Below are 40,717 nucleotides of genomic sequence, written 5' to 3' on the forward strand. Positions count from 1 at the left end.
CTTGCATTGTTAATGCATCGGCTTGCATTGTTAATGCATCGGCTTGCATTGTTAATGCATCGGCTTGCATTGTTAATGCATCGACTTGCATTGTTAATGCATCGACTTGCACTCACAGTTGAACCAGTTTTAAACCACAACGAGCATTAAAATTTCTAACACCCCAAAGCTGAAGTGTCATTAGTGGGAATACAATCACAAAATTATGCAGTTTTGTTAGTAGAGGCTGCACTAGAAAATAGCGGAGGTTAAAGCAATGGATGAGCGCGATCGGTACTTACGAATTGCTCTGGTTATTATTGGAATAGCTTTTTTACTTATCTATCCGCTGACTCAGGTCTGGGCATCAGGCTGGTTATGGCAACCAGGTCAGCACGAATACGAACAGATGATCATTGGTGTTTATGCGACGCTTGGTGTCTTTTTGCTGTTGGCTTCAAGGCAACCAGAAGCTCACCTCAGTTTAATCTGGTTCACCGTCTGGTCAAGTGTAGTCCACGCGCTGATCATGGCGGTACATGCAGTGATTGACCCTGTTGAACGTGGACACCTGTTTGGTGATGTTCCAGCATTGTTCTTGGTGGCAATTGTCCTTGGTATTTTAGCGCCGCGCAAAGTGGTGTCAAGTACATCAACCGGCATGGAATGACTGTACATCTGCCGTAATTGAAGAGATAAACAACTGCGGATTTATCTAATAAGAGTTACGGCGTTGCTGCTATACAAATATAAATGTCCCTCGCGCAGAGTCGCAGAGAGTAAGAGTTGAGAATACTTAATTTTTGAATTTCATACCCTAATTCAGCAATGCTTGAATTGGAGTATGAAATTTAAAAATCTACTATTTAATGTGTTATACCATTTGCTCATTTTTGATACAAATGAATTGTGAATGCATCGGCTTACATTTAAATAACAGGGGGATGCAAATACCGATCCACTTGATGGTTCAGTGTTTGCAAGTGTACGTGAACTTGTTCACGGATATTAATTGGCTCTTTAGCGGCAATTGCTAGGCACGGAGAGTCTGTTTAGGGAATAAACTTGTTGAGTTCCTGCACTAACAAATGCACTGTTGTTGATGGATTGTCTTCGGCTGGAATGTGAGGATCATATTGTTTAAGAAGATTTTCAGCATGTCTAATAGCAATAGATTGCTTCTCAAGTAGGTCATCATAAATCGTTTCGCTATTTTTCTGATATGTCCGACCAATTAAATAAGTTAACTTCCGAAGATAATCACTTCGAGGGATACCAGTATTAATAAATTCAAAATGCAGGACATACCATAGTTCAAACGCTTCATTAGAATAAGCTACTTTAAATCCTTGATCATTTGCATTTTTAATGGCGTTATTAAAATCTTCTCTAGTCCAAGAATTACGATCAAAAACACACCAAACCTGATCGTAATCATCTTGCTTATTCAGTTCCTTTGCGCTTTCAACTAATTTGCTGGGATTCTTTCCTAAACCCTGCACGTTTACTTCAGCCACATTCTTGGGAACACGAAAACTCTTAAAGTAGTTAGGTTCGGTTTTCTCTCCTTCACATACGATCAAGAATCTCTGCCTGATTTCCCTAGTATTAACTTTTCGTTCGTTATATCCACGAGAGTTTACCTTTTTTCTAGGCATCAGAGTCAATTAGATGATTCAAATTTCCGATATATGGAATTGCGCCATATTTACCTTTAATATAATCACTCTTAAATGGCGCATCATTAGGTACATTGTATTCTGCTAGAGAGTACAAATCTGTTGCCCCATATCTCTTTTTTTCAGTAAACCAAATCTGATCCTTACGAAAAAGCTGATTGCTAAGTAAATTAGTATCGTGAGTCATGAATATTAACTGAGCATTATTTGAATTAGTTTCATTAGAATTAAATAATTCAACAATTGCACGGCTGATCAAAGGATGAATTCTCGCATCTAATTCATCAATGATTAGAACTTTACCATTTTTCAGTGTGTCAACAAGAGGTCCTGCCAAAGCAAACACTTTTTGAGTTCCCTCAGACTCTTGCTCTTCTAAATCAAAAAATACTGTATCTACAGTATTTTCTTTTTCATCAAATTTTCGGTGCATGGTTTGAACTGATTGTACCTTCTGTACCCCATTTTTGAAAAAGAAATTTTTTATTTCATCTGGCAGTTCCCTAGGTAAAGAATCAGGACTTACCTCAATTTCTTCTACCTCTACATCGCCAAATCCTAAATCTAATTTTTTGATTAACTCAATAATTTTATCTTTATTTTTGTTATTTATTAAACAACTAACTGTGTATCCTCGATAGCCTGTATCATCTAAACCAGAGACAACATTGATACTGTTTGTCAGCCAATCTAAGATTTTTTCTGCAATTTTGACATTGAATTGAGCAGATACAGACAAGAAGAGGGCATTATGTCTTGTTCTCTGCTGAATACCATCAGCTTGAAATGTTTTAGAAACCCTAATCTTGTCCAGTTTGCGCTCAAAAAGCCTAGTTTCTTTTATTTTAGGAACATAAAATAACCATTCAGATACAACTTTCTCAAGAGTTGCCTCAAATCCATATCTATATCTCTTGCCATTCATTAAAAATACTATTTCAAAAAAAGATGGTTTAGCTTCGGTTTCAGTGCTGAGTTGAAATCGCTCAACACTTATTTTTTCCGTGCTTTGAGTTTCTTTAGAAGAATTAACCATGAACCATCTCATGAAATTTAAAGCTTTAGCCAGGTTACTTTTACCACTAGCATTTGCGCCATATATTGCCGCACTTTTAAGTAGTTTTAAATGATCATCTACTTTAAAAACGTTGTTTTCATCAAACTTTTTGTCTTGTGCGACAAGGTTAGCTGCCACCATACTAAAGGTGACTTGCTCTTTAAACGATCTGTAGTTGCCGACACTAAATTCGATGAGCATAGCATGAAGTTTAGGCTTAAGATAGAAATCTGTGAATAAATCGTAATTTACTGCCTTAAGAGTAGCAACAATTGGTTGAAGATGCTAAAGTAAGAGATTATTTTCAAATGTACATCTGTACTGTAATTTTAGATATACCGTTATGTCGCTTAGGTTATCGGTGAGGACGCAATCGTAAGCTGATCTATCGGTATTAAGCTCAAGTGCGATGTCTACTTTAAGGAGCTACGCCTACGCATCTCTCATAAACTGCAACGCCGAAATAGCGATCGCTATTTCGCAGGTGTGAGTTACGCACATCCCCTCAAAATCAAATCTTGTGTTTCACTTGATGCGTTTCCCAAAAAGCCAGGGGATTCACTGTTATCCCAGTCTTCATTGCTGCTGAGTCTATCGATTGGAAGATGAATTTATCCTCAAAGCTTCGATGATGTGAAGGGAGGGTACAAACAGGTTGACTTCGACACGCTTCGTCTGTGCCATAAGTCTCGCTATAAACTTTTTTCAAGTAAGACATCATGAAACGCATTGCATATTTAGGACTTGGCATCATGGGCAGTGGTATGGCAACCAACTTGCTGAAAGCCGGCTACGATGTCACAGTTTGGAATCGCAGCCCAGAAGCCTGTAAGCCTCTGGTTGAACAAGGTGCAACACAAGCTCAAACACCTGCAAAAGCCGTGGAAAATGCTGAAGCGATTATGTACTCGCTAGCGAATGACAACGCGGTTGAGGAAGTTGTTTTTGGGCAAGATGGCATTTTATCGAACGTGCAATCGGGACAAATCGCGATCGACATGAGTACAGTTCATCCTGACACATCCCGCCGACAAGCCGCAGCTTATGCCGAAAAGCAAGTTGAATTTCTTGATGCTCCCGTTTTCGGCAGTAAAAACGAATCCGCAGCCGGGGGATTGTGGATTGTCGTTGGTGGCAAGCGGGAGGTATTTGAGAAAGTCAAATTAATTTTAGAACCGTTAAGCGAAACGATACATTACTTGGGTGACACTGGCAAAGGGGCTGCAATGAAACTTATCGGTAACTCGATTGTGGCAACCCAAATCGAAGCCTTAGGAGAAGCGATGATTCTAGCGACTAAAGCCGGACTGAATCCGAAAGACGTTCTTGATGTGTTGCATGTGGTGGATTTTCGCTCTCCGATTTTTGATGGTATGGGCAAGATGCTGATAGAGCGAGATTTTACACCAAGTTTTGCATTAAAACACATGCTCAAAGATGCGAATTTGATTGCTCGATTTGCCCAAGATTTGAATTCTCCCACGCCGGCTGCCGCAATTGTCAGAGAAACTATCAAAGCAGCGGTTAATCAAGGATGGGGAGAAGAAAATGCGTCTGCCCTGATTAAAGCGTTGGAATTAGAAGCGGCAGTAACTGTTGAACCATAATTACAAATCATTGTTATCAACATAACATCAAAAAGTATAGTCAAGAAGACAAAATCTGTCTTAGGGCAAAGGTTGCAATCAGAAGGCTAACTATAAGCTAAAAGGGTTTGCATTGATTTGTTCAACGCATCAATACAAGCAGAAATCGCAATTTAACCTCACATTGATTGCGTCTTTTCAATTAACAAAGAAATGAAAGCGAATCAGAATAATTGCGTTGCTTGACATTTGATTTTAGATTCGCTCTTATCATCGATTAAAATTAGGAGATTATTATGGCTGACTTATCAAATTTACGAGTTGCTGTGTTAGCAACCGATGGGTTTGAAGAGGCTGAACTAACAGAACCTGTAAAAGCACTCAAAGAAGCTGGTGCAAAAGTTGAAATTCTCTCAACAAAATCTGAACAAATCCAAGCGTTTCGGCATCAAGATAAAGGAACGACTGTGAGTGTTGATGGACTTATCAATGAAGCACAACCAAGCGAATATGATGCGGTGTTGTTGCCCGGTGGCGCACTGAATGCAGATACGTTGAGAATGGGACCTGCTGTGCAATCCTTCCTACAGCAGATGCAGCAAGCAGGTAAACCCTTCGCTGTTATTTGCCACGCACCTTGGGAATTAGTGTCTGCTAACTTGGTGAAAGGACGCACTTTAACCAGTTATTACACAATTCAAGATGACATTCGTAACGCAGGTGGGAACTGGGTAGATCGAGAAGTTGTAGTTGATGGAAACTGGGTGACAAGTCGTCAACCAGATGATATTCCCGCATTCAATCGGGAAATGTTAAATCTGTTTGCACAATTCACACCGACGGCATCTGCAAAGCGTTAATCGGCTTTGTTTTTGCTTGGTGATTTAAACATTTTACCATCAGCAAAGCGCGATCGCATTAAATACGATCGCGCTGCTTTTTCATCTTGATTAACATTTGATGGCGAATTAGTGTAATATACAGTACTTTTTGTCTTCCTTGTCCCCTCTATCTACTATCATTGACTGCAAGTTAGTACAGCATGAGCGTAAAAGCGTAGCGTTTTTAAATGCAGGGGGATATCTCATTGTATCGGGATGCAATCGCATTGTATCCGGACACAATCGCATTGTATCGGGATGCAATCGCATTGTATCGGGACGCAATCGCATTGTATCGAGACGCAATCGCATTGTATCGAGACACAATCGCATTGTATCGAGACGCAATCGCATTGTATTGGGACACAATCGCATTGCACTCAAGCATTGCGAAATTTAATTTGCTACGAATTAATGAAATGCTGTACTTACTGTAATAACAGGCGCTCACTTCCAGCGTAAAAATTGAATTATTTCTCACCGAAGGAACCACGATGTCTGAATTGTTTAAAGGAGAATTTTCTCGTCGTCAGATTCTGACCACTGCTGGATTAGGAGCCATTTCAGCCGCTGCGATCGGTAGTATGGGCGAAGAAGTTGCTGCCCAGCCGACTCAGCAAGCCACCCCACGCGGAGGATCTCTGCCGCCTCAGATTCAGTTTCCGCCAATCTCGGAAAAGACTGAGGTGGATACGGGGGGACCACCGACTGCATTGCCACCGGAGCGACGTTTGGGATTTGCGATCGTCGGGCTTGGCAGACTGACATTAGAAGAAATCATGCCTGCCTTTGCAGAATGCAAACTAGCAAAGCCGACTGCATTAGTTAGCGGCGATGCTGCTAAAGCAAATCAAGTTGCCCAGCAGTATGGCATTAAACCGCAGAATGTTTACAACTATCAGAACTACGATAATCTCCGCAACAATCCAGACGTTGATGTGATTTATATTGTACTGCCCAACAGTATGCACCTGGAATATACGGTGCGTGGTGCCAAAGCAGGAAAGCACATTTTGTGTGAGAAGCCAATGGCAGTTACAGTCCAAGAAGCTCAACAGATGATCGATGCGTGCAAACAAGCCAATCGCAAGCTGATGATTGCTTATCGCTGCCAATACGAGCCGCACCATCGCGCCATGATTCAAATGATTCGCAGCAAAGAATTGGGAGCCGTGAAGGTGATTCAGGCAGACAATGGACAAAACCAGGGGGGTGACTTGAACCAGTGGCGATTGAAACGTGCTTTAGCTGGCGGTGGTTCTTTACCGGATGTGGGAATTTACTGCCTAAATGCAACTCGCTATTTGACAGGAGAGGAACCAATCGAAATTAGTGCCAGAACATTTACCACTCCTGGCGATCCGCGCTTCAAAGAAGTGGAAGAAAGTGTCACTTTCCAGTTGCAATTTCCCAGTGGGGTGCTGGCGATTTGCTCCACCAGCTACGGTTTTCACGAAGGACGCCGCTTTCGCGTCTTCGGCTCTAATGCGTGGGGACAACTCGATCCGGCGTTTTCCTACAGCGGTTTGCAGATGATGATTTCCCGCAAATCACCAACCAATAGCATGGCAGAAAACGTCACCAACGTGCGGATGAGCGAGAAGAACCAGTTCGCTTTAGAAATAGATCACATGGCGGATTGTGTAATTCAGAACAAGCAACCCCACACCCCAGGTGAAGAAGGTTTACAAGACCAAAAATTGATCGCGTTGATCTACCAAGCGGCACAAACAGGCAAGACGATTACCTTACCACGGGTGTCGGGACTGGATGTCACTCGCGGTCCAGCTCCGAGAATGCTGAAGTAATAACAATCTCAGGAGACTTTTTATATGACAAACAACTTATTCTCATGGCGACACTCATAAAGCTAAATACTCAACTTTAACTAAGGCAAGCAAACGATGGCGATATGTGAAGCGATCGTCGGTATCTTAATCATCGTCATCGTGGCGTTTGATGTGTTCCAGGTGGTCATCGTTCCTCGGCGATCGCCCCGCACGTTTAGGATTTCAGCGCTGCTCATCAGATTATTCTGGTTCCCGTGGCGACAATTAAGTTTGCACGTCGGCAAGCGGCAGGAGTATTTATTCGGAATATTCGCGCCGCTGTCGTTGATGTTGCTGCTCACGGTTTGGGTGATTGCATTGATCGTTGGGTACGGACTGATTTTATACGCTCTGCAAGACTCCATCCAACCTGCGATTCGAGATTTTGGTACTGCCCTTTACCTGGCGGGAACCTCGCTGTTCACCCTTGGATTTGGCGATTTTGTCGGCATCGGAATGGCGCGGGTGGTGATGCTGGCGGCAGCAGGATCGGGATTGGCAGTGATGTCGCTCGTCATCGCCTTTTTATTCTCGCTCTACAGTTCTCTACAGCATCGTGAAGTTTTTGTCAATCTCATTGAGGCGCGGGCTGGCAGTCCTCCATCGGGGGTGACGTTGTTGGAAACTTATACTCGGTTAAAGATTCTCGACCAACTACCCCGTGACATTGGCGATTGGGAAGTTTGGGCAGCGGAAATATTAGAAAGCCATTGCGCGTATCCGATTCTCTCGTTTTTTCGCTCGACTCTCAAAGATGATTCCTGGATTAGTACACTCGGTGCAATGCTTGACGCTTGCACGCTGTTGCTCACTACCGTGGAAACCGAGCATAGTGGTAGAGCGTATTTGATGCACCGAATGGGCTGTCGTATTGTTCTCGATCTGCATCGCTTGTTTCAACTTCCCCTGGCAGACATACTCGAAGTCGATCGCGAACAATTTGAGCAGTCACGGGCAAGTTTAGCCCAGGCTGGTTTTGTGCTACAGGATGCAGAATCGGCGTGGCTTGCCTTTGTGGAGATGCATTCGGCTTACAGCAGCTTACTCAACACATTAGTTCAATACTTCGCTACCACACCGCCCTTATGGACTCATCATAATGTTCCTGCACCTCATCCGCTTGCTCGCCGATTTCGCAATAAAACTGCCTCGCGATGGCGACTCTAAAGTTCAACTTGTCGTCAAACATAACGATGAAAGTAGCTATTTGCTGACATTTTTTCTTTGAATCAGCGCTCATAAATTCCAACTAGCCGTGCCTGCTCAATGACATGATCGGCGATCGCATTAAGAAGTTGCTCGCGGTTTAAGCTTGGTTTGAGGTCAAGTTCCTTGTCCAAGGCATACAGCCAAAAATAGTAATGGTGGGGTCCATGTCCTGCTGGTGGAGCAGGTCCAGTATACCCAGGCTTGTCGGAACTGTTCATGCCTTCGGTGAATTTGCTGCCACCTGCTTCAGCAAGCTGACTAACGTTTGCTGGAATGCCGTAGATTGTCCAATGAGTAAACCCGTCAGGTAGCGGTGCATCTGGGTCATGGCAAATTAATGCCAGTTGCTTAGTTCCCGCCGGCAGTCCGCTCCATTCTAATGGGGGTGAAATGTTTTCACCCTCGCTAGTGTAGCGTTTAGGGATACGTTCTAGGGCGGTAAATGCAGAGCTGACAATCCGCAAATCTTTGACGTTCAGCGCCATAAAAAATTTCCTTTCAATGCAACAAACTGAGTCAGCACCCACAGCAACGGTGTCTCAGTGTCCATATTGATAGTGATTTTATTTACTGCTGAAAACATCTTCCAATAGATATAAGTCAAAAAGTGCGATCGCTTAAATAACAGTCAACCAACTCAGCACCACTGCCAATGGAAGTGCGGATACCAAGTATCAATAAAGGCGATCGCCCTGAAAGAAAAGTTAGCGATCGCCTCACCTTACACAAAAATAGTTAAGTTGATTAACTTGCCATCGCAACCGGCTTTTTACGATTGGGACGCTTGCGCTCTGATTTTTTCTTCAGTCCAACCGCTTGAGCTTGATCGCTATCCGATCCATATTGCCCGCGCACAACTTCTTTCATAGCTAATATAGCATTGTGAAATTCCCATTCTGCAAATCGTGCAGCATCCGCAGCAGCACGGTATAAAGTTAGTTTTTCGGTTTCGGCTTGTTGAGAAACCAACATAGCCTGATAAGCTTGCTGTAACTTGGCAACAGAGGCATCAGCACGGGTTGTGTCGTAGCTGCTGATGGTTTGCAAACCGTGCAATGAGGTTATATCTTGATTAATAGCTTGAGAAGGCAAACGGCGTGTTCTATCTTGGGCTGGCATCTGTGCATACTCTGATAAAGTGTATATTTAATGTGCCCATTGCAACGAAAAAAATAACAGCAAGGTGAGAAAAAGCGTAGGCTAATTTTTGCAGGTCGATGCGATCGCATTGTCAGTCGATACAATCGCATTGTCAGTCGATACAATCGCATTGTCAGTCGATACAATCGCATTGTCAGTCGATACAATCGCATTGTCAGTCGATACAATCGCATTGTCAGTCGATGCGATCGCATTGTCAGTCGATACAATCGCATTGTCAGTCGATGCGATCGCATTGTCAGTCGATGCGATCGCAGCTCTGAAACCTTGGGGTTTTAAGTTAATTTAGTCTATCGTTGAGTTTTAACGAAGAGTGCGATGTTTGACGACAAGGGGCTTTGCGTCTACCCCATTGTTATATGCTGAATTAGAAGAGAGCATATTGAATATGTTGCTGAAACTGTAGCTGAAGACGATATAAAAAATAAAGTGAGTAATTTTCACTAATTAAACGAATAGTGTAAATTACTCACCCAAAGAAATATTTAAAATAAATAATTGAGTAATGGTGACTGAGGACTAGGAAAAGAAAATTATTGCTTAGTTCCGAGTTCCCCACTCACCATTATCTGTTACGCAAGAGAATTATTTAGCAACCAAAACTGGTTTTTTTGCTGTGGATTGCACTAATTCAGCTGTTGAATTCACTAGTTCTTTAACTGGTTGTTTTGCTTTTGACTGCACTAATTCGGCTGTTGAATGCACTAATTCTTTTGCTGTTGACTGCACTAATTCGGCTGTTGACAGCACTAGTTCTTTTGCTGTTGCCGCTACTGGCTGTGGCTGCAATTCGGTGTAAAGTTCACTTAGTTGACTTGCGACACCATCCCAACTAAACTTGCTTTCAACGCGCTTTCTACCACCTTTACCTAATTTTCGTGCCCATTCTGGATTAAGTAGAATTCGGTCAATTGCAGCTGCAAAAGCGGGTACGTCTTGTGGTGGTGCTAATAAACCAGTTTCTTCAGGAACCACAGTATATTGCAATCCACCGACATCACTAGCGACTACTGGTGTACTGCAAGCCATCGCTTCAATCGCTACCAGTCCAAACGGTTCGTAGTGACTGGGAACTACAGAAACATCAGCAGCTGCGTAGTAAGTTGGCAGAATTTCTTGACTGAGGCGACCGGGGAAAGTGGTAATATCGCTTATTCCCAATTCTTTGACAATGCTTTCGATGCGATCGCGTTCGATGCCGTCGCTTTGACCGGGACGACTACCACCACCGATAATTAGTTGCAAGTTTTCTTTTCCGCGCAACTGAGACTCACCAACTGCACGCACTAAAGTTTCTATACCTTTGCGCGGGTCAAAACGTCCCACATACATTATAACTTTAGCGTCGCTTGCTATTCCCAATTCGGCTCTAGCTGCTTCTCTGTCAATGCAACCAAATTGGCGAATGTCTGTACCGCAGGGAATAATATCGATATTACCTTCCAAAGATACGAATTCGCGCATGTGTTCTTTTTCTTGCGGACTCGTCGCGACAATTCTTTCGGCTGTTTCTAAAACTTGCTTTTCTACTATTAACCGCTGACTAGCAATCAGAGGAATATTTTCTATCGTGTTGTATTTAACTGCTCCCAAAGAGTGGTAGGTATGAACTTGTTTGCTTCCTTGAATTTTTTTCAACTGCATTCCTACCCAGCTAGACAGCCAGTAGTTTGTGTGAATTAAGGAATATGTAAAGCCATTTTCTGCTTGGAACTGAAGAAAATTATCTATAAATTCTGGCAAATATTCAAAAAGATTATCACGCGGTACAAACTCAAGTTCACCTGCTTGTAAGCGAATTGTTCGACAATTTTCGCTATGTTGGACAATCGTTTCTTGCTTCGCACTTACTTTGCGGGTAAACATATCAACTTGCCATCCTAGCTGACCCAGTGCTTCACCTACATTCCGCACGTAAACATTTTGTCCTCCAGCTTCTTCTTTTCCAATTTCAATCGCGGGGTCTCCGTGGACTGAAATTAAGGCGATGCGTCGTTGAGTAGTAGAGTTCATGATTTGTGTGTTGTGTTGCTGATTTAAAAAAGGTTTAGGTAGTTCCAAGCTTGCGCCTAGCTCTTTGTTCGCAGTTCGTCAATAAACTTTACGTGTTGTTATCTTAATTTAATCTGTCACATATTTTTACACATCTACTAGTAGAAATATTCTTTTCGGTTAGGTATTTATATTTAATTTCTTTATATGTAATATGCTATATTTTTATCTAAGATATTCATAAAATAACCTTAATTACTTCCAAAAGATTACGCAAATTAACTTATATATAAATTATCAATCCATACAGCTTTAGGCAACTTTTCTCAATAAAAAGATGCCAATTACTTATATGTCTAAATACTTCCAAATAAGTTATTTACACCGAATTATTCACGCTCATAAAAAGTGTAAGTTAAGGGCTAATTTCTCTATGAGTCAAACAATGCCCTTAATACAGGTTTTTTGTGGATAACTCTGTGGTTGAAGTTCAAGTTTGAAAATATACTATATTGACACTAAGAAGAAGTTTGTGTTCTCTGATACTTTTTGAAAAAGAAAAATAAATTCTACCTAAAGTAGTAATAGTTGGTGTTACCGAGGATGAATCAATGTTGAGAACTCACTCTGGTGCGATCGCTGAAAAAATCTATCTCTAGATAATTATGTGTTGCTTTATATACAAAATATTCAGTCTTATTTACGAGTATGTTAGTACTCTGCTCAAATCTGAAAGTTAAGAACATTTACTTTTATGTAGTTATGCCTTAGCAAAAAATAATCCCTTTGGTACAGAAGACTTTGAATCATCGCTTTTACAAACAGCGCACTCGTAGCGCAGATTGAAAACATTCATCGATTTTCGGTGTTTTCTGTTGGCGATCGCCGCGCCTTATGGCAACATGAAGCGGTAAAATATGCCTATGCAATTAGAATTTATTCCTGTTGAAGAGTTTTACTTCGCCCTTACTCTGGCGGTTCGGACTCTAGATGATTTAGAAAAACCTGGTTTAGTCGCGCAAGTGCGATCGCATTTTCAGACTCAATACGGTCAACCCTCGACCGTCGCTTCTGGCAAACAGAATACTTTTAATTATGTATTTCGCGTCCTAGACGTAGACAACAGTCCTTCACCGATGCTGATTGTCTCAATTTCTGACTACCAAGACAAGCTACGTCTAAGTAGCGATTATGGCTGGATGCTAGACGCACAACGCAAGCCAATTCGCACAGATAATTTTAGCCAGAGAGAGCAGTTTGCCCAACAGTTGCGATCGCATTTACAACAATCGCTGCAACTACCCCTTAGCTAAGTTAAACATTAATTGACAATTAAAAATTAAAAATCAATTTAAATTGATTTTTAATTTTTAATTTATCTGCGACATGAATTAATTTGTCGCTTGTGCAGCTAGCATTTCCTTGAGCTTTTCTAACTCAGATGCCCAACGCGGATCTGGACGAACCGCATCGGAGTCGTTGGTGTTGCTGCTGCTGGTTTCGCGAGAACCACCACCACCGCGACGAGGCTTTTTAGAGCTTTTATCGCGACGGCTGCTTTTTCCTTCAGTGTTAGGAACAGGGTTTCCAGCATTACTAGCAGTAACTGGTTTGGGAACTGCTTGCTGTGGCTGCTGCTGGTCTTCACTTTCCTCACCTTTAGTGCGAGGTAATGCCTTCTCTAACTTAATCGCAGTGTCTTTGAACGTCCGACCATTATATTTTTCAATAATTTGGTCTGCGTGTTCGTCGTCGTTTACTGTCAGAAAACCGAAGCCACGGCATTTGCCTGTTTTGCGGTCTTTGATTAGTTTGGTAGTGACAGCCTCACCTTCTTCAGCAAAAACTGCTTGCAGTTCTTGACGGTCTATTTCTTCTTTCGGCAAATTACCTATGTATAGGCGAACGGACATGAACTATACCTCCGGAGTTAAATGAACTATCGATTGGGCAAGAAAACAATCCCTTGGTTTTGGGTTTTATATAGATGCTTTTGATCAAAACTGCCATAAACCAATTTTTTACTCTAAACTGTCAACCTATACAATACAGTTTTTCGTCAGGATCAAATTGTTTAATAGTCAAGCGCGACAACGCTCTTTTACACCTTAATTCTAAGATTTGTAAATTTAACGGCACACTGCCTACCACAAAAAACTTTTTCTATGCCCTTGTTCGGGATAATCAAACGCCATTCTTTACATTACCACGGTATTTTCTACGTAGCCAGTTCCACGCTGACATTTCCGACAAAAGCATAATTGCATCGTAGCATAAAATACCTAATTATCTGACAAATTTGGTGTCTGAGAAACAAAAACCCCGAACTTTGGCTGGTTGATTTCCTGCTATGTTATCACCGAATAAAAAAGATGAGTTGATAAGTTGGCTCAAGCAAACAAAACAAATCACTAAGTTACAAAACTCAGTTATGTCAGTTGCTAATTGTGTTAAGAAATGTAACATTTAGGAAAATAAAGCGTCGATGGTGGTTAGTCGATGGTGGTTAGTTGATGGTGGTTAGTTGATGGTGGTTAGTTGATGGTGGTTAGTCGATGGTGGTTAGTCGATGGTGGTTAGTCGATGGTGGTTAGTGGGAATTTAAAGAGGGGAAAAGGGGAAAGGGAAAAGGGGAAAGGGGAAAAGAATTATTACCAATGCCCATTGCCCAATGCCCAATGCCCAATGCCCAATGCCCAACAACTATCAACCAACAACTATCCCCTAACTAATAACAACTACCCCTTCAGAAGGATGTACCCACCCCAAGCTAGTGTTGCAACTGCCAAAACCATAGACCAAAGAAGATGAAAACTATTAATAGTTTGACCGTTTTGAGTTTGTAACGTTTGGATGTCGATCCAAGGTGTCGCACCTCGACGAAACCAACCTGTAACAGTAATTTGCCGACCAATCCAGTCTTGGGGATTGACTAACTGCAACAGCCCAGAAATATGATGTAATTTCACTAAACCAGTGTTAGTTTGTAAAATTAAGTCTTGTTCTAAAGAGTTGCTAGTGCCGCGACGACCTAATAACTTACCGACAAGACGCACTCTGATACTATCGATAGGAAGGGCTGATGGATTGGCTAACAAATTGGGCAGGCGATCGCCAGCGTGTACGGTGGTGCTAGCATCAGGTAGAAAACTTTGCAGTATCGAAGGTTTCATATCTGCATCGGGAAAGAAATAAAGAATCCGCATGACAATACCGATGCTAATGCCAATAAATACACAACCTGTAACGAATGACCAATCGTCGTATATCCACTTCAAATTCAACAACTTGAATGCGAATGCTATTTGCCAGATTAGGCATAAAAGACCAGCAAACATCAAACCAAAAGGAATTCCTAAAAAAGGCGCGATTTGTAAAATAAAAGAATGACGCTTGATTTTCAACGGTTGTTGATTGGTGAGATATAGTTCTAGGTCTAAATGCCAATGGCGAGCTATTTCACAAAGGCGTTGGATGCGATCGCCTATTAATGGGTGACTATTGTTGATTGTAAACCATCGCCGATAAGGATTGAGACTATCCCACATTAAAAACGATTCAAAAGGAATTTGACCAGCAATACTACCTAAACAAACACTCTGTTGATAGCTAACTGGTGCTAAGATATTCAGACTTTCGATTTGCCAAGAAGTGTGTTCTTGTTTTTCGATATCTGTTGCAATGCCAATAGAAATTTTTAGGAAAGCGCGAACCAAAGCATTTGGATTACCGGTGATTTCGGCAGCTAGGCGATCGCTATAATAAAGCCGCAACTTAGATAACCATAAAGCCGTGCCTGTCAGCAAACACCAAACGCCATAAGCCACACTAGATATTACTACTCCCGGTAGATGCAAAATTTTATTTGGTATATTATCTGTCCACTGGGAAACTTGTTGATATACTCGATAAATCGGCAGCGTCACCAACAACACCAAAGACATGATCACACAATCACCGTGGGCAATATGCGCCAACTCAGAAGCGTAGATTGTGGCGATTTCATCATCTGCCAGTTGCTCTAATAACCCTTGACTAACTACAATTCGAGCAGTGCGGGGTAAATGACCGTAACTCAGGGCAATTGGTGCAGCGATCGGTAAAATACTTAATTTGGGCGATCGCCAGCGTCGCTGTTGACAGTAACGTTGCAGCAGTCGCACCGCTTCGCGACTGTGAATATTTAAGGTTTCTTTGGGCAACTCTCGCCGACCATAAAAGTTAGTCAGCAGCCAATCTAACAACCAAGGCGATGCTAAAATCAGAATCCCCAAGACTATCAGCAAAAATTGAGTTGGATCTCGATAAAAAAGCTGTAATGGCTGCAAGCGGATATTGTATAAAATATTATTGCTCCAATTCATCAGCAGCTTGAGAATTGCCCGCATCACCGAAAATAGAGCAACGAATGTACCTGCTGTCAGCAGCCGTAAAGGTAGTAAATTTAACTTATGCCTGGGTTGCCATACCTTTGCGCGTCCAGCGTGTCGCCAATACATTTGTGTATTTTTGGCGAGTCGATTCGCTGGTGGTAAAAAGTTATGTGATTCGTTGCTGGGATTATTAATTTTGACTACTACTTGTGTTACCGACGAATTTAAGGGATTGATTGGAGGAGGTTCTGGGCGATAATTATCGCCGGAATTTTTAATGGGGACAAATCCAGTTTCGGATTTTTTTGATTCCTTATCAGATTTTTTCGGTTTTGTCAATTCTTTGAGGGCGCGGTCTGCCCACTGCTTAACTTGAGGATTGTTAATCTCTGTAAGAGTTTGACACAGGGCGATCGCTTTAGAGTTATCGCCGCTGCGTGCATAAGCCATCACCAACCCTACTTTAGCTTGCAATACAGCAACCTTTCTTTGATCAGTATTGCTAGCAATCGGTTCAAGTTGAGCGATCGCATTTTTATAATCCCCTTGTTTGAGGGCACCTAAACCAGCCTCCAAAGACGATTCGGCATGTGAAGGCATAGAAATTCCTGGACTCCAATTGTGAACTTATACCTCATAAATCATCCGCGCTTGATTTTGCCATAACCAGTGAATTATCCTTCGATTGGTTGTTGACTGGAAAACACCGGGGCTACTGCGCTCAATTTCAATTCTGGATGGTCTTGTTCTAATTGCTGACAATTCCATTCATTGCGGAACAGCAACACTGGGCGATCCATGCTGTCTTTGACCGTAGTGGTGTTGAATAAACGTCCCACCTTATTCAAAGGTTCCCAACCACCCTCAACCCAACGAGCGACGCTGTAGGGTAATAATTCTAGCTGGGTTTCCACGCCATATTCATTTTGCAAGCGAAACTGTACCACCTCGAATTGCAACTGACCTACTGCCGCCAAAATTGGATCGCGTTTGGCTTCATCAGTTGAGTACATAATTTGTACTGCACCTTCTTCGCGCAATTCGGAAATACCTTTTTGAAATTGCTTGAATTTGGAGGGATTGGGATTTCTGAGAATAGCGAATAATTCCGGCGAGAAATAGGGGATACCTTCATACTCCAACTTCTGCCCAACGTAAATTGTATCGCCGATCGCAAAAACACCAGGATTATTTAAACCAATAACATCGCCTGCATAAGCTACATCAATCGATTCCCGTTCTTGAGCGAATAATTTTTGCGGACGAGATAGACGGATAATTTTACCAGTGCGGGCGTGATTCACCGTCATGTCTTTTTCAAATTTGCCCGTACAGACGCGGATAAACGCCACGCGATCACGATGTTTCGGGTCCATGTTAGCCTGAAGTTTGAAAACAAATCCAGAAAACTCCGGATAGGTAGGCGGAATTTCGCCAATGCTGCTATTATGGACACCTGGCTTGAGGGCGTAATCCAGAAAATATTTGAGGAATAACTCTACCCCAAAGTTGGTCATGGCGCTACCGAAAAACACGGGTGTCATTTTTCCTTGATGCACCAACTCTAAATCAAGTTCCGGTCCGACTCCTTCAAGAAGTTCTAAATCGTTTTTCAGTTGAAAGTAAAGGTCTTGTTCTAATAGTTCTTCTATTTTCGCATCGCCCAAATCAACTACAGTATCCCGCGCTTCGCGACTACCGTGAGCGCTGCGTTCAAATAGATGGATTTGCTGTTTATCTCGGTCGAATACACCTTTAAAGCGATCGCCCATTCCAATAGGCCAGTTTACCGCATAAGTTTGCAAGCCTAATTCTTGCTCAATTTCATCCAACAATTCCAGCGGTTCTCTACCTGGGCGATCTAGTTTATTCACAAATGTAAAAATCGGAATACCCCGCATTTTACACACTTCAAACAACTTTCGTGTTTGCGGTTCTAAACCTTTCGCCGCGTCAATCAACATCACCGCGTTATCAGCCGCAGCTAAAGTTCTGTAAGTATCTTCACTGAAATCTTGGTGACCTGGAGTATCTAATAAATTAATTTGGCAATGCTGATATTCAAACTGCAACACCGTAGAAGTAATCGAAATACCTCTTTGTTGTTCCATTGCCATCCAGTCAGAAGTCGCTTTGCGCTGTGCCCTGCGTGCTTTGACCGCTCCAGCTTCGTGAATCGCACCTCCGTACAAAAGTAGCTTTTCTGTCAGCGTAGTTTTACCTGCGTCAGGGTGAGAAATAATTGCAAAATTGCGACGTTGTTTAACAGCTTGATTCAGTTCAGATTGAAGTTCAGTAGACATAATTGATAAAGCTTTACCTTGTAACTTAACTTAACTTAATTTTTTCCAACTTTAGCGAGTCTTTTAATCTTAAGACAACGATGCTCGTGATAGGGTCGATAGGGTAACTTAAAACTTGATTTAATCGGAGATACTAAATGTACGACACGGATAAGCGAAAGCTTCTATCAGCACTGTGTCATGGAGCCATCTTTTTTAGTACGGCATTTGTATCTGTTGGTATACCTATTGCCATGCTATTCGTCAGCGATGACCCCGTTGTGAAAGAAAATGCCAAAGAAGCCATTAATTTTCACTTTAATGTCTGGCTTTATGGTGCAATTATTACAGTGTTGATTGTTGTCACCTTAAGTTTGCTGCTTCCATTGGCAGGGTTAGGGTATCTCCTACATTGGGGACTAACAATTTGGGCACTTGCCAATGTTCTAAGCGATCCAGATAAACCATTTCGTTATCCCTTCATTTTCCGGCTTTTGTAGCACAAATTGGCTAGTAATAAATGCCTAAACATTTACTACTAGCCAGCGATCATTAATTAATTTGATAATTTTTTTTATTATCCATCATCAAGATGGGAAATAAGCTGTAAAATATAAAATTGCCCCACAACCTCATAAGTTAGTAGGGCAGAGGACAGTTAAGCACTTATAGTAGTTTGTCTGACATGTGCTAAATTTTGCCCGAAGTTTGTGACGCTTTGTTTTGTGTCCATTAGACAAGGGAAGTGCAAATGGCGTAGGGACAATTCATGAATTGTCCCTACAAAGGGGTGGAAGGTAAAGAATAGCAAAAGATTGGACAGTGTTTGTTTTATTCATAATGGGTGAATAACGCCGTCAGTTAAATGCGATTATGAAAACAAGCAGTCAACTTTAGGGAAAATTATTGTAACTGGTTGAAGTCATAACCATCAAAAATTCTTTGTATCGTAATTTGAAGAGGTTTTCAGATGGCTACTGACTATATTTTATTTATTCATGGTGTGAATACTCGCGATCGCCGAGAGGAACCCACCTACGCCAAGCAATTAATTGGACACATCAACAGGTTAATTGGCGACTCTTACAACCTCAAACCAATACCTTTGTATTGGGGTGATGTCAACATTCAATCAGAACAAGACCTAATGTCCAAGGTCGCACATGCTGACGGTTGTTGGCATCAACTATGGTTTAAAAATACACGCCAAAATGCAATTCTTCACTTTATGGGTGATGCGGCTTTGTATATCAGCCGCAGTGTCGGATCTAAGATTGTGGAAGCGCTGAGGATACAGATAGAACAAGGATTGGAAAGCGCGAGTAAAGGCGATCGCTTACATCTAGTTACCCACAGCTGGGGAACATTCATCCTTTTTGATATATTATTTGCAGCCCGTTGGAATGACACGACTATCCCCGGTCATGAAAGCGCAATGGCTATTCGTCGCTGCTTTGATGGATTAGAACCGAACCCAGAAGAAGGTGTTCGTCTTGCTAGCATTCACACAATGGCATCACCGATCGCTATCTTCAGTCTACTGGATATAGTCAAAGGCGAAAATCAAGCTTTGATGCCAGAATTAACAGTAAACCAAGCAGAACAACGCGCCAGTCACGATATTACACCGAAGTTAAAACAACTTGTAGCCAATCTCAGTCAAAAACAAGATAGTAACAAACTACCTTGGCGAAACTACCTTCACCCAGCAGATCCTGTAGCTTGGCCCCTCGATCCTTTAATCTACAGTTTAGTCGATGGATTAAAGCAAGACATTGAAATTAAAGACATCATCAGCAAGTTAACTTTTGTCGAATCCTTAATGCAACCTTTCAGTCACACAGCCTTACCGATGTTATTGTACGGCGGTCAGGCTCACGAAAGCTACCTCAATAGCGTGCAAGTAGCGCAAGAGATAGTTCTGACAATTCAACAGAGTGGGGAATAGGGAATCGGTAATCGGTAATCGGTAATCGGTAATCGGGAATGGGTAATCGGTAATGGAAAGAAAGAATTGTCCTCTCACTCCCCCACTCCCCCACTCCCCCACTCCCTACTTTCCACTCCCCACTCCCCCCTCCCCACTCCCCCACTCCCCCACTCCCTACTTTCCACTCACCACTCCCCCACTCCCCCACTCCCCCCCTCCCCCACTCCCCCCCTCCCCCACTCCCCACTCCCCTGTTAACCTTTGATAATATTTTGACAATTTGGTTCATAGAGGGGTTTACCATACTTCATGGGGTAAAGCTGCACCAACGCGCGATCGCCCCAATAATTCGGTAAACCTTGAAAAAACGCTATGTTTCCTCAACATCGCCCTCGCCGTTTGCGTACCCATTCTCAATTGCGTCGAATGGTACGTGAAACTGTTTTAAATACAAGTGATTTAATTTACCCTCTGTTTGCTGTACCAGGTGAGGGAATCGCGAATGAAGTCAAATCAATGCCGGGAGTTTATCAACTTTCGGTAGACAAAATTGTTGAAGAAGCCAAAGAAGTTTATGACTTAGGAATCCCCGCGATTATTTTATTTGGGATTCCCGCAGATAAAGATGTCGATGCCACTGGTGCATGGCATGATTGCGGTATTGTCCAAAAAGCTGCAACTGCTGTAAAAGAAGCAGTACCAGATTTGATTGTCATCGCTGATACTTGTCTGTGTGAGTATACCAGTCACGGTCACTGCGGTTATTTGCAAGTTGGTGATTTGACAGGAAGGGTTTTGAACGATCCGACTTTAGAATTACTCAAGAAAACAGCAGTATCGCAAGTGAAAGCCGGTGCGGACATCATCGCACCTTCGGGAATGATGGATGGATTTGTCCAAGCAATTCGTGCAGGTTTAGATGAAGCTGGATTTCAAGATACGCCGATTATGTCGTATGCTGCTAAGTACGCTTCGGCTTACTACGGTCCTTTTCGGGATGCCGCAGACTCAACACCGCAATTTGGGGACAGACGTACTTACCAAATGGATCCAGGTAACGCCAAAGAAGCGATTAAAGAAATTGAACTTGATATCGCTGAAGGTGCTGATATGCTTATGGTTAAGCCAGCTTTGGCATACATGGACATTATCTGGCGTGTGAAAAGCGCTTGTAACTTACCCGTTGCCGCTTACAATGTTTCCGGTGAGTATGCGATGGTTAAAGCCGCTGCCCTCAACGGCTGGATTGACGAACAGCGCGTGGTTATGGAAACTTTAACCGGATTTAAACGCGCCGGCGCTGACTTAATTTTGACCTACCACGCCAAAGACGCGGCGCGGTGGTTAGAAAAATAATGAATGGGGCATAGGGCATGGGGAATGGGTAATGGGTAATGGGGAGACAAAAAGACAAAGGGGACAATTTCTTTCTATTACCTATTCTCAATGCCCAATGCCCAATGCCCAATGCCCATGTTATAATTAAAAGCTGACTACGAGATACTACAGAAGTGGAGCGTTGCTTCCTTTGCCAGACTGGTAGGCGATCGCTTATAAAGAATATAGTTAATATTTTTTCAATTGGCATTTTCACGTCAATTGATTTAATAACCAGTTTAAGAATTTTTCAAGGAGATATGAGAATATGGATATGCAAGTCCTGAGAGAGCGTGCGGGACTAAGCCGTGCTGAAGTTGCCTTCAGACTTGCAATCAGTGAAACAAGTGTTCGCAACTGGGAAGCTGGGCGTACAGAACCAACAATGACACCAAAAAAATATTTAGACGCTTTGCGCCTTTTTAAATGTACACCTGAAGAGTTAGCACAGGCAAGCGAAAAGTCAATTAATCAACGACACAAGCGCAAACCCGGAAGACCAAAACGCTTTCCAGATAATAATCAGGTAACTCAAGTGCCTGACTCACCAGTTACGATGTTAAACAAAACTTAATATTTTTTCGTAGTAAGCGTTGAAACGCTTATTTTCTAGGCACTTCAGTGCCTACTACAAAATTACAACGTCATACAAGCTTTGCAACGCCTGTAGAACTTTTTGTGACAAAGCAAACTTAATGGTAGCAATTAATTGCCCCCATAGTTTTAATTCATCGTTCATCGTAACTTTGCCCAAATTTTTGGGCGTAAAACTGACACGAAAAATCCGGAACGTGATTAGTTTTTAGCTTGCGCCAACGCTTGCGCCAAGCTGTGAAAATCTTTTACCGTAGGAGGTGCAACTCCTAAAATAGAAGGAATTTCGGCGTAACTGACAAATCTACTCATGCCGTCAGCCACCACCAAAATCATATATCTCCACAAACGGATTTGTTTAATTTTGGCAGCATCGATGTTGAGAAGCACCAGCCACTACCTCAATCACGAATCTCGATATAAGGATTAATTTCGTTTGACTCTTGCTTAATTATTGTTATCATAAAATTAGATTTAATGTTATTCAGGCGATCGCTTGACGAGCAAAACTTATCAGGCGATCGCTTTTTGTACTTAACTATTTAGATTCAAGGGTACATACCTACCTGTTGTCAAGCATGGGATTGGTGAAGTTGCGGATAAAAGAATATGCCGCAGAAAAAGGTTGGACTCTAAAGGAAGTTTGCGCTCGCTCAGGGGTAGGTTACAGTGCTATAAAGGTTTATGCACGTTCTCCTTTCCTTGGCAACAGTTGACGTTACTGCCTTACACAAGTTGGGGCGGACGAATGATTGTGTTGATCGAAGACTTATACTTTCATTGTGCAAGAGTAGGAAAGGGAACACGCCGGATTCAGGGTGCTATTTGCTTGATGATTTGCGCTTTCTTACTCAAGTAGTGCGATCGCTAACTGTATTTTCCCCAGTGGCGCGATAAGATTCTAAAACAAGAATTGTATTAAAGATTTAAATGGCAGAAACTTTATTCTTCAACGCCCTACGAGAAGCCATTGACGAAGAAATGGCACGCGACAAAAGCGTATTCGTTCTCGGTGAAGACGTAGGACATTATGGCGGGTCTTACAAAGTTACCAAAGACCTATACAAAAAATACGGTGAACTGCGAATTCTTGACACCCCCATTGCCGAAAACAGCTTTACTGGAATGGCAGTAGGCGCAGCGATGACCGGCTTAAGACCGATAATCGAAGGCATGAACATGGGCTTTTTGCTGCTAGCCTTTAACCAAATATCTAATAACGCCGGGATGCTGCGCTATACCTCCGGCGGTAACTTTAAAATACCGATGGTAATTCGCGGTCCTGGAGGGGTAGGACGGCAACTAGGGGCAGAACATTCCCAGCGATTAGAAACATACTTTCAAGCTGTTCCCGGCTTAAAAATTGTTACCTGCTCTACACCTTACAACGCCAAAGGATTGCTGAAATCAGCTATCCGCGATGATAACCCGGTATTGTTCTTTGAACACGTTCTGCTTTACAACTTGAAAGAAGACCTGCCAGAAGAAGAATATTTACTACCACTAGATAAAGCAGAAATTGTCCGTCCGGGGAAAGATGTGACAATCATCACTTATTCCCGGATGCGGTATCATGTAGCGCAAGCAGTGAAAGTTCTGGAAAAACAAGGTTATGACCCAGAAGTAATTGACTTGATATCCTTGAAACCGTTGGATATGGATACTATCGGTGAATCCGTGCGGAAAACTCATCGCGTGATAATTGTCGAAGAAGCCATGCGAACTGGTGGTATAGCCGCCGAATTAATTGCTTCAATTAACGATCGCCTGTTTGATGAATTAGATGCTCCAGTCTTGCGGCTTTCTTCCCAAGATATTCCCACACCTTACAATGGCAATTTAGAGCGCTTAACAATTGTTCAACCAGAGCAAATAGTCGAAGCCGTAGAAAAAATGCTAGCTTTGCGAGTTTAGAACTGGGAATGGGGCATGGGGCATGGGGCAATGGGCATTGGGAATTGGGCAATGGACATCGGTAATAATTCTTTTTCTAGCCCCTAGTCCAAGCGTCCCCATGCCCCATGCCCCATGCCCCATGCCCAATGCCCATTGCCCAATTCCCCAGCCCCTTCATAACTCGATAAAATAGCGCTATCATAGCCTTTGTCAGTTGCGAGTTATGGTATGCAAAGACAGCGATCGCTATTAGCCTTGATTTTAGTTATGGTAATTGCCGCGATTACGGTAATTGCTACAATTCCGATTCCCTTGGGGCTGGATTTACGCGGAGGTTCACAGCTCACAATTCAGGTGAAACCAACAGCGGAGATTAAGCAAATCACCGAACGCGAATTGTCAGCTGTGAAAAGAGTAGTTGAAGGACGTATCAACGGTTTGGGTGTTTCTGAACCAGTGATTCAAACGGTGGGTACAGACAAAATTTTAGTGCAACTACCGGGAGTTAACGACCCAGAACAAGCTGAACGAGTTCTGGGAGGTACTGCACAGTTGGAATTCCGCTTGCAAAAACCCGGTACGGAAACTCAATTGTTTGCTTTTCAAAGATCGAGAGAAGAATTGAAGGCAAAACAACAAGAATTGATCAAAACTAAAGACGCAGCGGCAATTGCGAAAAATAAAGAAGAGTTACAAAATAATAATCAAGCGATCGCTGAATTATTTGAAAGTACCAACCCGCCTTTAACTGGTAAATTTCTCAAAGATGCCTATGGCGAACCGACTCAAGGCAACAACTGGAATGTTGCCATTCGCTTTGATACTAAGGGTGGCGAATTATTTGCCCAACTGACAAAAAGCCTCGCCGGTACTGGTCGCAGTATTGGTATATTTTTAGATAATGAAGCGATTAGCGCTCCTAGCGTCGGTCCAGAATTTGCTGCCGCAGGTATTACCGGTGGTGCTGCTGTAATTACAGGTAGATTTACCGCACAAGAAGCAAACGACTTAGGTGTGCAGCTACGCGGTGGGGCATTACCCGTACCGGTAGAAATCGCCGAAAGACGCACAGTCGGTGCAACCTTGGGTAAAGACAGCATTCAACGCAGTATTTATGCTGGTATCGGTGGTCTGAGTTTAGTATTAATCTTTATGGTGGTGTACTATAGACTACCAGGATTGATTGCCGACATAGCATTAGTTATCTACTCTTTGCTAACTTGGGCTAGCTTTGCTTTGTTGGGTGTGACGCTCACACTGCCAGGAATTGCCGGATTTATTCTCAGTATTGGGATGGCAGTTGATGCTAACGTACTAATTTTTGAACGCACGCGGGAAGAATTGCAATCAGGTAAAAAGTTGTATCGTTCTGTAGAATCTGGTTTTTATCGAGCATTTTCTAGTATTTTAGATAGCAACGTGACGACATGGATTGCTTGTGCTGCTTTGTTCTGGCTGGGGTCTGGGTTAGTTAAAGGCTTTGCCCTGACTTTGGCTTTGGGTGTAGCAGTTAGTATGTTTACAGCGATTACCTGTAGTCGGACACTGATGTTTTTGGCAATTTCAATTCCTGCATTGAAGAAGCCAGAACTTTTCTCTCCTAACCTGCCAAGCTCGAATCAGGCAGAGGTAGCTCAGTAAACTACCCACCACGCTCCCTGAGTACAGGTTCAGTGGGGGCTTTTAAAGCTTAGAGTTTACCCGACTAAGTACCTTGAGTACTACGATTTTCAGGTCATCTCACCTACAAATACGTAGCCAGTTTGTAGCTCTGAGGTCAACGGTTAAACAAGCATATTGGGTTGAAGCTAGTGTCGTTGGCGTAAAAAGCCTTCAAATCATTGTCCAGGCTAACTTTACCCGTAAGGAGGGACGTATGTCCAAAATATTGTGCGATTCGTTGGCTATAAATCAAGCCTGTAAAGGCTCAGAGGGATTAGCCGCAAGGAAAAAGCTGGAGTACCAGAACTACCTTGACAATTTGATATTCCATGCAGGTGAGGGTAACAACCCAAGTCCTGACCCACAGATGCAGTGGTGAAAGCATCACCCCCAGGTTGGAGACTAGTCATCAAAGCCTGAAGCGGGGTGAAAAGGTGGTTAAACTGGCAGCCTATAGCTGGTTCCCATCGAGTAAGAACCCATGATTAGCGCAAGCGAAGATACACGCGAACCATCGTTAGGACATACCAGCGAAATAAGGCTTTTTGCGCTGGAGCCAAAAGGCAAAGGATAGGGAGTTGGCAATTAAGACTTTGACCAACTGCATTTCCCGATAAACCCGGTGGAAAGTATCAATCTAAAGGTTCAACCAATGGATATCAGAAACGAAGTAACCCGCGCTTATCTCTCTTGGAGGTCGAATACCAGGAGTAGGTGCTAACCGGATGAGGGCGTTGGGTGGGATTGGGTCAGAAGCTAATGCCCTCCTGTAATAGCAGGGATACGCTGACAGACCCACGATGATTTGGAAAGTAGGGTTTCAAGTAAGAGTATATATGTCTAAAACACAGGAAAACCTGATGGTGGAATGGAAGCACATTGAATGGCGCAAGCTGGAAAAATGTGTCTTTAAGCTCCAAAAGAGAATCTACAAAGCCTCTCAGCGTGGTGATGTAAAAATAGCTCACAGACTCCAAAAGATGCTGATGAAGTCTTGGTCAGCAAAAGCACTATCGGTTCGTAGAGTTACCCAAGATAACCAGGGAAAGAAGACGGCAGGTGTGGATGGTGTCAAATCACTAACCCCGAAGCAACGTCTCATCCTGATTGGTGAACTTAAATTGGGAGCCAAAGTCAATCCAACTAGGCGAGTATGGATTCCAAAGCCTGGGACGGAAGAAAAACGACCTTTGGGCATACCTACAATGAAAGACCGAGCTTTGCAAGCACTTGTCAAACTGGCATTAGAACCAGAATGGGAAGCGCGATTTGAACCAAATTCATACGGGTTCAGACCAGGACGCTCATGCCAAGATGCAATTTCCGCCGTTCAAAAGGCTATCAATCAAAAAGCCAAATACGTGTTAGATGCGGACATTTCCAAGTGTTTTGACCGCATTGAACACAAAGCACTGCTCAAGAAGATAAACACATCCCCAATCACATGCAGACAAATTCGCGCATGGTTAAAATCGGGAGTGATGGATAATAGGCAGTTCTTCAGTACATCTGAGGGTACACCGCAGGGTGGCGTAATTTCCCCACTACTAGCAAACATTGCCCTCCACGGGATGGAAAATGCTATTAAAAAGGCATTTCCAAGAAGGCAACCGAGAATCAATGGGAAAAAGGTAGATATACCGCCACCAGATGTAATTCGGTACGCCGATGACTTCGTAATTTTTCACGAAGATATAACCGTAGTCCAAAGATGCCGTGAGTTTATGGTGGAATGGTTGTCAGGCATGGGATTGGAATTAAAACCTAGCAAGACACGAATCGCACACACTCTCAATCCATTGGGAGAAGAGAAACCTGGATTCGAGTTTCTTGGGTATTCTGTAAGACAATTCCTTTGCGGAAGATATAATTCCGTAAGGAGTTCCCAAGGAAAGCCTCAAGAGTTTAAGACAATCATCACACCAAGCAAAAATAAGCAAAAGATACATTACGACCAAATCGCCAAAGTAATAGAAAGACATAGAGGAGCGCCACAATCGGCGCTAATCTCACACCTTAACCCTATTATTAGGGGATGGGCTAACTATTACTCAACGGTAACAAATACGGTAGTTTTTAATAAATTAGATTACCTATTGTATCAAAAGCTCAGGGCTTGGACAAAACGTCGTCACACAAATAAGAACTGGAAATGGGTCAATACCAAGTATTGGCAAACTATAGGTGACGATAACTGGGTATTCGCAACCAAACATGAAAGTTCAGCCCAAATGCGATTGCTAAAACATGGCAATACATTACACGTCAATCATGTTAAGGTAAAAGGCGAAGCGTCTCCATACGACGGAAACCTAGTTTATTGGAGTATAAGAAAGGGAAATAATCCTGAATTGCCAAATAGAGTAGCAATACTCCTGAAAAAGCAAAAAGGCAAATGTCCCTACTGTAGATTATTTTTCCGTGAAAACGATGTGATGGAAGTTGACCATACAATCCCCAAATCACAAGGTGGAAAGGATTCTTACAATAATTGGCAACTCTTGCACAGACATTGCCACGACATCAAGACAGCAAGTGATTACAATGCTGTCGGCACAGAATCCGACTGCAAAAGTGTCGAGCCTAAGCCCACCAAACGCCTTACAAAGGTTAATGGGAAATGGGTAATTGAGGTACTCATGACAACGAGCCAAATCAACGAGGAGCCGGATGAGGTGAAAATCTCACGTCCGGTTTTGAAGCCGAGCATGAGGGGTGACTCTCATGCTTAGGTTAACCGTTATTGATTCAGAAAAACGACCATTAGACCCAATTCATCCAGCTACAGCGAGGCAACTACTACGAAACAAAAAAGCAGCAGTTTATAGACGATTCCCGTTCACTTTAGTATTAAAGGAATCACGCCCTGAATCCCCAGTATCAGCTTTGAGGTTAAAGATTGACCCTGGAGCTAAACATACAGGAATTGCATTAGTTAACGATACTACTGGCGAGGTTGTTTTTGCTGCTGAACTGAAGCATAGAGGTTTTGCAATTAGAGATGCTTTAACTTCTAGAAGACTATTAAGACGTAGTAGAAGAAACAGAAAAACTAGATATCGTCAACCAAGATTATTGAACAGAACACGTCCAAAAGGTTGGTTAGCTCCGAGTTTACAAAGCCGGATTGAAAACATCAAAACTTGGGTTGATAAATTACGCAAATTGTCGCCAATTAGAGCGATTAGTCAAGAGCTAGTACGCTTTGATATGCAATTGATGCGTAACCCTGATATTCAAGGAAAAGAATATCAACAAGGTACACTTGCGGGTTACGAAACTAGAGAATTCTTATTAGAAAAGTGGAATAGACAATGTGCTTACTGTGGAGTTAAAGACGTTCCACTTCAGATAGAACACATTCATACCAGAGCAAAAGGAGGTTCTAATTCAATCACAAACCTGACATTGAGTTGTGAAAAATGCAACACAAAGAAAGGGACTAAGGATATCAAAGAGTTTCTCAAAAAAGACCAGTCAAGGTTAGAGAAAATCCTTAAGCAAGCCAAAAGACCATTGGCAGATGCGGCAGCAGTTAACACTACTAGATTTGCTCTGTTGTTCGTTTTAAAAGTAACTGAATTACCAGTAGAAACTGGTTCTGGTGGTTTAACGAAGTTTAATCGGAACCAACAAAATCTAGAAAAAACCCATTGGCTAGATGCTGCTTGTGTTGGTAGCTCAACGCCAACTCTCAATATTAAAAATGTCAAGCCATTGTTGATTACAGCAAACGGTCACGGTACACGCCAATCATGTCGTACAGACAAATTTGGATTTACCGTTCGTCATTGTTCAAGAACTAAATTTCACTTTGGTTTTCAAACTGGCGATATTGTCAAAGCCATTGTCACCAGTGGCAAAAAAATAGGCGAATACGTTGGAAGAATTGCAACTCGTGCAACAGGAAGTTTCAATGTCTCAACCAAAAATGGATTAGTTCAAGGGATTTCTTACAAGTATTGCAAACATATTCACAAAAAGGACGGTTACTCGTATGCAACCTAAGAAATTAGGAATTGCTCAACTGTCCCTCTCGTTGTTTCTGCTAAAGCAGAAAAACACTCAAGGGACGTTTGACAATTCCCCCTCCATTCCTGCGCCAGCGCTGCGGGAGAAGAGCCACTGCGTTGGACGGGTTCCACAGGCTACAGCACGTGGCGTTTTCCCTCTCCTTGCAAAGACGCTGCGCGAACGTGCCGGCTCTGGCATCCCCACTACTGAGCGGAGTACCGCTACAGTGGGGGTCTTTTGGAGGTTTTAGATGAAACTAAGTATAAATAAATCGCGATCGCTTTGGTGGACTATTTCTTCTGTCATCATCATCATTGGTATCATTTCGATGGTGATTTCTTGGCAAACTCCGGGAATCAAATCACCCCTGCGTCCCAGTTTGGATTTTATCGGTGGTACGCGCTTGCAATTTGAACGCGATTGTACAAGACCGGGTAATTGTGATAAACCAATTGATATTGCCGCTGTTCGCGAAGTAGCCAAAGAACAGGGAATAGGCGATAGCAGCATTCAACTTGCTGGTGAGAATGGCGTAACAATTCGCACAAAAGATTTGACTGTCGATCAACGCAGCAAATTACAAAACGCCTTAAGCGAAAAAATCGGTGTTTTTGACCCGCAAAAAAATCAAATTGACTCGGTTGGTCCGACATTAGGGCAAGAACTATTTAGGTCTGGTTTATTAGCTCTCCTCGTGTCTTTTGTTGGCATCACCGTCTACATGAACTTCCGCTTTCAGTTAGACTACGCCATTTTTGCGATTATTGCTTTGTTTCACGACATCTTGATTACAGTAGGTGCGTTCTCGATTTTGGGTTTGATATTTGGCACTGAAGTTGATAGTCTGTTCATTGTCGCCCTACTGACAATCACAGGTTTTTCAGTGAATGATACCGTAGTCATTTACGATCGCATTCGCGAAACCGTCAAAACCAATCCTAATAAATCAATTAACGATATTGTAGACGATGCAGTAAACCAAACCTTAGCACGGTCAATCAACACCACCTTAACCGTGTTGCTGACATTATTTGCTATCTTTCTCTTTGGCGGCGAAACTTTGCATAACTTCGCCCTAGCCTTGATTATTGGCTTTACAATGGGCGCTTATTCCAGTATTTTCATCGCCAGTACTCTTTTAGCTTGGTGGAGAGAACGCACTGGTTCATCCACACCCACAGCAACTAGAGAATCGATGGATGCATCCGCTGAAAGTTAGTAGATAGTCGATAGTTGATAGTGGTTAGTCGATAGTCGATAGTGGTTAATGGATAAGAGTAATTTTTGACAACTAACAACTAACACTCAACACCCAACAACCAACAACCAACAACTAACAACCAACAACTAACAACCAACAACCAACAACTAACAACTAACACTCAACACCCAACAACCAACAACCAACACCCAACAACCAACAACCAACAACCAACAACTAACACCCCCACGCCTATGGATCAATTTGAAAAACCGCCAATAACAGATCCATCTTTTGCTCAACAAGTACAAAAGCTACACCAATTGACAGTATATGGTAGATGGTTGTTCTGCCTATTTTTGTGGCTCACCCTTGCGCCGATTTGCTTGTGGTCTTTGCGTGAAGAAATTGTTCTGTGGCGACAATATTTTACCTGGGTAGCGGTGCGATATGGACTTTTTTATCATCCATTCTCTACCATTGGTTTAGCTTTTTGTATCGGGATGACTGCTGCTGTTTTAGTTTGGCAAAGTCGGAATATCTTAATGGGTTTACCACACCAAGAACAGCAACGTTTAGAAAAACAAGTTTGTCGGATACGCCAGCAAGGATCGAGTCATCCACTGTGGAAGTGGATTTGTCAATAAATCTTGAAGTATAAAATTTAAAAATAGTTGGAATATATACACTACAGGCGATATATAGAAAAATCTGACTTAAGGATAGCCCATATCATGAGTTTCCAATAGATATACTACTATAGCTATCTGAAAAAAATAAAACTTAACGATAGCAAATATATTGTAAAAATTGGATACGGTGGCATGAATAATACTCAAATTAAATTTAGCGATCGCAAGTCAGAAATTGACCTTTACCAACTCCAAGAGCTATTTAATATTGCTGCTTTCTGGGCAAAAGGGCGCAGTATAGAAGATATGGGCATAGCCATTGCTAACAGTCAGCCAGTAATTAGCGTGCGCGATAAAGAACGATTAATTGGCTTTGCGAGGGCAACTTCTGATGGTATTTATCGTGCCACAATTTGGGATGTTGTGATTCACCCAGACTATCGCGGTACTGGACTGGGAAGCAAATTAGTAGAAACGGTTTTGAGTCATCCGCACATGCACGGAGTTGAGCGCGTGTATTTGATGACAACACACCAACAGGGATTCTACAAGAAAATTGGTTTCCAGAGCAATTCCAGCACCACGATGGTGTTATACAATCAACCTAACCTTATGCCGACTCCGGAAATCCAGCTTCAGGAATCATTAGGGGGATAGAAAGTTGTAGCCTGCTATAATGCTCACTTGGTTCATTGCTAACGGGAGAAACAATTTCCAACTTTCCCCCCATAACTTCCAACAAAGTTTGATTTAGTAATAGCCTCATTCCTGGCGAAAAAAAAGCGTTTTGCTTGTCAGTATCAGGCATATATTCAGATTTAATTAAATTTATTGGCTCACTTGCAGGAATAGCATTAGTTGGCACATCCAAGCAAATATGAATAAATTTACTTGTAGGTGAAGAAGCAGTTGAAATAGAAATACTACCTTCTTCCATTTGAGTAATCGAAGTATCTACTAAATTTAGCAATACTTGCCTTAGCCAGCGCGGATCTGCCAAAACATAAATATCTGGATCGGGTGGCAAAAGTTGCAAGGTAAAATTGCGATTTGCCGCCAGCATATAAGTTAAGCTATGAACTTCCTGCAAAACTTCTGCTAAAGATTGGGGTTGGATATCTAATTTATTGTTGCCGTATTCAGTCCTGGAGACTTTGAGAATTTCATCAATTAACTTGAGTAGCTTGAGCGCACGTTCGTGAGCTTGGGCGATAAATTCTCGTTCCTCCGCCGCATCTTCACATAAATCTGACAAAATTAACTGATGTAAACCAATTAAACCATTGAGAGGCGATCGCAATTCATGGGTAGTCCGCGCCAAAAATCCCGCCTTAAACTGGCTCATTTCCCTTGCCATTTGATACGCCAGCATTAGACGCTTCATTTCTTGCTCAAGTGCTGATACATCTTGTTGCTCAAGCACTACATTCAAGCTAGAGGACGTTTTTCGTCGCGTAAATAACGCACTTAAACCCAGCCCCAATGCTATTCCCACTCCCAAATATACCCAGTTGCTCCAATCCATAAATTTGGCAATATCAAGTTATTAATTAACCATCAAGAAAAGCGAAGCAAAATTCCCAAGTTTTTAGTCCGCCAAACAAGAAGCTATAGGTAAAGATTTTTCTGTTTTGTGGTTTATTTGAAATTTGAGAGAAAAATCAGCAGTTTTTATATTCAGCACCCATTTGACAAAACTGCTCTATTCCTATCACTCAGCATACTCCTTGATTCTGACTTCCTTGGGGAAATTCTAACTTCCGATTGCCAAAATTTAGCCCAAAAATATAAGATAAATCAGAATTCAGGAGTCTGAAGAAAGTTAAGTCAAAAAATATACTAAAAAAATTGTATACTGCCAAATCAGAGATTTTGGCGTTTTTGTCTTAAACTTTTTATTCAAGTGTCAAAACTCTAAGTTCACTGCACCTTGTCGCAAAATTTGCCAATTGCTCCCAGTCCATTTAGCAACAGTCGAAGGTACACCGAGTCCTGGTATTTCTCGCTGGCATTCTGTTTCTGCCAAAGTCAGAACATCGGGAAACTGAGCCGCAATTTCTGTCATTGTCTGCAAAGCAGGTTGACCTGATACATTAGCGCTAGTAGTGGCAAGGGGACCTGTTTGCGCCAAAATAGTTTGAGCGATCGCACTGTTCGGTATCCGCACACCAATTGTCATCGAGTCTGTAGGATTCATTGCTTTTGGCGCACATCCTGACGCTGGTAACACCAGTGTCAACGCTCCCGGCAAATACTTATCCATGACTGAGCGCCAAATTTTATACTCTTCATCGCTACCAACTACATAAGACCACAAATCCTCTGCATCCGCTGCCATCAAAATCAAAGGTTTATCTTGGCTGCGTTGCTTCGCTGCAAAAATTAATTCTGCTTTTTCTGGTAACGCTGCGAGTGCAGGTACAGTATCTGTAGGAAAGCTTACTAAAAAGCCAGCGCGGGCGCCAGCAATCAAATCAACTAAAGAAACTTGTGTCATATTAGTTAACCCTACTTGAGCGCAAATCTGTCTCTAACACGACGAACTACATCGCAATACTATTTTTTACCTAAAGATTTTTACAAATAACACAATAATTGCACCCGTACCATTGTAAGATTTTGTGTAAATTAATTTCCTTAATTTATGCTGCTATCTACTAACATTTCTGAATCTCCCTCGGTTGAGCGCTTAGTTAACCTTTGGGCAGACCGTTACACAGTTGATGTATCTTCTTTATCCAAAAATCCCAAGTTCTATGGAGAATTGATGAAAGCAGCTTTGCCAGAAGCTCGAGGATTAACCGCAGCTAAATTATTGAATAATGTACTATATCGTACAACCAATCAAGCAGGGATACAGGCGAAATCCCTCTACGAATATATTCCTGACATTATTGATTCTCAATTGGCGCAGCGAATAAATCAATTTGCCTGCGAAGTTTATCAAAAAATACTAGAGATGTACCAGCAGCAGTCTGGTATCGTTGTCACTCCTATAACAACAGGAAATGTTTCTAACCAAATTTCTCTTTCGTTATCAGCAATACCAAATATAAAAAAGCTGGCAAATGAACTAGAACAAGTATTACTTAAATATCAGGATCAACACGTAACGGCAAAGGATTGGCGCGTCGTTGGCTTTCTGACTACGCTGTTCAATTTCAGTAACAAGTTACTTATTAATCAGTTGACATCAGTGGAGAAAGTTCTGCTGTGTCCCTACTTCAAGTTTGTTGAAGAACAAGTCGCTATCCCCTGGCAGCGAGTCTGTGCAGCTGCCGCTAAACATCAGCTTGGTTCTCCAGCCTTAACTTTAGTTGAGCAAATGTTAAAAGTAACTTCTGAGATTGGTTCAACAGTTTACTGCCAACTATTACAATTATTTCCCGATCATCGTAGCCTAAGAGGTGGATTGAGCGATCCAGATGTAGCACACTCTTGTCTTCGGGACTTAGATATGTTCCAGGCTTACTTGTGGCTTAGTGTGCTAGAGGAAAGTATAAGACCTGTGGAACACGAACTTGTGCCTCTATGTGTGATGGTCATGCCGAGTGTGGGAGTGAAATGGCAAATGATCGATAAATGGAAACGACTATTAGTAGATGAAATAGAAAGTCGCGTGCAGTTTGAACACAAGCTCCTTTTGCTGAATTACACTCAAGGTATGGAGCAAGCATTCTTTGAAGCGCGTAAGCGCCTAGCTGACCAAAGTGAGATGATAAAAATTCCCTCTGACCTTCGGGAAAACTTGACTTTTCACTTCAACGCTTAAAATCCCAGGACTTACACAACGCTTTCTCACCTACTTGTATCTATTTAGCAACACTCTTGCGACGGCAAAGCGTTCAATTCCCGCTAAATCAGCATGAATTTCAACTTCATTGCAATAGCTACCTTGATTAAGCAACATTTCCCGCACCGCATCCGCTTGTCCTGCCATCATCTCAATTAACCACACGCCACCAGGTCGTAAGTAAGTGGGAGAAATATCTATCAAATGGCGGATGCAATCTAAGCCGTCAGCACCACCATCCAGAGCTTGATGTGGTTCATGGTCAACTACTTCTGGTTGTAGCGTAGATACGGTGCTGGTGGGGATATAAGGCGGATTTGACACCATGCCGCTAAACTGACCTTTGAGCAATTCTAACGGCTCCCACCAAGAACCTTGATAAAAGCGAATGCGGTCAGCCAAACCGGAATTTAAAGCATTTTGTTGGGCGATCGCCAAAGCATCTGAACTGCAATCAACAGCATGAATTGTTGCTGTCCTAAAGACATCTGCTAATCCTAAAGCGATCGCACCACTACCAGTCCCCAAATCCGCCCAGTGACCTTGCTGTAAAAGCGGATTTGCCAAGCTTGCAGCCACAGCCAAATCAATTAAATACTCAGTTTCCGGTCTGGGAATCAAAACCGCATTCGATACCGCGATTTTAAACTTTCGCCAAGGTGTAACTCCAGCAATGTACTGCACTGGCAAACGGTCATTTAATCGTCTCTGCCAAAGATGCTCTAAATCTTCTAAAGGCAACTTGAGGGCGATCGCCGACCAGTCTTTAAAAGATTCCAAACGCAATGCCAAGCGGTCTAAACCAGCTACTTCTTGTAGTAACCAATCTACCTCAGATGGTGAAACATCAATGGCGATCGCTGCCTTGATTGCTGCATTGCGCCACTGCCAAAGTTGTAAACCAGAAACTAGATTTGGCTGTGTATCCGTCATTCCTTAACGTTGATTAGGCTTCTTGGGCTGTGAATTGTTGTTCGCTTTGAGTTGCTCAGATGAAATAAACACTAACGAGTTTGCCTTTCATTCCACTCAATAGGAGGCGAAAATCTATCCTTAGGCAGCGTCTTAATATATTCCCTAGACTCTGGGGATGGCACTAAAACAACTTGGTTCAGCCAAGCATCGTTTTTATCGTGCAAGGTTTTAATCACCCCATCTACATCTGTTACGTGAATATCAGCTTTAGGATACTTTGGCTTCACCTGATTCAACAAACCTTGTGCGTCTTGCTTGCTTAAGAACAAAGGAATAAGTTGCTGATTGTCAGCTTTGAGTTTAATTGGTACATATCCTTGTTCTGGTGAAAACCTAACAGCAAAAACAGGCACGCTTTTAAATTGATTTACTTGCTGACCGCTTTGACGCAGCAAGTCCATCGCTTCCTTCACCTCCGTATCGACAGGTTTAAAGGCAAATAAAAGGCGGTTTGGCTGATTTTTGGTTTTTTGCAATTGCTGATAAATTACCCCTAAAGGCACTGCCGTCACTTGTAGGCTTTTGACCACTTCTTCCATTTTCGGGTCTTTGCCTTTCACATTCTGTAATTCTTTAATAAACGATTGAGCCTCCTGCCGACTCAGATAAACACCAGTTACAGAACCAGTGGATTTTTGCCCATTTTGACCTTCAGGAATACGACGGCTTAAAGGTAAACCTTGGGAATTAGTAATTAAATAAACTGGTACTGAGTCTAGTTTCTTTTTTATTACTTGTTCACGAACAAACAAGTCATCCGCTTGGCGTGTTGTCACTTTTGGCGCAGGCAAACTAATACCCACATCTACACTTTCTCTTGGCAACAATCTGACAAAAGTGTTGATGGGAATGCCTGCATTTCTACCCGATTTCACAGTAGCAACAGTAGGATTTATCTCATCAAAATTAACATCAACTGCTGGTTCACTCCTACCATGAATGCCTATTACCTCACCTTTCTCATTCAGCACTGGACCACCACTCATGCCTGGGAGTGTAGCATTGTCATAAAATAAGGTATAGCCGCCATCAACAGATATCTGAGTAGCATTAGCAAGAATTTGCCCATCGCGGCAGTCATAAAAAGGTACTTTAATTCCGCCGGTCTTTGCCGGAAACCCAGTGATATAAATGTTTGTCCGTCTTTTCGCCTCATCAGAATTACCAATTTTAGCAACTTGATAATTTTGGCTGCTACTAAACTCCAAAACGGCTAAATCTACCTTTTGTGACAGCGGTTTCACTGTGCTGTATTTTAGTTGATAACGCTGATTATCTGGGGTGACAATTTCATATTTTAGATTGGGTTGATTGACCACATGATAGGCAGTGAGGACAGTATAAGTATTGCCTTCTCGCTTAATAATCACCCCAGAACCAGGTGCTTTACTATCAATTAATACGGTGATTTTTTCGGCAATAATATCCACTTCTTTACTACAGGATATTGCCTGTGCTGCTTGCGGCTGTATTATGGCGATTGATAGCCCTATGAATATGGACGGGAGGGTGTAGTTATAGTTCATAGGACTTACGCATTGACAAAAATCTCAGGTATGGGGTAGGGATTTTCAGGCATTAACGTTTGATTTTTCCAATATGAGCGATCGCTGCCTATCTGATACTAGTCACCAAAAGTCTGAAACGACCGAATTCCCTTAATACACATGATGTCCCATTTATACAGTGCGTAAGTCCTAGATTCATTATTTTTTCTTAGCGGGTACAGATGGTGATTGATTTTGAGCAGGAGCCGCAGAACGATTGGGTGGGTTATTTCCCATCAGCTTGCTGATATATTCAATGCTCTCAGAAGATGGGATTAAGGCAACTTGATTTAGCCACTGGTCGTTTTTCTCTTGCAAGGCTTTAATTATTCCGTCCATGTCCACGACTTGAATCTCAGCCTTGGGCACTTCAGACTTTACCTGGTTCAACAAATTCTGTGCGTCTTTTTTACTTAAAAACAGAGGAAAAATATCCTTGTTGTCAGAACGCCGTTTCATCAGTATGTAACCCTTGTCTGGCGAGTTCACAATAAAAACAGGCACGCTAAGAAACCGCTTGACCTTTTGACCGCTTTGGTTGAGTAATGCTACTGCTCCCTCAAGCTCCTGTTTTCCAGGTTGAAAAGTAAACAGCAGACGGTCTGGGCTGTTAGCGGTTTCTTTTACTTTCTGATAAATCACCCCCAAAGGCACTGCTTTCACTTGTAGGGTTTTTACTATTTCCGCTATTTTCGGGTCTGGGTCTTTCCTGTTCCGCAGCTGGTTCATAAAAGCCTGAGCTTCCTGAGCGCTCATAAAAACCTGTGTCACAAAACCTGGTTTTTGCCCGTTTTGACCCGCAGGCACAGAACTAGTTAGGGGTATGTCTTGATTATTCATAATCAAAAACACTGGTACTGAATCGAGTTTCTCTTTGACTTGTTGTTGTGTCAATGCCAGCACTGGGACATTTCCCACAAATACCGTCGAGAGCAGTGTACTCCCGATTAATCCTAATGTTGCGCCCCAGCGAACCAATGATTTCATGACTTTTCCTCGCATCAATACTTTAATTAAGTCGAGACTTTGGTTGGATTGGCACAGAACCAACTTGTTTTAGTTATAGTATCGTCTTCGCCAATTGACAGCGTTGTTTTCTTAATTTCGCCTTGCTTTTCACAGAGAAATGCTGTAAAAGCATTGATTGCTGCTGCTTTCTACCTAACGACGAAATCTGGAAACTCTCTAATAGATACGGGTGTAGGAGGAATCTGAAAAATTCCCCATGCAAGAAAATCTCACAAAAATTAACACCTCTATACCCATACATCATGAATCCACATACCGTGAAAAGTTAGGCTTTCTACAAGCAGCGAAAAATGTCCTCTACCTTTAAGGCGATAAATGCCATTTTATTGTCTTTTCTGAGGATAGTTGACACCATTGCCTAATGGATCGTTCCATAAATTTAAATTTTATATGTGCTTATTTTGACAATAATCCGATTTAAACATTTCCCGCCCCAATTAACATAAATGCTTTATATTGAGATGCTCAAATCAGATATGCTGCCAAAATCAATAAATATTTATACTTACTAAAAAGTCTAATCTTGATACTTTTTTGAGTACAACCCTTACTCAATTTTTAGTAAAATTCTCAGGAAGTTTTTATTTTTTAATAAAAAATGATAAAAACCCTAGATTCTGCTACTAAATCTAGGGTTTTATGATTCGCATTATGAAATCGGGATGACAGGATTTGAACCTGCGGCATCCTGCTCCCAAAGCAGGCGCGCTACCAAGCTGCGCTACATCCCGGTTATATTTATCCACTTTATATAGTGGTTAAGCATGAATTTGACATAATTACTTTGTTTAAAAGCAAAACTTTGGTAACGTTACCATATTTTTGCTTTTGCAGAGCAACTATGACATCTTATCAGATTTTCTGGTTGCTTAGTTAATTTATTTCATCGTCAAACTATTTTGCAAATAATTTGTCAAATGCAAATACAAAAATTTGTCTTTACACCGAGAAATAAGTTAAACGAACCTAGTTCTATGATAAAAATAGGTTTTTACCATCATAACTTACTTTTGGTCGGCAAGCATATTTATTTATATCAGGGATTACTGAGGATACCAAAACATGCCTTTAATACCTTCAGGATCGGCAACAAACCCCATAGTCCGATAGAAATCGACAACATGAGGGTCAGCGAAGAGAGTGACATTGCTAATCTCTTCACTTCGGAGTTTTTTGAGTACGTACTTCATCAGTGCTTTACCCAGTCCTTTAGCTTGAAAGTCCGGGTGAACTACCACATCCCAAATAGTGGCATTAAAAGCGTGGTCTGAGGTAGCACGGGCAAAACCAATCAGCCGTCGTTGGGTTCCTCGCACTTGCCACATTGTGGCTACGAGAAAACTATGCTCGATCGCTTTTTTCACTTTTCTCAAAGGACGACGCGACCAACCGACGGCATCACAGAGTTCTTCTAATTCATATAAGTCAATATCTCGCTCTGTACTAAAAACGATGCGAGTCTCCTTCGGAGGAGCATCGCCAACGCCATTAGAGCTAGAATTGCCTGCAACTTCAGCGCTCATCTCTTCAAACGAGTTTGTCCTAGATGACGCTACAGTTTCGGGAGTACTAAACCAAGTTTTCCAAAAACCCATGCCAACGTGGTTCGGGTAGTATAACTGAATTGGTTTCCATTGAAACAGTGTTGACCCACGGAATGAATCTCGCTACCCATTTGCAACCCCTCACACTGAAAATTTTTCTAGTGTTTTTGGGATTTTCAATTGGTTTAGCCAGTCAGGGCGTGTTTCACACCAATCATTTTCAACTTTAGCATTTTGTTGTAGAGCCTAGGAGAAATTAACCAAAACCGAAGGATATGAAAGTCAATTGTATATAAACACGCAGGACTGGGGCATTGGTAATTGGTAATTGGTAATTGGGCATTGGGGAGGCAGTGCCGTGCGGAGGTTCCCTCCGTTGAGGCACCTGCCGTCATTGGGGAGGCAGTGCGGTGAGGCAGCCCCCGACGGGCGCGGTTCCCGTCGATGGGGGACTGCCGAACCCGAAGGGTCTTGGTGTCGGACCAAGTGGAGCAC

At 42.3% G+C, this 40,717-nt stretch carries 41 protein-coding genes, 1 tRNA gene and 2 pseudogenes; 25 read left to right on the plus strand and 19 right to left on the minus strand.

The genetic code is table 11. The features are described 5' to 3' along the window. Positions 1–256: 256 nt before the first annotated feature. Positions 257–649 carry a DUF6632 domain-containing protein gene (locus AABK37_RS20500; protein WP_432553379.1) on the plus strand — a complete coding sequence of 131 codons (393 nt, stop codon included), beginning with the start codon at positions 257–259 and terminating at the stop codon, positions 647–649. A gap of 382 nt (positions 650–1,031) precedes the next feature. Here AABK37_RS20500 and AABK37_RS20505 read toward each other — a convergent pair whose 3' ends face one another. Beyond that, positions 1,032–1,637, minus strand: a complete 606-nt coding sequence (locus AABK37_RS20505; protein ID WP_432553380.1) for an RloB family protein — start codon at positions 1,635–1,637, stop codon at positions 1,032–1,034. Next, a complete protein-coding gene (locus tag AABK37_RS20510) occupies positions 1,630–2,856 on the minus strand; it encodes an AAA family ATPase (RefSeq protein WP_432553381.1) in 1,227 nt (408 codons plus the stop codon). Before AABK37_RS20510 ends, AABK37_RS20505 begins: the two co-directional genes overlap by 8 nt. Before the next feature lie 578 nt (positions 2,857–3,434). Between AABK37_RS20510 and AABK37_RS20515 the strand changes: the two genes are divergently transcribed. The 5 genes from AABK37_RS20515 (at position 3,435) to AABK37_RS20535 (ending at position 8,178) form a co-directional block, all read left to right on the plus strand. After that, a complete protein-coding gene (locus AABK37_RS20515) occupies positions 3,435–4,322 on the plus strand; it encodes an NAD(P)-dependent oxidoreductase (protein ID WP_432553382.1) in 888 nt (295 codons plus the stop codon). A 275-nt stretch (positions 4,323–4,597) separates the two neighbouring features. After that, complete coding sequence (locus AABK37_RS20520) at positions 4,598–5,161, plus strand: type 1 glutamine amidotransferase domain-containing protein (RefSeq protein WP_432553383.1); 564 nt, start codon at positions 4,598–4,600, stop codon at positions 5,159–5,161. A 139-nt stretch (positions 5,162–5,300) separates the two neighbouring features. Continuing rightward, the gene (locus tag AABK37_RS20525) at positions 5,301–5,582 is read left to right on the plus strand and encodes a hypothetical protein (protein WP_432553415.1); all 282 of its coding nucleotides are present in this window, start codon (positions 5,301–5,303) and stop codon (positions 5,580–5,582) included. 94 nt (positions 5,583–5,676) lie between these two features. Next, positions 5,677–6,990 (plus strand): Gfo/Idh/MocA family protein, encoded by a 1,314-nt coding sequence (locus tag AABK37_RS20530; RefSeq protein WP_432553384.1) that lies wholly within the window; start codon positions 5,677–5,679, stop codon positions 6,988–6,990. Between the two features lie 96 nt (positions 6,991–7,086). Next, complete coding sequence (locus AABK37_RS20535; protein WP_432553385.1) at positions 7,087–8,178, plus strand: potassium channel family protein; 1,092 nt, start codon at positions 7,087–7,089, stop codon at positions 8,176–8,178. A 62-nt stretch (positions 8,179–8,240) separates the two neighbouring features. On the opposite strand, the gene AABK37_RS20540 is transcribed toward AABK37_RS20535, so the two are convergent. The 3 genes from AABK37_RS20540 to AABK37_RS20550 all read right to left on the minus strand — a co-directional run bounded on the left by AABK37_RS20540 (position 8,241) and on the right by AABK37_RS20550 (position 9,339). Continuing rightward, the gene (locus AABK37_RS20540) at positions 8,241–8,705 is read right to left on the minus strand and encodes a YbhB/YbcL family Raf kinase inhibitor-like protein (protein WP_432553386.1); all 465 of its coding nucleotides are present in this window, start codon (positions 8,703–8,705) and stop codon (positions 8,241–8,243) included. 115 nt (positions 8,706–8,820) lie between these two features. Further along, on the minus strand, positions 8,821–8,949 hold the full coding sequence (locus AABK37_RS20545; protein ID WP_432553387.1) for a hypothetical protein: 129 nt from the start codon (positions 8,947–8,949) through the stop codon (positions 8,821–8,823). Positions 8,950–8,964: 15 nt separating this feature from the next. Continuing rightward, positions 8,965–9,339, minus strand: a complete 375-nt coding sequence (locus AABK37_RS20550) for a hypothetical protein (protein WP_432553388.1) — start codon at positions 9,337–9,339, stop codon at positions 8,965–8,967. A gap of 109 nt (positions 9,340–9,448) precedes the next feature. On the opposite strand from AABK37_RS20550, the gene AABK37_RS20555 reads away from it, so the two are divergent. After that, positions 9,449–9,670, plus strand: coding sequence for a hypothetical protein (locus tag AABK37_RS20555; protein WP_432553389.1), 222 nt, complete (start codon positions 9,449–9,451; stop codon positions 9,668–9,670). Positions 9,671–9,966: 296 nt separating this feature from the next. Here AABK37_RS20555 and AABK37_RS20560 read toward each other — a convergent pair whose 3' ends face one another. Further along, complete coding sequence (locus AABK37_RS20560) at positions 9,967–11,394, minus strand: glycosyltransferase family 4 protein (protein WP_432553390.1); 1,428 nt, start codon at positions 11,392–11,394, stop codon at positions 9,967–9,969. Between the two features lie 902 nt (positions 11,395–12,296). On the opposite strand from AABK37_RS20560, the gene AABK37_RS20565 reads away from it, so the two are divergent. Then, positions 12,297–12,686, plus strand: a complete 390-nt coding sequence (locus AABK37_RS20565) for a hypothetical protein (RefSeq protein WP_432553416.1) — start codon at positions 12,297–12,299, stop codon at positions 12,684–12,686. 78 nt (positions 12,687–12,764) lie between these two features. Here AABK37_RS20565 and AABK37_RS20570 read toward each other — a convergent pair whose 3' ends face one another. Continuing rightward, positions 12,765–13,286, minus strand: coding sequence for an RNA recognition motif domain-containing protein (locus AABK37_RS20570; protein ID WP_432553391.1), 522 nt, complete (start codon positions 13,284–13,286; stop codon positions 12,765–12,767). Between the two features lie 670 nt (positions 13,287–13,956). On the opposite strand from AABK37_RS20570, the gene AABK37_RS20575 reads away from it, so the two are divergent. Continuing rightward, on the plus strand, positions 13,957–14,184 hold the full coding sequence (locus tag AABK37_RS20575; RefSeq protein ID WP_432553392.1) for a hypothetical protein: 228 nt from the start codon (positions 13,957–13,959) through the stop codon (positions 14,182–14,184). Here the strand turns inward: AABK37_RS20575 and AABK37_RS20580 are convergent. Together AABK37_RS20580 and AABK37_RS20585 are read right to left on the minus strand one after the other, a co-directional pair. Further along, a complete protein-coding gene (locus AABK37_RS20580; RefSeq protein WP_432553393.1) occupies positions 14,112–16,346 on the minus strand; it encodes a M48 family metalloprotease in 2,235 nt (744 codons plus the stop codon). The two genes, AABK37_RS20575 and AABK37_RS20580, sit on opposite strands and share 73 nt — an antisense overlap. 74 nt (positions 16,347–16,420) lie before the next feature. Beyond that, positions 16,421–18,049: a peptide chain release factor 3 gene (locus AABK37_RS20585; RefSeq protein WP_432553394.1), complete on the minus strand. Its 1,629-nt coding sequence runs from the start codon at positions 18,047–18,049 to the stop codon at positions 16,421–16,423. Positions 18,050–18,186: 137 nt separating this feature from the next. On the opposite strand from AABK37_RS20585, the gene AABK37_RS20590 reads away from it, so the two are divergent. The 5 genes from AABK37_RS20590 (at position 18,187) to AABK37_RS20610 (ending at position 21,909) form a co-directional block, all read left to right on the plus strand. After that, positions 18,187–18,528, plus strand: a complete 342-nt coding sequence (locus tag AABK37_RS20590) for a DUF4870 domain-containing protein (RefSeq protein WP_432553395.1) — start codon at positions 18,187–18,189, stop codon at positions 18,526–18,528. Between the two features lie 470 nt (positions 18,529–18,998). Further along, positions 18,999–19,976 carry a hypothetical protein gene (locus AABK37_RS20595; protein WP_432553396.1) on the plus strand — a complete coding sequence of 326 codons (978 nt, stop codon included), beginning with the start codon at positions 18,999–19,001 and terminating at the stop codon, positions 19,974–19,976. A gap of 52 nt (positions 19,977–20,028) precedes the next feature. Beyond that, on the plus strand, positions 20,029–20,223 hold the full coding sequence (locus AABK37_RS20600) for a hypothetical protein (RefSeq protein WP_432553397.1): 195 nt from the start codon (positions 20,029–20,031) through the stop codon (positions 20,221–20,223). Between the two features lie 107 nt (positions 20,224–20,330). Next, positions 20,331–21,314: a porphobilinogen synthase gene (gene hemB, locus AABK37_RS20605; RefSeq protein ID WP_432553398.1), complete on the plus strand. Its 984-nt coding sequence runs from the start codon at positions 20,331–20,333 to the stop codon at positions 21,312–21,314. A 289-nt stretch (positions 21,315–21,603) separates the two neighbouring features. Next, positions 21,604–21,909, plus strand: coding sequence for a helix-turn-helix domain-containing protein (locus AABK37_RS20610; RefSeq protein WP_432553399.1), 306 nt, complete (start codon positions 21,604–21,606; stop codon positions 21,907–21,909). Positions 21,910–22,130: 221 nt separating this feature from the next. Here the strand turns inward: AABK37_RS20610 and AABK37_RS20615 are convergent, their stop codons facing one another. Beyond that, a complete protein-coding gene (locus tag AABK37_RS20615; RefSeq protein ID WP_432553400.1) occupies positions 22,131–22,319 on the minus strand; it encodes a hypothetical protein in 189 nt (62 codons plus the stop codon). Positions 22,320–22,507: 188 nt separating this feature from the next. On the opposite strand from AABK37_RS20615, the pseudogene AABK37_RS20620 reads away from it, so the two are divergent. From AABK37_RS20620 to AABK37_RS20665, 10 genes and pseudogenes are all read left to right on the plus strand, one after another. Further along, a pseudogene (locus AABK37_RS20620) lies at positions 22,508–22,701 on the plus strand (helix-turn-helix domain-containing protein); the annotation flags it as partial. 158 nt (positions 22,702–22,859) lie between these two features. Next, positions 22,860–23,843 (plus strand): alpha-ketoacid dehydrogenase subunit beta, encoded by a 984-nt coding sequence (locus AABK37_RS20625; RefSeq protein WP_432553401.1) that lies wholly within the window; start codon positions 22,860–22,862, stop codon positions 23,841–23,843. A gap of 22 nt (positions 23,844–23,865) precedes the next feature. Beyond that, positions 23,866–24,018, plus strand: coding sequence for a hypothetical protein (locus AABK37_RS20630; RefSeq protein WP_432553402.1), 153 nt, complete (start codon positions 23,866–23,868; stop codon positions 24,016–24,018). Positions 24,019–24,053: 35 nt separating this feature from the next. After that, positions 24,054–25,466: a protein translocase subunit SecD gene (gene secD, locus AABK37_RS20635; RefSeq protein WP_432553417.1), complete on the plus strand. Its 1,413-nt coding sequence runs from the start codon at positions 24,054–24,056 to the stop codon at positions 25,464–25,466. 857 nt (positions 25,467–26,323) lie between these two features. Then, a complete protein-coding gene (ltrA, locus tag AABK37_RS20640) occupies positions 26,324–28,219 on the plus strand; it encodes a group II intron reverse transcriptase/maturase (RefSeq protein WP_432553403.1) in 1,896 nt (631 codons plus the stop codon). Continuing rightward, positions 28,212–29,495 carry an RNA-guided endonuclease IscB gene (gene iscB, locus AABK37_RS20645; protein ID WP_432553404.1) on the plus strand — a complete coding sequence of 428 codons (1,284 nt, stop codon included), beginning with the start codon at positions 28,212–28,214 and terminating at the stop codon, positions 29,493–29,495. The genes ltrA and iscB overlap by 8 nt, the downstream gene beginning before the upstream one ends. Then, the gene (locus tag AABK37_RS20650) at positions 29,485–29,751 is read left to right on the plus strand and encodes a hypothetical protein (protein WP_432553405.1); all 267 of its coding nucleotides are present in this window, start codon (positions 29,485–29,487) and stop codon (positions 29,749–29,751) included. Before iscB ends, AABK37_RS20650 begins: the two co-directional genes overlap by 11 nt. Then, positions 29,752–30,720 carry a protein translocase subunit SecF gene (secF, locus tag AABK37_RS20655; RefSeq protein WP_432553406.1) on the plus strand — a complete coding sequence of 323 codons (969 nt, stop codon included), beginning with the start codon at positions 29,752–29,754 and terminating at the stop codon, positions 30,718–30,720. A 236-nt stretch (positions 30,721–30,956) separates the two neighbouring features. Further along, the gene (locus AABK37_RS20660; protein WP_432553407.1) at positions 30,957–31,349 is read left to right on the plus strand and encodes a hypothetical protein; all 393 of its coding nucleotides are present in this window, start codon (positions 30,957–30,959) and stop codon (positions 31,347–31,349) included. A 177-nt stretch (positions 31,350–31,526) separates the two neighbouring features. Continuing rightward, entirely contained in the window at positions 31,527–31,991 is a 465-nt protein-coding gene (locus AABK37_RS20665) for a GNAT family N-acetyltransferase (protein WP_432553408.1), read from the plus strand. On the opposite strand, the gene AABK37_RS20670 is transcribed toward AABK37_RS20665, so the two are convergent. Both AABK37_RS20670 and AABK37_RS20675 read right to left on the minus strand, forming a co-directional pair. Then, the gene (locus AABK37_RS20670) at positions 31,945–32,859 is read right to left on the minus strand and encodes a sensor histidine kinase (RefSeq protein ID WP_432553409.1); all 915 of its coding nucleotides are present in this window, start codon (positions 32,857–32,859) and stop codon (positions 31,945–31,947) included. The two genes, AABK37_RS20665 and AABK37_RS20670, sit on opposite strands and share 47 nt — an antisense overlap. Before the next feature lie 381 nt (positions 32,860–33,240). Further along, on the minus strand, positions 33,241–33,831 hold the full coding sequence (locus AABK37_RS20675) for an L-threonylcarbamoyladenylate synthase (protein ID WP_432553410.1): 591 nt from the start codon (positions 33,829–33,831) through the stop codon (positions 33,241–33,243). Between the two features lie 147 nt (positions 33,832–33,978). Here AABK37_RS20675 and AABK37_RS20680 point away from each other — a divergent pair, with 147 nt between their 5' ends. Next, positions 33,979–35,106: a hypothetical protein gene (locus AABK37_RS20680; protein ID WP_432553411.1), complete on the plus strand. Its 1,128-nt coding sequence runs from the start codon at positions 33,979–33,981 to the stop codon at positions 35,104–35,106. 30 nt (positions 35,107–35,136) lie between these two features. Here the strand turns inward: AABK37_RS20680 and prmC are convergent, their stop codons facing one another. From prmC to AABK37_RS20715, 7 genes and pseudogenes are all read right to left on the minus strand, one after another. Further along, on the minus strand, positions 35,137–36,060 hold the full coding sequence (prmC, locus tag AABK37_RS20685; RefSeq protein WP_432553412.1) for a peptide chain release factor N(5)-glutamine methyltransferase: 924 nt from the start codon (positions 36,058–36,060) through the stop codon (positions 35,137–35,139). Positions 36,061–36,131: 71 nt separating this feature from the next. After that, the gene (locus AABK37_RS20690) at positions 36,132–36,899 is read right to left on the minus strand and encodes a Tic22 family protein (protein WP_432553418.1); all 768 of its coding nucleotides are present in this window, start codon (positions 36,897–36,899) and stop codon (positions 36,132–36,134) included. 147 nt (positions 36,900–37,046) lie between these two features. Continuing rightward, positions 37,047–37,628, minus strand: a pseudogene (locus AABK37_RS20695) (S1 family peptidase); the annotation flags it as partial. A 180-nt stretch (positions 37,629–37,808) separates the two neighbouring features. Beyond that, complete coding sequence (locus AABK37_RS20700; RefSeq protein WP_432553419.1) at positions 37,809–38,636, minus strand: Tic22 family protein; 828 nt, start codon at positions 38,634–38,636, stop codon at positions 37,809–37,811. 699 nt (positions 38,637–39,335) lie between these two features. After that, positions 39,336–39,409, minus strand: a tRNA-Pro gene (locus AABK37_RS20705). Between the two features lie 312 nt (positions 39,410–39,721). Beyond that, positions 39,722–40,273: a GNAT family N-acetyltransferase gene (locus tag AABK37_RS20710; RefSeq protein ID WP_432553413.1), complete on the minus strand. Its 552-nt coding sequence runs from the start codon at positions 40,271–40,273 to the stop codon at positions 39,722–39,724. A gap of 134 nt (positions 40,274–40,407) precedes the next feature. Continuing rightward, on the minus strand, positions 40,408–40,717 hold a 310-nt coding region (locus AABK37_RS20715; RefSeq protein ID WP_432553414.1), incomplete at its 5' end, for a hypothetical protein.

The organism is Tolypothrix sp. VBCCA 56010 (assembly GCF_050875635.1).
GTDB lineage: Bacteria > Cyanobacteriota > Cyanobacteriia > Cyanobacteriales > Nostocaceae > Hassallia.

Excerpts from the sequence above, each read along its gene's own strand:
- AABK37_RS20580 (WP_432553393.1), bottom strand. The coding sequence starts at position 16,346 with ATGCCTTCACATGCCGAATCGTCTTTGGAGGCTGGTTTAGGTGCCCTC.
- AABK37_RS20565 (WP_432553416.1), top strand. The coding sequence starts at position 12,297 with ATGCAATTAGAATTTATTCCTGTTGAAGAGTTTTACTTCGCCCTTACT.
- AABK37_RS20650 (WP_432553405.1), top strand. The coding sequence starts at position 29,485 with ATGCAACCTAAGAAATTAGGAATTGCTCAACTGTCCCTCTCGTTGTTT.
- AABK37_RS20710 (WP_432553413.1), bottom strand. The coding sequence starts at position 40,273 with ATGGGTTTTTGGAAAACTTGGTTTAGTACTCCCGAAACTGTAGCGTCA.
- ltrA (WP_432553403.1), top strand. The coding sequence starts at position 26,324 with ATGTCTAAAACACAGGAAAACCTGATGGTGGAATGGAAGCACATTGAA.
- AABK37_RS20665 (WP_432553408.1), top strand. The coding sequence starts at position 31,527 with ATGAATAATACTCAAATTAAATTTAGCGATCGCAAGTCAGAAATTGAC.
- secF (WP_432553406.1), top strand. The coding sequence starts at position 29,752 with ATGAAACTAAGTATAAATAAATCGCGATCGCTTTGGTGGACTATTTCT.
- AABK37_RS20540 (WP_432553386.1), bottom strand. The coding sequence starts at position 8,705 with ATGGCGCTGAACGTCAAAGATTTGCGGATTGTCAGCTCTGCATTTACC.
- AABK37_RS20520 (WP_432553383.1), top strand. The coding sequence starts at position 4,598 with ATGGCTGACTTATCAAATTTACGAGTTGCTGTGTTAGCAACCGATGGG.
- AABK37_RS20590 (WP_432553395.1), top strand. The coding sequence starts at position 18,187 with ATGTACGACACGGATAAGCGAAAGCTTCTATCAGCACTGTGTCATGGA.
- AABK37_RS20510 (WP_432553381.1), bottom strand. The coding sequence starts at position 2,856 with ATGGTGGCAGCTAACCTTGTCGCACAAGACAAAAAGTTTGATGAAAAC.
- prmC (WP_432553412.1), bottom strand. The coding sequence starts at position 36,060 with ATGACGGATACACAGCCAAATCTAGTTTCTGGTTTACAACTTTGGCAG.
- iscB (WP_432553404.1), top strand. The coding sequence starts at position 28,212 with ATGCTTAGGTTAACCGTTATTGATTCAGAAAAACGACCATTAGACCCA.
- AABK37_RS20550 (WP_432553388.1), bottom strand. The coding sequence starts at position 9,339 with ATGCCAGCCCAAGATAGAACACGCCGTTTGCCTTCTCAAGCTATTAAT.
- AABK37_RS20660 (WP_432553407.1), top strand. The coding sequence starts at position 30,957 with ATGGATCAATTTGAAAAACCGCCAATAACAGATCCATCTTTTGCTCAA.
- AABK37_RS20515 (WP_432553382.1), top strand. The coding sequence starts at position 3,435 with ATGAAACGCATTGCATATTTAGGACTTGGCATCATGGGCAGTGGTATG.
- AABK37_RS20585 (WP_432553394.1), bottom strand. The coding sequence starts at position 18,049 with ATGTCTACTGAACTTCAATCTGAACTGAATCAAGCTGTTAAACAACGT.
- AABK37_RS20630 (WP_432553402.1), top strand. The coding sequence starts at position 23,866 with ATGGGGCAATGGGCATTGGGAATTGGGCAATGGACATCGGTAATAATT.
- AABK37_RS20625 (WP_432553401.1), top strand. The coding sequence starts at position 22,860 with ATGGCAGAAACTTTATTCTTCAACGCCCTACGAGAAGCCATTGACGAA.
- AABK37_RS20675 (WP_432553410.1), bottom strand. The coding sequence starts at position 33,831 with ATGACACAAGTTTCTTTAGTTGATTTGATTGCTGGCGCCCGCGCTGGC.
- AABK37_RS20670 (WP_432553409.1), bottom strand. The coding sequence starts at position 32,859 with ATGGATTGGAGCAACTGGGTATATTTGGGAGTGGGAATAGCATTGGGG.
- AABK37_RS20575 (WP_432553392.1), top strand. The coding sequence starts at position 13,957 with ATGGTGGTTAGTGGGAATTTAAAGAGGGGAAAAGGGGAAAGGGAAAAG.
- AABK37_RS20600 (WP_432553397.1), top strand. The coding sequence starts at position 20,029 with ATGGAAAGAAAGAATTGTCCTCTCACTCCCCCACTCCCCCACTCCCCC.
- hemB (WP_432553398.1), top strand. The coding sequence starts at position 20,331 with ATGTTTCCTCAACATCGCCCTCGCCGTTTGCGTACCCATTCTCAATTG.
- AABK37_RS20610 (WP_432553399.1), top strand. The coding sequence starts at position 21,604 with ATGGATATGCAAGTCCTGAGAGAGCGTGCGGGACTAAGCCGTGCTGAA.
- AABK37_RS20560 (WP_432553390.1), bottom strand. The coding sequence starts at position 11,394 with ATGAACTCTACTACTCAACGACGCATCGCCTTAATTTCAGTCCACGGA.
- secD (WP_432553417.1), top strand. The coding sequence starts at position 24,054 with ATGCAAAGACAGCGATCGCTATTAGCCTTGATTTTAGTTATGGTAATT.
- AABK37_RS20595 (WP_432553396.1), top strand. The coding sequence starts at position 18,999 with ATGGCTACTGACTATATTTTATTTATTCATGGTGTGAATACTCGCGAT.
- AABK37_RS20535 (WP_432553385.1), top strand. The coding sequence starts at position 7,087 with ATGGCGATATGTGAAGCGATCGTCGGTATCTTAATCATCGTCATCGTG.
- AABK37_RS20680 (WP_432553411.1), top strand. The coding sequence starts at position 33,979 with ATGCTGCTATCTACTAACATTTCTGAATCTCCCTCGGTTGAGCGCTTA.
- AABK37_RS20500 (WP_432553379.1), top strand. The coding sequence starts at position 257 with ATGGATGAGCGCGATCGGTACTTACGAATTGCTCTGGTTATTATTGGA.
- AABK37_RS20505 (WP_432553380.1), bottom strand. The coding sequence starts at position 1,637 with ATGCCTAGAAAAAAGGTAAACTCTCGTGGATATAACGAACGAAAAGTT.
- AABK37_RS20530 (WP_432553384.1), top strand. The coding sequence starts at position 5,677 with ATGTCTGAATTGTTTAAAGGAGAATTTTCTCGTCGTCAGATTCTGACC.
- AABK37_RS20570 (WP_432553391.1), bottom strand. The coding sequence starts at position 13,286 with ATGTCCGTTCGCCTATACATAGGTAATTTGCCGAAAGAAGAAATAGAC.
- AABK37_RS20700 (WP_432553419.1), bottom strand. The coding sequence starts at position 38,636 with ATGAAATCATTGGTTCGCTGGGGCGCAACATTAGGATTAATCGGGAGT.